Origin of the sequence: Nonomuraea sp. NPDC050643 (assembly GCF_040654715.1) — a bacterium.
Taxonomy (GTDB): Bacteria; Actinomycetota; Actinomycetes; order Streptosporangiales; family Streptosporangiaceae; genus Nonomuraea.
Window position 1 is genome coordinate 1 of record NZ_JBFAIM010000007.1, and the last position, 56,394, is coordinate 56,394.

The 56,394-nt window shown below is 68.0% G+C and carries 54 protein-coding genes and 1 tRNA gene (1 of these 55 only partly in view); 33 read left to right on the forward strand and 22 right to left on the reverse strand.

The window, feature by feature from the left end:
• Positions 1-247 precede the first annotated feature (247 nt).
• Complete coding sequence (locus AB0I15_RS10760; RefSeq protein WP_358092857.1) at positions 248-1,501, forward strand: serine hydrolase domain-containing protein; 1,254 nt, start codon at positions 248-250, stop codon at positions 1,499-1,501.
• A gap of 114 nt (positions 1,502-1,615) precedes the next feature.
• Here AB0I15_RS10760 and AB0I15_RS10765 read toward each other — a convergent pair whose 3' ends face one another.
• The 3 genes from AB0I15_RS10765 to AB0I15_RS10775 all read right to left on the reverse strand — a co-directional run bounded on the left by AB0I15_RS10765 (position 1,616) and on the right by AB0I15_RS10775 (position 3,628).
• Positions 1,616-2,470 carry a lytic polysaccharide monooxygenase gene (locus AB0I15_RS10765; RefSeq protein WP_358092860.1) on the reverse strand — a complete coding sequence of 285 codons (855 nt, stop codon included), beginning with the start codon at positions 2,468-2,470 and terminating at the stop codon, positions 1,616-1,618.
• Positions 2,471-2,800: 330 nt separating this feature from the next.
• Positions 2,801-3,190, reverse strand: coding sequence for an RNA-binding S4 domain-containing protein (locus AB0I15_RS10770; protein WP_358092863.1), 390 nt, complete (start codon positions 3,188-3,190; stop codon positions 2,801-2,803).
• 42 nt (positions 3,191-3,232) lie between these two features.
• Entirely contained in the window at positions 3,233-3,628 is a 396-nt protein-coding gene (locus AB0I15_RS10775) for a YbaB/EbfC family nucleoid-associated protein (protein WP_358092866.1), read from the reverse strand.
• A 189-nt stretch (positions 3,629-3,817) separates the two neighbouring features.
• Here AB0I15_RS10775 and AB0I15_RS10780 point away from each other — a divergent pair, with 189 nt between their 5' ends.
• Positions 3,818-4,078, forward strand: a complete 261-nt coding sequence (locus tag AB0I15_RS10780; protein ID WP_358092868.1) for a hypothetical protein — start codon at positions 3,818-3,820, stop codon at positions 4,076-4,078.
• A complete protein-coding gene (locus tag AB0I15_RS10785) occupies positions 4,075-4,806 on the forward strand; it encodes a hypothetical protein (protein WP_358092870.1) in 732 nt (243 codons plus the stop codon). Before AB0I15_RS10780 ends, AB0I15_RS10785 begins: the two co-directional genes overlap by 4 nt.
• A 43-nt stretch (positions 4,807-4,849) precedes the next feature.
• Here the strand turns inward: AB0I15_RS10785 and AB0I15_RS10790 are convergent, their stop codons facing one another.
• A complete protein-coding gene (locus tag AB0I15_RS10790) occupies positions 4,850-7,195 on the reverse strand; it encodes an ExeM/NucH family extracellular endonuclease (RefSeq protein ID WP_358092872.1) in 2,346 nt (781 codons plus the stop codon).
• A 344-nt stretch (positions 7,196-7,539) separates the two neighbouring features.
• On the opposite strand from AB0I15_RS10790, the gene AB0I15_RS10795 reads away from it, so the two are divergent.
• The 5 genes from AB0I15_RS10795 to AB0I15_RS10815 are packed head-to-tail and all read left to right on the forward strand — an operon-like array spanning position 7,540 to position 12,295.
• Positions 7,540-8,340 (forward strand): trypsin-like peptidase domain-containing protein, encoded by an 801-nt coding sequence (locus tag AB0I15_RS10795; RefSeq protein WP_358092874.1) that lies wholly within the window; start codon positions 7,540-7,542, stop codon positions 8,338-8,340.
• A 28-nt stretch (positions 8,341-8,368) separates the two neighbouring features.
• Positions 8,369-9,361, forward strand: a complete 993-nt coding sequence (locus tag AB0I15_RS10800; RefSeq protein ID WP_358092877.1) for a MoxR family ATPase — start codon at positions 8,369-8,371, stop codon at positions 9,359-9,361.
• A 4-nt stretch (positions 9,362-9,365) separates the two neighbouring features.
• Entirely contained in the window at positions 9,366-10,250 is an 885-nt protein-coding gene (locus tag AB0I15_RS10805; RefSeq protein ID WP_358092880.1) for a DUF58 domain-containing protein, read from the forward strand.
• A 23-nt stretch (positions 10,251-10,273) separates the two neighbouring features.
• Positions 10,274-11,224 carry a VWA domain-containing protein gene (locus AB0I15_RS10810; protein WP_358092883.1) on the forward strand — a complete coding sequence of 317 codons (951 nt, stop codon included), beginning with the start codon at positions 10,274-10,276 and terminating at the stop codon, positions 11,222-11,224.
• On the forward strand, positions 11,225-12,295 hold the full coding sequence (locus AB0I15_RS10815; RefSeq protein WP_358092885.1) for a VWA domain-containing protein: 1,071 nt from the start codon (positions 11,225-11,227) through the stop codon (positions 12,293-12,295).
• Positions 12,296-12,326: 31 nt separating this feature from the next.
• Here the strand turns inward: AB0I15_RS10815 and AB0I15_RS10820 are convergent, their stop codons facing one another.
• On the reverse strand, positions 12,327-13,370 hold the full coding sequence (locus AB0I15_RS10820) for a saccharopine dehydrogenase NADP-binding domain-containing protein (RefSeq protein WP_358092888.1): 1,044 nt from the start codon (positions 13,368-13,370) through the stop codon (positions 12,327-12,329).
• A 101-nt stretch (positions 13,371-13,471) separates the two neighbouring features.
• Here AB0I15_RS10820 and AB0I15_RS10825 point away from each other — a divergent pair, with 101 nt between their 5' ends.
• Positions 13,472-14,419, forward strand: coding sequence for a helix-turn-helix domain-containing protein (locus AB0I15_RS10825; RefSeq protein ID WP_358092891.1), 948 nt, complete (start codon positions 13,472-13,474; stop codon positions 14,417-14,419).
• Between the two features lie 532 nt (positions 14,420-14,951).
• On the opposite strand, the gene AB0I15_RS10830 is transcribed toward AB0I15_RS10825, so the two are convergent.
• The 6 genes from AB0I15_RS10830 to AB0I15_RS10855 form a co-directional block, all read right to left on the reverse strand.
• Positions 14,952-16,013, reverse strand: coding sequence for a Glu/Leu/Phe/Val dehydrogenase dimerization domain-containing protein (locus AB0I15_RS10830; protein ID WP_358092894.1), 1,062 nt, complete (start codon positions 16,011-16,013; stop codon positions 14,952-14,954).
• A gap of 332 nt (positions 16,014-16,345) precedes the next feature.
• Positions 16,346-17,035, reverse strand: coding sequence for a DUF899 family protein (locus AB0I15_RS10835; protein WP_358092897.1), 690 nt, complete (start codon positions 17,033-17,035; stop codon positions 16,346-16,348).
• 76 nt (positions 17,036-17,111) lie between these two features.
• Complete coding sequence (locus AB0I15_RS10840) at positions 17,112-18,575, reverse strand: alpha/beta hydrolase (protein WP_358092900.1); 1,464 nt, start codon at positions 18,573-18,575, stop codon at positions 17,112-17,114.
• 196 nt (positions 18,576-18,771) lie between these two features.
• The gene (locus AB0I15_RS10845; protein WP_358092903.1) at positions 18,772-20,595 is read right to left on the reverse strand and encodes a hypothetical protein; all 1,824 of its coding nucleotides are present in this window, start codon (positions 20,593-20,595) and stop codon (positions 18,772-18,774) included.
• On the reverse strand, positions 20,583-21,581 hold the full coding sequence (locus AB0I15_RS10850; RefSeq protein ID WP_358092906.1) for a hypothetical protein: 999 nt from the start codon (positions 21,579-21,581) through the stop codon (positions 20,583-20,585). The genes AB0I15_RS10845 and AB0I15_RS10850 overlap by 13 nt, the downstream gene beginning before the upstream one ends.
• On the reverse strand, positions 21,568-22,968 hold the full coding sequence (locus AB0I15_RS10855) for a hypothetical protein (protein WP_358092908.1): 1,401 nt from the start codon (positions 22,966-22,968) through the stop codon (positions 21,568-21,570). The genes AB0I15_RS10850 and AB0I15_RS10855 overlap by 14 nt, the downstream gene beginning before the upstream one ends.
• A 216-nt stretch (positions 22,969-23,184) precedes the next feature.
• Between AB0I15_RS10855 and AB0I15_RS10860 the strand changes: the two genes are divergently transcribed.
• Together AB0I15_RS10860 and AB0I15_RS10865 are read left to right on the forward strand one after the other, a co-directional pair.
• Complete coding sequence (locus AB0I15_RS10860; protein WP_358092911.1) at positions 23,185-24,495, forward strand: DUF4407 domain-containing protein; 1,311 nt, start codon at positions 23,185-23,187, stop codon at positions 24,493-24,495.
• A complete protein-coding gene (locus tag AB0I15_RS10865; protein ID WP_358092914.1) occupies positions 24,485-25,996 on the forward strand; it encodes a serine/threonine-protein kinase in 1,512 nt (503 codons plus the stop codon). Before AB0I15_RS10860 ends, AB0I15_RS10865 begins: the two co-directional genes overlap by 11 nt.
• Positions 25,997-26,015: 19 nt before the next feature.
• Here AB0I15_RS10865 and AB0I15_RS10870 read toward each other — a convergent pair whose 3' ends face one another.
• Together AB0I15_RS10870 and AB0I15_RS10875 are read right to left on the reverse strand one after the other, a co-directional pair.
• Positions 26,016-26,402 carry a hypothetical protein gene (locus AB0I15_RS10870; RefSeq protein ID WP_358092917.1) on the reverse strand — a complete coding sequence of 129 codons (387 nt, stop codon included), beginning with the start codon at positions 26,400-26,402 and terminating at the stop codon, positions 26,016-26,018.
• A gap of 313 nt (positions 26,403-26,715) precedes the next feature.
• The gene (locus AB0I15_RS10875) at positions 26,716-28,200 is read right to left on the reverse strand and encodes a cytochrome b N-terminal domain-containing protein (RefSeq protein ID WP_358092920.1); all 1,485 of its coding nucleotides are present in this window, start codon (positions 28,198-28,200) and stop codon (positions 26,716-26,718) included.
• A 669-nt stretch (positions 28,201-28,869) separates the two neighbouring features.
• Here AB0I15_RS10875 and AB0I15_RS10880 point away from each other — a divergent pair.
• Together AB0I15_RS10880 and AB0I15_RS10885 are read left to right on the forward strand one after the other, a co-directional pair.
• On the forward strand, positions 28,870-30,507 hold the full coding sequence (locus tag AB0I15_RS10880; protein ID WP_358093645.1) for an Eco57I restriction-modification methylase domain-containing protein: 1,638 nt from the start codon (positions 28,870-28,872) through the stop codon (positions 30,505-30,507).
• Between the two features lie 11 nt (positions 30,508-30,518).
• Positions 30,519-31,271: a PaeR7I family type II restriction endonuclease gene (locus tag AB0I15_RS10885; protein WP_358092923.1), complete on the forward strand. Its 753-nt coding sequence runs from the start codon at positions 30,519-30,521 to the stop codon at positions 31,269-31,271.
• Between the two features lie 14 nt (positions 31,272-31,285).
• Here the strand turns inward: AB0I15_RS10885 and AB0I15_RS10890 are convergent, their stop codons facing one another.
• The gene (locus tag AB0I15_RS10890) at positions 31,286-32,239 is read right to left on the reverse strand and encodes a hypothetical protein (protein WP_358092926.1); all 954 of its coding nucleotides are present in this window, start codon (positions 32,237-32,239) and stop codon (positions 31,286-31,288) included.
• A 320-nt stretch (positions 32,240-32,559) separates the two neighbouring features.
• Positions 32,560-32,967, reverse strand: coding sequence for a GntR family transcriptional regulator (locus AB0I15_RS10895; protein WP_358092929.1), 408 nt, complete (start codon positions 32,965-32,967; stop codon positions 32,560-32,562).
• A 620-nt stretch (positions 32,968-33,587) separates the two neighbouring features.
• Between AB0I15_RS10895 and AB0I15_RS10900 the strand changes: the two genes are divergently transcribed.
• Both AB0I15_RS10900 and AB0I15_RS10905 read left to right on the forward strand, forming a co-directional pair.
• Positions 33,588-34,073 (forward strand): GntR family transcriptional regulator, encoded by a 486-nt coding sequence (locus AB0I15_RS10900; RefSeq protein WP_358092932.1) that lies wholly within the window; start codon positions 33,588-33,590, stop codon positions 34,071-34,073.
• Between the two features lie 3 nt (positions 34,074-34,076).
• Complete coding sequence (locus AB0I15_RS10905) at positions 34,077-34,991, forward strand: aminoglycoside phosphotransferase family protein (protein WP_358092934.1); 915 nt, start codon at positions 34,077-34,079, stop codon at positions 34,989-34,991.
• Positions 34,992-34,995: 4 nt separating this feature from the next.
• Here the strand turns inward: AB0I15_RS10905 and AB0I15_RS10910 are convergent, their stop codons facing one another.
• The gene (locus AB0I15_RS10910) at positions 34,996-36,387 is read right to left on the reverse strand and encodes a hypothetical protein (protein ID WP_358092937.1); all 1,392 of its coding nucleotides are present in this window, start codon (positions 36,385-36,387) and stop codon (positions 34,996-34,998) included.
• A 292-nt stretch (positions 36,388-36,679) separates the two neighbouring features.
• Here AB0I15_RS10910 and AB0I15_RS10915 point away from each other — a divergent pair, with 292 nt between their 5' ends.
• The 16 genes from AB0I15_RS10915 (at position 36,680) to AB0I15_RS10990 (ending at position 49,232) form a co-directional block, all read left to right on the forward strand.
• The gene (locus AB0I15_RS10915) at positions 36,680-36,847 is read left to right on the forward strand and encodes a hypothetical protein (protein WP_358092940.1); all 168 of its coding nucleotides are present in this window, start codon (positions 36,680-36,682) and stop codon (positions 36,845-36,847) included.
• Between the two features lie 85 nt (positions 36,848-36,932).
• Complete coding sequence (locus AB0I15_RS10920) at positions 36,933-37,139, forward strand: hypothetical protein (RefSeq protein WP_358092943.1); 207 nt, start codon at positions 36,933-36,935, stop codon at positions 37,137-37,139.
• Positions 37,136-37,438, forward strand: a complete 303-nt coding sequence (locus tag AB0I15_RS10925) for a WhiB family transcriptional regulator (protein WP_358092946.1) — start codon at positions 37,136-37,138, stop codon at positions 37,436-37,438. Before AB0I15_RS10920 ends, AB0I15_RS10925 begins: the two co-directional genes overlap by 4 nt.
• A 334-nt stretch (positions 37,439-37,772) precedes the next feature.
• A complete protein-coding gene (locus AB0I15_RS10930) occupies positions 37,773-37,994 on the forward strand; it encodes a hypothetical protein (protein ID WP_358092947.1) in 222 nt (73 codons plus the stop codon).
• A complete protein-coding gene (locus AB0I15_RS10935; RefSeq protein WP_358092950.1) occupies positions 37,991-39,094 on the forward strand; it encodes a DUF2637 domain-containing protein in 1,104 nt (367 codons plus the stop codon). The genes AB0I15_RS10930 and AB0I15_RS10935 overlap by 4 nt, the downstream gene beginning before the upstream one ends.
• A complete protein-coding gene (locus AB0I15_RS10940) occupies positions 39,091-41,310 on the forward strand; it encodes a cell division protein FtsK (protein WP_358092953.1) in 2,220 nt (739 codons plus the stop codon). The genes AB0I15_RS10935 and AB0I15_RS10940 overlap by 4 nt, the downstream gene beginning before the upstream one ends.
• 142 nt (positions 41,311-41,452) lie before the next feature.
• On the forward strand, positions 41,453-41,683 hold the full coding sequence (locus tag AB0I15_RS10945) for a hypothetical protein (protein WP_358092956.1): 231 nt from the start codon (positions 41,453-41,455) through the stop codon (positions 41,681-41,683).
• Positions 41,684-41,784: 101 nt separating this feature from the next.
• Positions 41,785-42,702 carry a bifunctional DNA primase/polymerase gene (locus AB0I15_RS10950; protein ID WP_358092958.1) on the forward strand — a complete coding sequence of 306 codons (918 nt, stop codon included), beginning with the start codon at positions 41,785-41,787 and terminating at the stop codon, positions 42,700-42,702.
• Positions 42,699-44,036 carry a hypothetical protein gene (locus AB0I15_RS10955; RefSeq protein WP_358092961.1) on the forward strand — a complete coding sequence of 446 codons (1,338 nt, stop codon included), beginning with the start codon at positions 42,699-42,701 and terminating at the stop codon, positions 44,034-44,036. Before AB0I15_RS10950 ends, AB0I15_RS10955 begins: the two co-directional genes overlap by 4 nt.
• Positions 44,037-44,242: 206 nt before the next feature.
• The gene (locus AB0I15_RS10960; RefSeq protein WP_358092964.1) at positions 44,243-44,443 is read left to right on the forward strand and encodes a helix-turn-helix domain-containing protein; all 201 of its coding nucleotides are present in this window, start codon (positions 44,243-44,245) and stop codon (positions 44,441-44,443) included.
• The gene (locus AB0I15_RS10965; RefSeq protein WP_358092967.1) at positions 44,443-45,843 is read left to right on the forward strand and encodes a tyrosine-type recombinase/integrase; all 1,401 of its coding nucleotides are present in this window, start codon (positions 44,443-44,445) and stop codon (positions 45,841-45,843) included. Before AB0I15_RS10960 ends, AB0I15_RS10965 begins: the two co-directional genes overlap by 1 nt.
• Before the next feature lie 279 nt (positions 45,844-46,122).
• On the forward strand, positions 46,123-47,070 hold the full coding sequence (locus AB0I15_RS10970) for a hypothetical protein (RefSeq protein WP_358092970.1): 948 nt from the start codon (positions 46,123-46,125) through the stop codon (positions 47,068-47,070).
• Between the two features lie 34 nt (positions 47,071-47,104).
• Entirely contained in the window at positions 47,105-47,509 is a 405-nt protein-coding gene (locus AB0I15_RS10975; RefSeq protein WP_358092972.1) for an RDD family protein, read from the forward strand.
• Between the two features lie 16 nt (positions 47,510-47,525).
• Positions 47,526-48,350 carry a hypothetical protein gene (locus tag AB0I15_RS10980; protein WP_358092975.1) on the forward strand — a complete coding sequence of 275 codons (825 nt, stop codon included), beginning with the start codon at positions 47,526-47,528 and terminating at the stop codon, positions 48,348-48,350.
• Between the two features lie 25 nt (positions 48,351-48,375).
• Entirely contained in the window at positions 48,376-48,612 is a 237-nt protein-coding gene (locus AB0I15_RS10985; RefSeq protein ID WP_358092978.1) for a hypothetical protein, read from the forward strand.
• 2 nt (positions 48,613-48,614) lie between these two features.
• The gene (locus tag AB0I15_RS10990) at positions 48,615-49,232 is read left to right on the forward strand and encodes a hypothetical protein (protein WP_358092980.1); all 618 of its coding nucleotides are present in this window, start codon (positions 48,615-48,617) and stop codon (positions 49,230-49,232) included.
• Between the two features lie 163 nt (positions 49,233-49,395).
• Here AB0I15_RS10990 and AB0I15_RS10995 read toward each other — a convergent pair.
• A tRNA-Arg gene (locus AB0I15_RS10995) sits at positions 49,396-49,471 on the reverse strand.
• A gap of 867 nt (positions 49,472-50,338) precedes the next feature.
• Here AB0I15_RS10995 and AB0I15_RS11000 point away from each other — a divergent pair.
• On the forward strand, positions 50,339-51,436 hold the full coding sequence (locus AB0I15_RS11000) for a D-alanyl-D-alanine carboxypeptidase family protein (RefSeq protein WP_358092983.1): 1,098 nt from the start codon (positions 50,339-50,341) through the stop codon (positions 51,434-51,436).
• Between the two features lie 8 nt (positions 51,437-51,444).
• Here the strand turns inward: AB0I15_RS11000 and mscL are convergent, their stop codons facing one another.
• From mscL to AB0I15_RS11015, 3 genes are read right to left on the reverse strand one after another with little or no spacing between them, the layout of a single operon-like run.
• Entirely contained in the window at positions 51,445-51,852 is a 408-nt protein-coding gene (gene mscL / locus AB0I15_RS11005; RefSeq protein WP_358092986.1) for a large conductance mechanosensitive channel protein MscL, read from the reverse strand.
• A gap of 23 nt (positions 51,853-51,875) precedes the next feature.
• Positions 51,876-52,466 (reverse strand): SAF domain-containing protein, encoded by a 591-nt coding sequence (locus AB0I15_RS11010; RefSeq protein ID WP_358092989.1) that lies wholly within the window; start codon positions 52,464-52,466, stop codon positions 51,876-51,878.
• Positions 52,463-53,269 (reverse strand): S-methyl-5'-thioadenosine phosphorylase, encoded by an 807-nt coding sequence (locus tag AB0I15_RS11015; RefSeq protein WP_358092992.1) that lies wholly within the window; start codon positions 53,267-53,269, stop codon positions 52,463-52,465. Before AB0I15_RS11015 ends, AB0I15_RS11010 begins: the two co-directional genes overlap by 4 nt.
• Before the next feature lie 110 nt (positions 53,270-53,379).
• Here AB0I15_RS11015 and AB0I15_RS11020 point away from each other — a divergent pair, with 110 nt between their 5' ends.
• Positions 53,380-55,347 (forward strand): MFS transporter, encoded by a 1,968-nt coding sequence (locus AB0I15_RS11020; RefSeq protein ID WP_358092995.1) that lies wholly within the window; start codon positions 53,380-53,382, stop codon positions 55,345-55,347.
• Between the two features lie 375 nt (positions 55,348-55,722).
• Here the strand turns inward: AB0I15_RS11020 and AB0I15_RS11025 are convergent, their stop codons facing one another.
• Both AB0I15_RS11025 and AB0I15_RS11030 read right to left on the reverse strand, forming a co-directional pair.
• Positions 55,723-56,043, reverse strand: a complete 321-nt coding sequence (locus tag AB0I15_RS11025; RefSeq protein WP_358092998.1) for an FmdB family zinc ribbon protein — start codon at positions 56,041-56,043, stop codon at positions 55,723-55,725.
• Positions 56,044-56,111: 68 nt separating this feature from the next.
• Positions 56,112-56,394 carry the end of a potassium/proton antiporter gene (locus AB0I15_RS11030; protein ID WP_358093000.1) on the reverse strand. The gene runs 1,223 nt beyond the window's last position, so 283 of the gene's 1,506 nt are visible here — the last part of the coding sequence; the start codon falls outside the window, past its right edge; its stop codon occupies positions 56,112-56,114.

Consider the following 56,394-nt stretch of genomic DNA (forward strand, 5'->3'; position numbering starts at 1 on the left):
GCCTGGAACGGCCACGGGATCAAGAAGGTCTACACCTTCACCTGCTGGGCCGGCAAGTTCGACAACTGCGGCAAGAAGTACCGCATCTACTAAAGCCTTCACTCGGCACCCGGGCCGAGCGTCCCCGAGGTACAGCCACCTGTACCCGAACGCTCCAGCGCACGGGATCGATCGAGGAGACCCTCCACAGACATGCTTGGTGATGTCCGAAGCGGACGATCCCCACCGAGCAACAGGAGCGTTTCCCATGTCGCGTACCTCTTCCGAGCCGAACTCCGCCCGGCGCACGCGGGTTCTGGCGGTGGCGGCGCTGACGGCACTGACGGGCCTGATCGTGGCGGGGACGCCGGCCGCCGCGGCCACCGGCCCTGACCGCACCGCGAACGTCGTGCGGCAGAGCCCGGACGAGAGCCTGTCCGCCGAACTGGCCGAGCTCAACGACGAGTTCAAGCGCAACCACAGGCCCGACGCCGTCCAGAAGAAGCTGGACGGCCTGGTCACCACGAACAAGTTCCCGGCGGCGCTGGCCGCGGTGCGGGACGGCAAGGGCCCGGCCCGCCACTACACCGCCGGGGTCGCGAACCTGAAGACCAAGGCGAAGGTCCCGGTCGACGGCCGGGTGCGGATCGGCAGCAACACCAAGATGTTCACCGCCGTGGCGGTGCTGCAACTCGTCGGCGAGGGCAAGGTCGCCCTGGACGAGCCGATCGAGACGTACCTGCCGAAGGTGGTCCGCGGCAAGGGCATCGACGGCCGCAAGATCACCGTACGGCAACTGCTCCAGCACACCAGCGGCCTGCCGAACTACACCCGCTGGCTATCGAACGTCTTCGAGACCCGCGACGTCTACCGCTCGCCGCGGCAACTGCTGGACATGGCCTTCGAGCACAAGGCGTCGTTCGCGCCCGGCACGAAGTGGGAGTACAGCAACACCGGCTACGTGCTGCTCGGCCTGCTCATCGAGAAGGTCGACGGCCGGCCGGTCGACCGGTCGATCGACGAGCGGATCATCAAGCCGCTCGGGCTGCGGCACACGTACTGGCCGGGCAAGGGCGACAGGACGATCCGTGGGCGGCACCCCCAGGGGTACGGCTCGGAGAAGCCCGGCGCCAAGCCGGTGGACGTCACGAACTTGGACCCGTCGTGGGGATGGGCGGCCGGACAGCTCATCGGCACCCCGAGCGACCTCAACCGCTTCATGACCGCCCTGATGGACGGCAGGCTGCTCACGCCCGAGCTGCTCACGGCCATGAAGGACACGACGCCGGCCACCGGTATGCCGGGCGGCTGGGAGTACGGGCTCGGCCTGATGAAGATGCCGCTGACCTGCGGCGGCTTCGCCTGGGGGCACGGCGGTGACATCCCCGGCTACGAGACCCGCAACGGCGTGACCGAGGACGGCCGGGCCGCCACCATCGCCGTCACCGCACTGCCCGAGAACGAGGCCGCCATGCTGGGCGTGCTCGGCACCCTGGACACCGCACTGTGCGCCAAGCGGTGACCTCGACGCCTCCGAGACTTTCCGATCAGCCCCGGGACCGCATCGGTCCGGGGCTGATCTTCGCGTTGACGGCGTTCACCGCGGCGACGACGGCCTCTCGACGTGCCTACGGCTTCAGGCGCGCTTCCAGAGCGCGGGCACGTTCGGCGGCTCCCATCCGGCGAGCGCCGTGTGCGCCTGCACGCAGGCGTAGGTCAGCCCGCCGTAGGTCACCTTGTCGCCCACCTTGTAGGCGGTACCCGCGCTCCAGGTGCCACCGGGCTGGGTGGGCGTCGGGGTCGGCGTGGGGGTGGGGGTGGGCGTCGGCGTGGGTGTCGGGGTCGGGGTCGGGGTCGGCGTGGGATTGCCGCCGCCGCCGAAGTCCACGTCCGAACAGGTGTAGAAGGCCTCATTGCTGCCGACCACGCGCTGCCAGATCGAGTAGAGGATGTGCCGGCCGCTGCGCTGGGGCAGGTTGATCGTCCAGTTGGTGAACGTGGTCGGGTTCTGGTTGTTGAACGTCCTGATGTGAACCAGGTCGGACCACTTGAGGGGCATGGTGGGGTTCCAGCCCGCGCGGGTGATGTAGAACTCGAAGTTGCTGTTGGCGTGCGGCGCCGTGGCGTGGTAGGTCAGCGTGAAGTCACCGGACCGCACCTGGGTCGCCGGCCAGTCGGCCCGCTGCAGGTCGAGGCCACGATACTTCTCGCGTCCCGCACTGCAGAGCTTGCCGTCGGGGATGATCTCGCGGTGCCGCCCTCCCGCTTCCAGGAGGGAGACCTCGTTCCAGTCGTAGTACGCCTGTGTGCCGCCGGCCGCGACGGCGGCCTTGCACGCGGCCGACTTCGGCGCCTCCGGTCCCTCGTTCTTACAGGTGTAGACACGACTGGGCGGGTTGGACATCGTGCCGTGGGCGTTGGCCGCGGAGGCCGGCAACAGCGCCAGCACTCCGGAGGCCGCCACCGCGGCGGCGATCGTGGTCTTGCGCACCTCTTACTCCCTGGGGGTGTACGGAAATAAAAAGGAAACCTTCCTAAGGATTGACTATTTAGGTCACCCGCACAAGCGATTCGGGTCAATGCACCCCCACCATGCCGTGCACCTACAGCTCTGGGCGCCTGCCTCTTGCCGGGTCGAGCGGGGTGAGAGGCAGGTAGATGGTGTCGGGGTCGAGTTCGGGATGGCCGGGGCCGTCCGCCGGAGCCGATGACCGCGGTGATCTCGGTGAGGCTCTCGACAGCGAGGGGCTTGCCCTACCGCTCGGTGGCGGCGATTGTGAGGAGCGGTCTCGCGGATCACGCCCGCACTGCGCTCATCGCCCTATGGAGCTTCGGCCGTGCGTCCGAGCAGCTTGTCGAGGCTGCGGCGCTCGCGTTTGGTGGGACGGCCCGCGCCACGAGGCCGGACGGCCGCCGTCACGACCTCTTCGCGCGGAGGTGGCGGCGGGCTCTTGTCGATGTAGCACTCGGCGGCCACGGCGGCACCGACGCGCTTGGTGATGAGCCGGGAGACGACCACGATGCGCTCGCGTCCCTCGTGCCGCAGCCGGACCTCGTCATCGACGTGGACGACGTGCGAGGGCTTGACGCGTACGCCGTTGACCCGGACGTGACCGCCCCGGCAGGCGTCGGACGCGATCGAACGGGTCCTGGTCAGCCGGACCGACCAGATCCAACTGTCCACCCGCGCGCCCGCCTGCTCACCCGCCATCCCGCCACTGTACTGGGATCGCGCTAGCGGTTCTGGATCGCGCTAGCGGTTCTGGAGGGTGGCGAGGAAGTCCGACTGGAGGGAGTCGAGGCGGGCGCGGGCCTCGGCCGGGTCCATGGGCAGGGGGCCGGCGTGGTCGATGCCCAGCGCGCGTACCTGCTCCTCCATCTGCTCCCGGACGGACATCTGGGCCGCGCGCAGGGCCGTCACGATGGCCTCGGCCAGTTCGTCGGTGCCCATGGTCCGCAGGACGCGCGGGTCGAGCCGCAGGTCGCGGACCAGTCCGTCGGCCTCCACGGTGGCCTTGATCTTCCCGCCCGCCGCCACCGCCTCGCCGGTGACCTCACGAAGGCCGCGCATCGTCTCGCCCAGCTTCGCCATGGCCTCGTCGGCCTGCCTACTGATCTTCTCGAGTACCTCGGGCGTGACGTCGAACATGACGCCGAGTCGATCAAGGTTGCCTGAACCGGTTCCCAGCGAACGGTGGCATTCCGCCGAACATCGGGTGAACCAAGACGATCAAGGTCTGCCGGGTCGCGAGGATGACCTTCGACGTACCGCATCATGAGGAGCCGCATGTCTTCCCGAGAAGAAACACGTTTCATCACCTCGAACACGATCAACGCGATGAGTGAGCACTACGGCGACATCTGGGATGACTTCCTCCTCAGCAAGAAACGCGTCTGGCTCGAGGCCGACCTCGACGAGGCCACCTTCGGCAAGACCATGTCGGAGCTCTTCAAGTCGGCGTACGACAAGGCGTACGAGGGCTGCGTCGACGCGCTGGACGACGGCCGCGAGGTGGCCGACGGCATGGCGGGCGCACTGTCCACCTGCGCCCGCAACTGGTTGCGGGCCGAGCAGGCGAGCACGGTGACGTACCGGTGATCGTGCCCAGGGAAACCCTCGTGGCCATCCGGCGGCTCAGCGTCTTCGCCGGCGTGCCCCTGGTGGGACTCTCCTTGCTGGAGAACCTCGACATGGACGTGGACAGGGTCGAGAAGGCCGCCAAGCTGTGGAGAAGCGCGGCCAGAGCGCTCGATCGCCCCGTCGAGACGCTGGACGGGCTCCCCGCCGCGGCGCGGAAAGGCTGGATCGCCGACGATCAGCGCGAGTTCTCCCGGGTGACCGGCCACATGCAGACCTCCACCGAGGACCTGCGGGACGCGCTCGACAAGATGGGGGAGACCCTAGAGGTCACGGCCTTCGCGTTCCGGGTGTTCGGGAAGGCGATGGCCGGCTTGGGCATCACGATCGCGGCCGCCTCCACGTACGCGCTCACCATGATGGTCACCTCGCCCCTCACCGCCCGCGTCTACCTGAGGTATCTGGCGAGCGCCGCGGACAAGGTGCTGACCGGGATGTGCGCCGGGCTGCTCACCTACGTCATGGGACAGGCGACCGTTCTCGGCGTCGTCGCCGGTCAGGCCAAGACCATGGACGGCATGGCGAAGACGTACCTCGACCAGAACGGCTTTTCGAGGGCGGAGCTGAGCGAGGTCGACTTCTCCTCCGTGGCGATCGACACCAAGAGGTTCCCCACCTTCACCAAGCTGGAGCCGGACCAGCAGCCGCCCGACGACTTCTGGGTCGCCCCCCAGTCCAAGACGTCCTAGAGGGCGTGGCCGCGGTGGGGATGACCGCCGCGGCCACGCGGTCTCAGAGCCTCAGGCCCACCAGCAGCGGGTCGTGGTCGGAGGAGCGGAAGGCGTCGGGCGCGTACAGGTAGGCCGGGTTGAACTCGGTGTTGTAGTCCATGAACCGGCCCTCGTCGGAGTTGATGTGCCAGATGGTGGCGCCGGTCACCATGTTCCGGGCGCCGTTGTCGGCCAGCACGTGGTCGAGCTCACCGGACAGGCCCTCGAAGACGTAGCTGTAGCGGTCCTCCTCCTTGACGTAGCGCTTGCTGAGGCTGGTCAGTCCGGCGGCCTCGAAGGTGTGGATCGGGTCTTCCTCGCTGTAGGCGTTGATGTCGCCGAGCACGAGCGCGTTCTTCAGCCGGAGCTCGCCGATCAGGTTCAGTACGGCCCTGGCCTGCTTGACGCGCTTGGCGTTGTAGCAGCTCTGCCCGTCGCCCTGGTCGGCGTCCGGGCCGGTGGCCGGGCCGTCGGCGTCGGTGCAGCCCTTGGACTTGAAGTGGTTCACCAGCACCGTGAACGTCGCCCCGGTCCCGTCGGCCTTGCCGAAGGTCTGCACCAGCGGCGGCCGGTTGAAGATCGGGTCGGACGACGACCGCGCCGGGCCGATCGGGGCGACCTTGGCCGGCTGGTAGATCAGCGCGGTCTGGATGAGGTCGGTGCCCGGGTTGGGGTGCGTGATCGCTCTGTACGTGCCCGCGCCCGCCTTGGCGTTCAGCGCGTTCACCAGGGCGTTGAGCGCCACGTCGTTGTTGCGCTCGACCTCCATCAGCCCGGCGACGGCGGGGTTGAGCGTGGTGATGTTGGCGACCAGCTTGGCGAGCTGCCGGTCCCGCTCCGCGGCGTTGGTGGCGCCGCGGGACCCGAGCGTGGTGAACCAGTTGAGCGTGTTGAGGCCGGCCACCTGGACGTCGCCGCCGACCCGTACCGGCTGGGCGCGGCGGGGGTTCTCGGCCCGGAAGACGACCGGCTCGGCCGGCTGGAGGCGGTAGGCGTCGAAGCCGTACGTGAGCACGCCGGTCAGGTTGCGCACCTTGTCACCGAGGCGGACGGTGTTCGAGCCCTCGGTGTGGTGCGGCAGCGTGGGCGGGTTCTGGACGCCCGAGCCGTCGTCGAGCAGGATCCTGCGCCGCGCGTCCAGCTCGGTGTCCACGCCCGCGCGGTCGGTCGGCTGCCACAGTCTGCCGTCCGCGGACAGGATGATCTCGCCGAAGCGGGCCAGGTTGTAGGTCTCGGAGACGGCCAGGTCGTCCTCGAAGGTGACGAACACGTTCTCGTAGCGCTCGAAGGTGACGCCCTTGGCGAGCGGCAGGTCCACCTTCGCCGGCCTGATCGCGCCGGTGCCGCAGACGTTCACCGCGGTGGCGGGCGAGATCTCGGTGAGGCCGTTGAACTCGATCACCTTGCCGGAGACGAGCACGCGCTCACCGGTCTTGACCGGCGAGGACGAGAACACGAACAGGCCGTCGGAGGTCGCCGGGTCGGCGTCCGGCCGGGCGGCCTGGAGGTAGAAGCCGCCGAGCTCGCCGGAGCCCTGGAAGGAGCCGGTGACGACGCCCTCGACCCGGACGTTCTGGCCGGCGACCGGGCTGGCCGCGCCGCTGCCCTGCACCTGGGAGATCTGGTGGGTGGGCGGAGTGTCACAGGTCTCGGTCGGGGTGGGCGTCGGGGTGGGGGTCGGGGTGGGGGTCGGCGTCGGGTCGCCGCCGCAGGGCGCCGGGGTGGTGGCGCTGTTGCGCGGCGCCGGAGCCGCGGTCTCGAAGTCGGCGCCGTTGTCGTCGGTGTCGGCGCAGCCGGCGCTCTTGCGGAAGCCGCCGGTGGCGTTGGTGAGCGCAGGGGCGGCGGTGCCCTCGAAGAAGTTCGCGTTGCCGTACCCGACGAGGTCGGCGAGCTGGGCGAGCTGGGCGTCCGTACAGGGGGTGGAGGAGCCGTTGCAGGCCAGGCCCTCGGCCGACTTGACCAGCGCCACCTTGCCCGCCGTGCCGCTCATGTTGATCGAGCCGACACTGTCGGGCGTGGGCAGCGCCCCGCTGGGCGTGGAGCCTGCGGCGAGCTGGACGAGGTGGTACTGGCCCGGAGCCAGGGAGCCGGAGACGGCCGTCCTGTTGGCGGCGAAGTTCCCGGTGCCGGAGGCGCTGGTGTACTGCACGGACCAGCCGTCCAGCGACACGGGGGCGCCGCTCCGGTTGAACAGCTCGACGTAGTCGTTGGAGAGGGGGGCGCCGGAGTTGCCACCTCCGCCGAAGACCTGGCTGATGACCACGGTTCCAGGGGCCGCGGCCATGGAGGATGAGGGCAGGGCGGCGATCGAGCCGACGAGGACGCCGGCCGCGACGAGGATCGCCGTGACCCGGGGCTTAGCATGCATGCCGGGGAGCGTAAACCGACAAACGCGGAAAACGCTGTATTGAGCGTGGCCAAGTCGTGAAATTTCACATCATGACCTTCTGGGGTCAGAGGCGCAACGTCCCTGAGTCGGAACGTCCGCACATGGGAACATCCCCGGAGCAGAGGTGGTGGGCTCACCCTCCCGAGCTGCGCCGGCGCGCGGTCCGCGATGTTCTCGGGCTCTTCGGTGGCATGGGCGGCTTCCAGGATCTGGTCCTGATGCACGCCCAGGGAGTGCTGCGCTGGGCTGTCGGCAATCGGTTCTCATGGAGTTCTCAGGTGAAGTTTGTGGCGCTTTGAGCTGAGTTTTATGACGATGGAGCGATGGAGCACGCGCCGCAGGAGGCTGGTGCGGCCGAGGCTCAGGGAGCCGTGGCCGGGAGGGCTCGGCGGTTCCTGGTCGTGGGCGGCGTGCTCGTCGTCGTGGCGGTGCTGGCGTACTGGCTGGGGAGCAGCGGTGGGAACGGCGAGAAGGCCGCGCCCAGGCCGAGCGCGACGCCGACGCCCAGTGCGACGCTCGCGGTGCCCGAGGTCTTCAAGAGGGTCGGGCCGTCGGTGGTGGTCATCCAGGCCGGGGAGTCGCTCGGCACCGGGGTGATCGCGGCCGAGGACGGGACGATCCTGACCGCGCACCACGTCGTCAAGGGTACGAAGGACGTCAACCTGACGTTCGCCGACGGCACCAAGGCGAAGGCCGTGGTCGCGTCGTCGAATCCGAAGCTGGACGTCGCGGCCCTCAAACCCGCGAAGCTGCCGGAGATCGTCGTTCCGGCGACGCTCGGCGGCGGTGCGGTCGTGGGCGCGCCCGTGGTGGCGATCGGCAATCCGCTGGGGCTGACCTACAGCGTCTCCACCGGCGTGGTGTCGGGCCTGAACCGGAAGGCCGCCCGGACGGCCGACGACGGCGACCTGGGTGGGCTCATCCAGTTCGACGCCTCCGTCAACCCGGGCAGCTCCGGCGGCCCGCTCCTGGACGCTCGCGGGCTCGTCATCGGGATCGTCGTCTCGATCGCCGACCCGGGAGGCGACGAGGCGTTCGCCGGCATCGCGTTCGCGGTGCCGATCGGCTTGGCCCTGGGTGGTGCCGATGGCGACGGCCCGCCGGGTGATGGGCCCCTGATCTGACCGAAGCGCTCACGAGAAGGATCACCATATGACCTCGACCAAGTCCCCCTCCGAGTCGGCTCACCCGCTCGAACAGGTGTTGTTCGAGGTCAAACGTACGATCGTCGGGCAGGACGTCCTGCTGGAGCGCATGGCCGTCGCGCTGATCGCCGACGGCCACCTGCTGGTGGAGGGCGTGCCCGGCCTGGCCAAGACCCTCGCGGTACGGTCGCTGGCCGCCGCGATCGCCGGGAAGTTCCAGCGTGTCCAGTTCACCCCCGACCTGGTGCCCGCCGACCTCGTCGGCACGCGGGTCTACCACCAGCACTCCGGCGAGTTCAGGACCGAGCTCGGCCCGGTGTTCGCGAACCTGCTGCTGGCCGACGAGATCAACCGCGCCCCCGCCAAGGTGCAGAGCGCCCTGCTGGAGGTGATGCAGGAGCACCAGGTGACGATCGGCCGTGAGACGTTCCGGGTGCCCGAGCCGTTCCTGGTCATGGCGACGGAGAACCCGATCGAGTCGGAGGGCACGTACCCGCTGCCGGAGGCGCAGGTCGACCGGTTCATGATGAAGGTGGTCGTCGACTATCCGACGCAGGCCGAGGAGCAGGCGATCGTCGGGAGGGCACTGCGTCCGCCCGAGCCGCCGCAGCCGATGGTGACGGCCGAGGACCTGATCGCGATGCGGGCACGCGCTCAGCAGGTGTACGTCGACCCGGCGATCGTCGACTACGCGGTACGGCTGGTCGCCGTGACCCGTTCCCCCGCGATGGCCGGGCTCGGCGAGCTGGAACGGTACGTCACCTACGGGGCGAGCCCCCGGGCGTCCATCGCGCTCGTCACGGGCGCCCGGGCGCTGGCGTTCCTGCGCGGGCGCGACTACGTCCTGCCGCACGACCTGTCCGAGCTCGCGCTCGACGTGCTGCGCCACCGCCTCGTGCTGTCCTACGAGGCCCTCGCGGACGACATCGACCCCGACACGATCATCAGCAGGGTGCTCGGAGCGGTCCGGGCGCCCGACGTCGTCCTCCAGAACCGCTGAAGCCATGGCCACCGCCCCCGAGAAGCTGCTGCTCCGCCTGGAGTGGAAGGTCGTCCGCAAGCTGGACGGCCGGCTCCAGGGCGCCCACCGCACCGCGCATCGCGGCTCCGGGATCGACTTCACCGGGTTGCGCGCGTACAGCGACGGCGACGACGCCCGGCACATCGACTGGAACGTCACCGCCCGGCTGGACGAGCCGCACCTGCGCGTGTTCACCGAGGACCGCGAGCTGACGGTGTGGCTGGTGCTCGACCGGTCGGCGTCGATGGCGGCCGGCCGGCCGGGGCGCGGCAAGCACGACGTACTGGCCGAGCTCGCGCTCGTCCTCGCTCGGATGTTCGGCCGGGGCGGCAACCGCGTCGGCGCGCTGCTGTTCGACACCGGGATGCTGCGCGTCGTCCCGCCCGGCACCTCCCGGCGGCACGCGCTGCGGATCGGCGCCGAGCTGGTACGCACCTCCGAGGCGCACGGCGGCAGCACCACCGACCTGGCGGCGATGCTCGACGCGGCCGGACGGTTCGCCCGCCGCCGCGCCCTCATCGTCGTGCTGTCGGACTTCATCGGCGAAGGCGACTGGGAACGCTCGCTCCAGCGCCTGGCCCGGCGGCACGAGGTGGTCGCGCTGCGGATCGTGGACACGGCCGACGACGTCCTGCCCGAAGCGGGGCTGATCGTGGTCGAGGACGCCGAGACCGGCGAGCAGCTCGTCGTCGACTCCGCCGACCCGCTGCTCCGGGTGCGCTTCCGCGCCGCCGTCGACGCCCGCGACGCCCGGCTCACGGCGGGCATGCGCCGGGCCAGGGTGCCCGTGCACCGCATCGACACCGACCGCGATCTGGCCGAGGCGCTCGTCGAGGTCGTCGCCCGAACCCAGGACCGGTCGCGATGACCGAGGCCGGCGAAGGAGGCTTCATGACGCTGTCCTCGCCGCTGCTGCTGGCCGTCGGGCTGCTCGTCACGGCGGCGCTCGCCTGGGCGGCCGTCGTCTCGGCGCGCCGCCGGAAGGTCGCGCTCGCCGCGGCCGGGGTCGCCGTGCCGGGCGGGGGCCGGGCGTACCTCGGAGTCGGCCTGACGATCGCCGGCGTCGCCGTGCTCGCGATCGCCACCGCCGGACCGGCGGCCATGGTGCCGGTGCCGCGAACGGCGGGCACCGTCATCCTCGCCATCGACGTCTCCAACAGCATGGGCGCCGACGACGTCGCGCCCACCCGGCTGGCGGCGGCGCAGCGGGCGGCGCGCGCGTTCGTGGCGGCGCAGCCCGACAGCGTCGACATCGGTGTCGTCGCGTTCGAACGTGGCGCGCTCACCACCGCGCGTCCCGACGCGGACCACTCCATCGCGCTCAAGGCCATCGACCGGCTGAAGGTCACCGGCGGCACCTCGCTGGGGGCGGCCATCATGGCCTCGCTGTCGGCGATCACCGGCAAGCAGGTGGCCCTGGGCCGCGACGGCGCCGCGCCCGACATCGGCTACTGGCCGTCGGCGACCGTCGTGATGTTCTCCGACGGCCAGAACCTGGGCGCGGACGTCGAACCGGCCGCCACCGTGGCCCAGCAGGCAGGCGTGCACATCCACACCGTCGGGGTCGGCACCACGGCCGGGGCGACGGTGAAGGTGGACGGCTACCACCTGCAGACCTCGCTCGAGGAGGAGCCCCTCACCTTGATCGCGCAGACCACCGGCGGCGGCTACCACCCCGCCTCCGACACCGCGCGGCTCGACGGGATCGCCGACACGATCGACCTGCGGCTCACCGTGTCCGACGAGCCGCTGCCTCTTGCCGGCGGCCTGATCGGGCTCGCCCTCGCGCTGCTCACCGGGGGAGCGGCGGTCACCGTTCTCCGGTCTGGACGGGTGATCTGAATGACGTTCTCATGGCCGTGGTTGCTGCTGTCAGTCCTGGTCATCCCGTTGATCTTCGCCATTCGCTGGTGGGCGCGGCGTCGTCGCCGGCGGGCCGCCGTGCGCGTCACGTCGATCGCGCTCGTACGGACCGCGCTGCCCGGCAGTACGCGCTGGACGCGGAAGATCCCCGCGGCGCTGTTCGTCGCCGGGCTCGCGCTGCTCGCGGTCGGGGCGGCGCGACCGCAGGCGTCGGTACCGGTGCCGCAGACGTCGGCGACGATCCTGCTCGCGCTCGACACCTCCGGCTCCATGTGCTCCACGGACGTCGACCCCAACCGCCTCACCGCCGCGAGGAAGGCCGCCGCGGAGTTCATCGAGTCGCAGCGGGGCGGGCCGCGTATCGGCCTGGTCACCTTCTCGGGCACCGCGGGCCTGCTCGTCCCGCCCACCGACGACACCGACTCGCTGATCGAGGCCCTGGAGAATCTCTCCGTGTCGCGCGGCACCGCGATCGGGCAGGCCATGCTCACCTCGATCGACGCGATCGCGGAGGTGGACCCGTCGGTCGCCCCCACCGGCGCGACCCCCACCGGCACCGGCACCGGCTCCGGGGACGGCTACGCCGGTGCCGCGATCGTCGTGCTCACCGACGGCGCCAACACCCAGGGGGTCGACCCGAAGATCGCCGCCCAGGAGGCTGCCCTGCGCCGGGTCCGCGTCTTCCCCATCGGCTTCGGCACCACGAACCCGTCCCCGATGGTCTGCGAGAACTCGCAGTTCGACGGCCGCGGCTTCGGTGGCTGGGGCGGCGGGTTCGGTGGCCGCGGCGGATTCGACAGGGGCCGTAACGTCCGCCTCATCGACGAGCCCGCGCTCAAGCAGATAGCGCAGACCACCGGCGGCTCCTACCACCGCGCCGAGAACGCCGACCAGCTCCAAAGCGCCCTCAACGCCCTGCCCGGCAGCTTCACCGTCGTCCGCCAGCGGATCGACACGGCCGCCGCCTTCGCCGCCGGCGGAGCCGTCCTCATCACCGCGGCCCTGTCGCTGTCCCTCTGGTGGAACCGCCCCCGGACGCCGGCTCGCTGACGGACGGGGGCACAGGTAAGGGCCGCGCCGGTCAGCCGCGTGCGTCGACCGGGACGTGCACCGACAGGTGCGAGGACAGGGCGCGGAGGAAGTCCGGGGCGTCGAAGACCGCGCCCGCGGACACGACGCCGGTCGCCCTGGTACGGCCGGTGAGGATGCGGTCGACGGCCTCCACCGCGAGCGGCGCGCTGATGGCGTAGATGTCCTGACCGGTGGCGGCCACGCGGCGTTCCGTGCCGCCGGAGCGGACGAGGACGTCGACGACGAACGTCTGCGCGGAACGGCCGCGCTCGTCCACGGCGGCCGGCGCCGAGGCGTCGGGAGCGGACAGGTCCGCGGCCGCCTTGGCGGTCATGTACGTACGCACCTCAGGGACCGCCAGATGGCTCGGAACGGTGACGACGTCGGCCATGGTGAACTCCCCGATGACGCTCTGGGGGCCGAGCGGAGCCGGGAAAGGCCACTCCAGGGTCGGCAGGGCGTCGTCGTGGTACTCCAGCCGGCCACCGGTGAACCGGACCCGGCGACCGCCCCGCCGCCGCCCCGAGACCATGCCCGCGGCGAGCGTCCCGGCAGTCGGGTGCCAACTGCTCAGGCCGTACGCGATGTGCGCCTCGTCCGCCGCCGTCCAGTCGCCCATCGCGGTGGTGACCAGCAGGTCGCCGAGGCCGCCGTAGAAGGCCATCGCCGGGACCACCACGGTGCCCGCGGCCCGGGCGCGCTCGGCGAAGTGCGCGAACGTGTCCACGTTCGCCTCGATCTCCGCCGCCACGTCGACGTACGGGATGCCGGCCCGCAGCGCCGCCTCGATCAGCGGAGCCCCGGTCGTGGCGAACGGCCCGGCACAGTTGATCACGGCGTCCGCGCCGCTCAGCGCGCGATCGAGCGAGGCCGCGTCGTCGACCGACGCCTGCCGCGCCTCAAGCCCCGGGTGCGCCTCCACCAGCGCCACCAGCTTGTCCTGGTCGCGCCCGAGCAGCACCGGCACGTACCCGCGCTCCCGCAACTCCGCCACCACGAACCGACCGGTGTGCCCGTACGCCCCGAACACCGCCACGTTCCGACCCGATCCCATATCCGCTCCCACGTGCTCGAAGTAACCCACGGCCTAGATCCTGTCCCGTTGGCCCATCGATGCCCAGTGTCCGGAACGACATGACCCGTACAATTCCCGACATGAGCTCTTTCCCGCGCTCCGTCGCGGTCGCCGCCACCGACGGGATGCTGCACTTCGAGCTGGCCCTGGCCTACGAGGTCTTCGGCTCCGCCCCGGACGCCGTCCCAGGCCCCTGGTACGACGTCAGCGTGTGCGGGACGCACGTCGTCCGGGTCGGCCGGTTCCAGGTGGAGCCGGACTCCGGGCTCGACCGGCTGGCCCAGGCCGACACCGTGATCGTCCCCGCCCTGGTGGACGTCGACGTGGACCCGCCGTCCGACCTGGTCGAGGCGGTGCGCACGGCCCACGAGTCGGGCGCGCGGGTGGTCTCCCTGTGCACGGGCGTGTTCGTACTCGCCGCCGCCGGTCTGCTGGACGGCCTGACCGCCACCACCCACTGGGCCCACACCGGCCAACTGGCCGCGCGCTATCCCCGGGTGAAGGTCGATCCGGACGTGCTCTACGTCGACAACGGCACCGTACTCACCTCAGCGGGTAAGGCCGCGGCCATGGACCTGTGCCTGCACCTGGTCCGCCGCGACCACGGCTCCGTGATCGCCAACATCGTCGCCCGCCGCCTGGTCGTACCACCCCACCGGGCCGGCGGCCAGGCCCAGTTCGTCACCACCCCGGTCCCCGCCCAGGACGGCCACCCCCTGGCCGACCTGCTCCCCTGGGTGATGCGCCGCCTGGACCAGCCCCTTACCGTGGAGGATCTGGCCCGCCAGGCCAACATGAGCTCCCGCCACCTGGCCCGCCACTTCCACTCGATAACCGGCACCACACCGCTGCAGTGGCTGCTGACCCAGCGGATCCGCCGTGCGCAGGAACTCCTGGAGACCACGGACGACAGCGTCGACACCATCGCCTCGGCCGCGGGCATGGGCACGGCCACGACACTCCGCCGCCACTTCCACCGCACGGTCGGCGTACCCCCGGACACCTACCGCCGCACGTTCCGAACGTGAAACCACGGCCCCCATCGGAGTGCTCACTGGGAGCCGGATGCCGGCCTTTGGCGTGCTGGTCGGTGTACTCGACGAGATAGGCGAATCGATCGGCAGCCTCGGGCACATCCGGCTCGCCGAGCTGTTGGGCCGCCTGCGCCGACAGTCGAGCCCAGTCGGCGATGCCGGCGTACAGCGCCGCTCGCCGTTTGACTTGCGGAGCGCCGGCGGTCTCGGCCAGGTGCGGCATGTTGCGCAGGCCGTCACCTGGTGGAGCCGGCTGGGCGGCTCTGACCCGGCGCGCCCGGCCGTGTCACGGGGTCCTTCCTCTCCGGACCCCGTGGCGAGCCGGTCGGCTTTCCTTAACGCTCGGGGAGGCGTTGTGCCGGGCAGGCTCCCCTGCGTACGCGCGGCCATACCCTTTTCCGCGTGGAAACCCGCTCGGGCGGAACCAACGTCCCAACCGCGGTCTCGTCGCGGGACGTCGCTGATGCCATCGACCATCCTGCTGCCGTTGAAGATCAGGCGAACGACAGAACGTCTGCGGAAGCGTTCACCGCCCCGGTTCGGGGGCGAGGGGTGGGCCGTCGGAGAGGTCGGCGGGGTCGCGCCAGGTGGCGAGGAACTGCTCCGCGACGGCGGACGAGCCCGTGAACGGCCCGCCTGGATGCTCCAGCGCCGCTCCGGTGAGCCGGCCGACCCGCTCTTCCACCAGGTGCCCCGCCGAGTCGGCATCGGAGACCTGGCCCGCGCGTTCGGCGAGGTAGCCGATCGTGGCGCCGGCCCCGCAGACGAAGTCCGCCAGCGTCACCACGCCCCGCTCGGCGAGGGTGCGCAGCCCGGCGGCCGTGTAGGGCACGTTCGCCGCCGGGGCGATCACCCGGGCGCCCACCAGGGCGGCGCGCGCGGCCGTCAAGGTGCCGGTTCGCGCGCCGGGAACCAGTACGTCCGCGGTCACCTCGTACAGAGCCTCGGCGGGCCGCACCGGCAAACCGAGCAGGCCCACGCAGGCGTCGCCGTGCTCGGCGCGCAGCTCTTCGAGCGCGGTGACGTCCAGCCCGGCGGGGTCGGCCACGCACCCGTACAGGGTCGAGAGGGCGACGATGCGCGCGCCCCGTCGCGTGGCCTCTCGTACGACGGCGCCACCCACCTTGCCGAACCCCTCCACCGCAAGCGTCCGCCCGGCCAGCCCGCCGAGCGCGGTCTCCGCGGCGACGACCACGCCCAAGCCCGTCACCATGGTGTCCACCAGCTCACCGCCGACCTCTTGGTGCATCACCGAGTCGGTACGGTAACCGGGCAGCAGGGCGAAGTCCTGCGTACGCGTGCCAAGGTCCGAGGCCGTGAGGAAACTGCTCTTCTCCACGAGCGGGGTGATCTCCTGGCAGTAGCGGGCCAGGGTCGCCGCCCGGTTCTCGGGTTCGGCCCGTAGCACCGCCTTGGCACCGCCGATCCGCTCGCCGAGCACGGCCAGCTTGTACGTCATCGCCCGCGCCAGCAGCCCGGCCTCGCCGCGGGTGACGTCAGGGGCGAGCCGGGTGCCGCCCGCGCTCGTCGGGCAGTCCAGGTCGAAGGCGATGTATCCGTCCACCGAGGCCAGTTCCACGATCCTCATGCGTACTCCTCATGTCGTCCGGGCGATGACCACACCTTCCGACCAATCTCGACGCGAATCGGTTTCATGTCCACCGTCGCGGCCTCGGTGCGCGGCCGGCACGCCGGGGTGGTGCAAACCCTGGAGGCCGAACAGCCGGCCGCGGCCGCGCATCTGGACGCCGTCCGCGAAGCCCTGCTCGTCTTCCTCTGCGGCATCTGGTCGCAGCCGTGGTCGAGCACCGCAAGAACGGTTGAACGAGGAGATCCGCCGCCGCACAGACGTCGTCGGCATCCTCCCCTGACCGGGCCGCGACCATCCGCCTGGTTCGCGCGACGAGCCGAACGAACTCCCTAGGCGGGGTTCGGGCCGTAAAGGGTGGCGATGTCCTTGGAGGTGGGCCATCGGCTGTAGGCGGGTGACTGCGGCCAGCCGTCGGGGGAGTCCTGCCACTCCTCCTGCCGCCCGTACGGCAGCAGGTCGATCAGCGCGAAGGTGTGGCTGAGCTGCTCGGTGCCCCGGCCGCTGGTGTGCCAGGTGCGGTACACGGTGTCGCCGTCGCGTAGGAACACGTTGACGGCGAAGCCTTCGCCGGGCGGTGCGCCGACGTCGGTGCCGAAGGGGCTGTTCGCGGTGGAGTACCAGGTCATCTTGTTCCCGACCCGTCGCTTGTAGGCGAGCGCCTCGTCCAGAGGTCCCTGGGTGACGATGACGAACCGGGCGTCGTAGTTGTCCAGGAACTGCAGCCGGGTGAACTGCGAGGTGAACCCCGTACAGCCCGAGCACTGCCACTCCTCGCCGGGGGACCACATGTGGTTGTAGACGATCAGTTGCCTCATGCCGTCGAAGACGTCCACCAGTCGAACCGGTCCGTCCTCACCTTCGAGGGTGTAGTCCGGCATTTCCACCATGGGCAGGCGGCGGCGCTGGGCGGCGATGGCGTCGAGTTCGCGGGTCGCGGCCTTCTCCCGGGTACGCAGTTCTTCGAGTTGACGCTGCCAGGTGTCGGCGTCGACTACGGGCGGTAGCGCGTTCGTGGTCATGGTTCCTCCCTGATCTTGTGCGCGGCTCGCGGTTTCCAGGGGGTAGACCTGATCTGCCCGCCGAATTCATCGCCAATCAGCAACTCCTGTCGTGGGAGGGCAGGTTTCCGGTGGTCAGGAAGGTGGTGACGGTCTGGTCGCCGCAGGCGTTGCCGTTGGCGAGGTAGACGCCGTGGCCGCCGGAGTCGACGCTGACCATACGAGCCCGCTGCCCGAACGCCTGACGCATCTTCAGCGCTCCGCTGTACGGCGTGGACGGGTCGCGCAGGTTCTGGATGAGGAGCACGTTGGCCGGACCGCGCGAGGTGATCCGCACGGCCGGTTCGGCCGGTTTGAACGGCCAGTACGCGCACGGCCCCACATTGACGGGCATGCCCGCGGTCAGCGGGTGGGCGGCCCGGTCGCGTGCCACCTGCCGCTCGTGCCGGCTGACCGAGCCGGGCCATTCGACGTCGTTGCACATGGTCGCGCCGGCGTGCGCGGCGGTGTTCTGCATGACGGCTACCGGGGGCGTGTTCGGCGGGGGCAGCTCGCCGGAGGTCCGGGCGGCTCGCATGAGGGTGGCCAGCATGGGGAAGTTCGCGTCCGAGTAGAGGGTGTTGAGCAGGGTCTCCCGCAGCAGGTTGCCGTCCAGTTCCGCGGGGTTGGCGCCCGGCCAGGGCTGCGGCTTGCGGTCGAGTTCGGCCGCCAGGTCGAGGAAGGTACGGCGGACCGCTGCCGCGTCGGTGCCCAGGCCGTATTCGCCGTCGCGGGCCGCGGCCCAGGCGGCGAAGTCGGGGAAGCGGTCCTCTACGCCGACGGCGTAGTTGGCGAGCCACTGCCGCGCCACCCGGCGCGGGTCGGGATCGTCGTTGCTGTCCAGAACGACCCGGTCGGTACGCTCCGGGAACATGGTGGCGTAGACGGCGCCCGCGTAGGTGCCGTACGAGACGCCCCAGTAGGAGATCTTCTGCTCGCCCAGCGCCTGGCGGATCCGGTCGATGTCCCTTGCCTCGTTACGGGTGCTGATGTGCCGGATGAGCGGCCCGCCGTTGCGGGCGCAGGCGTCGGCGATCCGGCGCGACCAGGCGACGTTCTCGGCGATGCCGCCATCGGCGTCGGGGTACGGCTTCAGCCTGGTGAACGCGAGATCGCGGGCCTTCAGCTCGCACGAAACCGGCGAACTCTGACCCACGCCGCGCGGGTCGAACCCGACGAGGTCGTAGCGGTCGAGCACGTCCTGGGGCAGCTTCTTGATCTGTACGCTGGGCCGGTTCAGGCCAGGGCTGCCCGGTCCGCCGGGGATGATCAGCAGGACGCCCCGGCGCGACGCGGGCTTGGCCGTCTTGATCCGCGACACCGCCAGCGAGATCATCGGCCCGCCGGGCGCCTGGTAGTCCAGGGGCACCCGCAGGGTGGCGCATTCCTGCCGTGGGTCCACTCCGGGCCCCGCGGGACAGGCGCCCCACGTCGTGGACACCGCCTGGGCCGGGGTCACGAGGGCTGCGGCAAGGACGGCGGTGGCTGCTCCGACGGCGTACAGTCTGCCAAGGTTTCGCATCAGAAGTCCTCTTCGGTGATCGTTCTCTCTACGTCACCGACTCTGCCGAACCGCGAATCCCGCAACCAGGGACCGTGTCATCGAGGACCCATGACCTCATCACGAACCGGACATGACCTGCTTCGCGGCGTTCATGACGAGCCTGCCGGGGCCGCCGCCGAAGGTGCGCCCCGACAGCCGTTCGCTTAGAACCAGGTCAAAGCCACAGCCACAGGGCGACGACCGCGGCGACGACGATGACGATCGACGTGCCGATGAGAAGCTTCAGCCTCCTCGGGCGGTCCTCATCCTCGGGGGCGGTCATCCGGTCGAGGCCGGCCTTGATGCCGCCGGCGACGGACGTTCCGGTCAGGCCGAATTCGCGTACGGCGCCGCCTGCCAGGGCGTACAGCAGGGTCGAGGCCGTTCCGGGCGCGCTCTCCGCCACGATCGCGAGCAGGAAGGTCTGGGGAGGGCGGTCCAGGTCCGCGAGGACCTCTTCGATGTCCGCCGAGGTGAGCCGTCGGCGATGGCTCACCCGGAGCACGTTCTGGTAGTAGAGGACGCTCTCCTCGGCGGCGCAGCCGGAGCTGATCGCCTCGATGAGGTACCGGTGCCGCATCAGCGCGTATTTGACGGCCTCCATGGCCCGTGGATCAGTGGGCAGGGCACGGCGGTCGGCCTCGGATATGACGATGTCCAGCACCTTGCGGTTGTGGGACTGGACGGCGACGTGGAACAGCTCGTCCTCCGTCATGCCGTCGAGGATCGTGAGCAACCGCTCGGGCCCCTGCAGGCTCGCGATGAGCAACCTTCCCGAGGGAGAGCTTCGCGGGAGGAGCCCGCTCGTCGCGGCGATCAGTGCAGGTGGGAGGGCCCGGCGCCGGCCACCCAGATCGACCAGCATCTCCTCGACGTCGGCCGCGTGCATCGGCGACGTGTACAGCAGCCGTAGCAGGGTCTCGAAGAAGGTCCGCACGACGACCGAATCGGCCAGCCTTTGGGGCGGGCGGATGGGGTTCGCCCTGATGAGCCCGCGGTAGGTCTTGCGATCCTTGTCCGGCACCCGTTTGCGGGCAAGCTGCGTGGTGAGGACACCGAGCCGGTCCTCCTCGCCGTTGGCGATGCTCTCACGGCACTGGTGCAGCAACTGCTCCACCGAGGGGCCCGGGAGCTGCGCGGAGGCACTGAGCAGCCTGGACGCCGCGGCGCGGTGGGACGCGTCGTCGAAGTCCCGCGGTTGCGCCAAGGTGGTGAGCCACCTCATCAGCTCCTGCAGGTCGGTGCCCTGATAGCGCTCCAGCTCCTTCTCGTAGGCCAGGGCCTGGGGCGGGTACGCCGCCGGAGGGCCGTCGTCCTCCCAGGGCAGCTCCCACGCCCCGTGAGTGGGCGGCACCTCGGCGAAGGAGAGGCGGATCCGGTGCCGGGAGGCGCTGTTGGTCCAGGTGGAGGCCGCCAGCGTGGGGCGGAACCCGTACGGGAGCAGCGCCGCCACGGCGTCCAGGAAGTCCAGCCGCCGATCCAGCGGCAGATGGCCGGCCCGCACCACGCAGACCGGCCGCCCGGTGAGCAGCAGCGCCGCCGCGCGCCGTGCCGTGCCGTTCACCGCGCCGGCGAGATGACGCTCGTCGTACGCCGAGGGGGAGAGCAGGAAGGGCGCGTCGCCGCCGGAAAAGTCCGCCTTCGTCAGCGCCTCGTACAGGGCGCGGTACGACAGCCTGGTCGACTCGGAGGCGATGTCGGCCCAGCGTACGCAGGCGTAGTACGTCATCGCGTACGGGCGTTGGAAGCCGTCCTGGGACTCCGGCTCGGTCTGCAGGGACAGCCCCAGCCAGGGCTCCTTGTCAGGACCGACGGCGAAATAGCTGGTCGCCACCCGGGGGAGGGCCTTGGGCTCCATGGTCCCGGAGGTGAACGCCTTCAGCCACATGCCGAACTCCGCGCTCGTGATCGCGCCCGAGCTGCAGCCGATCACGCCGTAGTCGTCCAGGCTCTCCGGCGTCTTGCCGAGGATCGCCCAGTGGGCGGTCAGCCATCCCATCGCCCGCTCCTCATCGCGCCGGGCCGGATCATGCGGCCGAGCCAGACCACGGGCTCCATGACGTTCATGGGACGGACGGCTCCCCGGATCGTCAGCCCGCCGTTCGCGTTGTCGATGACGTTCAGGAAGTCGTCCGGATCGAAACGGCCGAGATCCTCATCGATGAACAGGCCCACCGAAGAGGTCACGAAGTATTTGATGCGGTCGTGATGGAAGAACGCCTCGATCAGGTCGAGGATCATCTCCGCGTTGTGGTCGTGCGCCTCCCGGCACAGCAGCCGGAAGAAATCGGGGACCCGGTCTTCGGGCACCCGGGGAATGCGCAGCTCATCGCCGGGATCTCGCTCCGAGAACCCCTCTTCCATCGCGATTCTCAAAACCTTCGGATCGTCGTACTTGGTGATACAGACCGCGATGTAGTGAGGCAGTTTGCCGTCTTCGAACTCGTCACCGACGAGCATTCGCCCGGCGACCTCGTGCAGTGCGGCGTCCAGATGTTTGAAGGCGTCGCCGACCCGGGCCTCACGGTCGGGGTCGAACATGTAGATCAGCCCGCGGCTCTTGACCAGGCTGTCGACCAGGGCCTTCTTGTCGATATTGGACTCGGACTCGGCGTACAGGTCTCCGCGCAGGTCCAGGAATTCGAGCTTGAACTTCGGCGCCTTCGCCACGCGCGTCGCCCACGGCCACCACCATCGCCTGCGCTGGGCCGCCGGGCCGATGATCAACCAGCTGTAGTGGGTGAGCGCCTCGGTCGGGGCCGGGAACGTACGCGCCTGCAGCAGCGTGTCGCGCAGCTTCGCCAGCTCGGTACGGGACACCGGGTTCTCCCCGATGAGCCGCCAGCCCGCGTCGCGGGCCTTGTTCAGCGCGATGCTCAGCGCCGCCAGGAACGCGGTCTTGCCACTTCCCGAAGCCCCCCACATCGCGATGTCGGGCTCGCGATCGCGCTCGGGACCGCCGGGGGCGGAGTCAATGTCGACCACCGATGTCCTCATTCTGGGAGACGAAGGGAAGAGAAAGCGCGGCGGACGATGCCACCAGGCCGAGCCGGACCACGAGTTCCTCCGCGTTCACCGCGTCGACCTGGAACAGCGCGGCCGAGCCGAGCCGATGCCAGGGGGAGGAGGGGGAGACGGGCGGACTGTCGCAGATGGCCGCGCTCCTGAGGTCGTGGCGCTGTTCCAGGTCGCGCAGCAGCGCCAGCCAGTCGTGCCGCGCGGGGCAGGGCGGTACGCGGTCGAGGCCGCCCCGCGGGGGATGCGGCGGCCGCGCGCCGATGGTGAGCAGCGCCGTCCGCGTGCCGCCCGGCTGCGGGAGCAGCATGTCGCGCACCTCCGCGAGCAGGTCCTCTAGCTGCGCGGCCTTCGGGTACGTCGGCGCGGTGGGCCGCAGGGACTCCAGCGCGGCCCGCGCCTGCGCCGTGGAACCGGACCAGACGGCCACCGTCGGGCGAGTCCGGTCCGCGTGCCTGGTGCCGAACACGTGGGTGCCGTATCCCACGACGGACACCTGGAGCTCGGGCTCCGTCAGAAGGTCGATGACGTAACCGGCCCAGTGGCAGCGATCCTCGAACTCCTTCGGCGTTCCCGCCGTCTCAATGGCGCACACCAGGTGCGTGGGCCGGGGCGCGGGCGGCAGCAGTGCCGGCAGCGTGGCCACCACGTCCGTCCATGGACGGGTGTCCGGCTGAAGACCGTGGATCTCGGGGAAGCGGACGACGCCGGGCCGCTCCAGCACCGCGCGCAGCCGATGTGGGCCGGGCGGGAGCGGCGCGTGGTCGACCGACACCAGGTCCGAAGGCTGGAGCAGACCTTGCCAGGCGGAGACCGCGAGCAGCACGCCGCCCGCGTCGGTGCAGGTGATGGTCACCTGGGCGTCGTCCCCGGGCTTCGCCCCCGGGCCGAAGAGCCGCCGTCCCACCAGTTCGAGCCGGCCGTCGTCGGCGCGTTCCCGGGCCACGATCAGGTCGTACGCGTGCCGCAGCGGTGCGCCGGCGATCAACTCCGGGAGCAGCTCCCCGAGCTTGACCCCGGGCGCCTCGACGACCTGCGTCGATGGGCGCCACTGTCGCAGCGCGCGCAGCGCCGCCTCCTGCTCGTGCCCGTCGGCGGACCGCACCACCATCACCGGGTCGTCCTCGTCGGCGGAGATCAGATCTCCGGCGATCCGGAGCACCGCGTCGAAGACCTCATCGCCGGAGGCGGTCAAGGTGGACCACTTCGCGGCGGCTCTGCGCAGGTGGTACGGCGTGCCGACCTCGTCGGCGCGAACTTCGTAGATCCGTATTCCGGCGGCGTCGATCTCCACGACGGCCAGCCGTTCCCTGAACGAGACGATCAGATCGGCGAGATCGCCACGGAAATGGTGCAAAGATTCCCCGCCCGTTTCATGCCTTTATTCGTATGATTGGCTCTTTGTCCGCTTTGTGGCGATGTGTAAGCCATCCGTGGGCCGTTGGCGGTGACTTCCAGTAGTTGGCATCTATCCTCTTGTGATAAATCGAGATTGCCGGTTGTTTATGGTAGTCAGTGGATTACTCACGGGCTAGGGCGTAGGGCGTCCTGTCCCCTCCCCCCGGAGCCGCGCGTGGTCGGTAGATGGCTGATTGTCCTGTCGGGTGCCCGCCCGGATGTGCTGGAGCGGTGTAAGGGGGAGCGCGCCAGGTTCCACGGCCTGGGCGGCGCCATCCTGACCACGGCCTGTGTCGCCGCCATCTCCATGACGTTCGCGCTCGCCTCGGCGCTCAAGGTGTTCGTGGTGCTCGCCGTCCTGGTCGGCATCGTCTGGGGCGTGGCGATTCTGAGCCTGGACCGCTGGCTCGTCACCTCCCTGCCGGCACAGGGCGGACGGCGCTTCTGGCTCGCCCTGCCCCGGGTGCTCCTCGCGCTGCTGCTGGGCGCCGTCATCTCCACGCCGCTGGTCCTGCAGATCTTCAAGCCCGAGATCGATGCCGAGATCGTCGACATCCAGCAGGAGAGGGCCGACGCGTTCACCAGCGCGCAGCAGGGCGGCGAGACCGGCCGGCGCATAGCCGAACTGGAGAAGTCCGCGGCGGCTCTTCAGACCGTGATCGCCTCGCGCGGGGAGGTCACGCTCGATCCGGCGGCCGATCCGCGGGTCCGCGAACTGCGCAAGTCGCACGACCAGGCGGTGAAACAGCGGGACAGGTTCTACCAGGAATGGCAGTGCCAGCTGTACGTCGGACCGCCCAAGTGCGCAAAGAAGGGGCAAGGGCCGCTGGCGGACGCGGCGGAGAAGGCGTACAGGACCGCCGACGACCGGGTCAAGGACATCGACCAGCAACTGGCCCTGCGCAGGAAACAACTCGGCGACAACCAGGAGGCCGGAAAGGCGAGCCGGCTGGCCCAGGCGGAGAGCGACCTGCGCGGCGTACAGACCGAGCTGGACAAACTGACCAAGCAGCAGGGAGGGCTCAGGGACGGCTTCGCCGCCGAGATTCAGGGATCCGACGGCCTGATGCTGCGCCTGGAGGCGCTCGGCAGGGTGTCGCAGGACAACGCGACCCTCAACATGGCCCGGATCCTGCTGTTCCTGTTCATCCTGCTCATCGAGTGCCTGCCGGTCCTCGTCAAGCTGATGCAGCGGCCTGGCAACTACGACAAGATCCTGGTCGCGCTGGAGAAGCGGGAGGTCAACGACGCCATCGACGAGATCTACGAGGCGGACCGGCCGCGGCGCGCCTCGTGGCGGGACGGCACGACCCGGCCGTACGTCGCGGACGAACCCCGTACCGAAGTCCTCCACGAACCCGCCATCGCTCACCCCGAGGACAGGAGCTTCGAAGACGAGGCACTGCGCAACCTCCGGGACAGCCGCGCCTCCCGGACCGGCGACCGCCGGCGGAGTTCGTACGCCGGGCTGAACGATGATTGGTGAGCGTGTCGCCGGTCGGTTCGTCATCGAGGCGCGACTGGGCACCGGCGGCATGGGCCGGGTCTGGCGCGGCCGCGACGGCAAACTCGACCGCGTGGTGGCCCTCAAGCAGGTACGCGCGGACGTCGGCCGCCTGCCGGAGCTGAAGGCGCGGGCCGAACAGGAGGCGCGGGCGCTGGCCCGGATCGACCACCCGGGCATCGTCCGCGTCCATGACGTGCTCGACGCCCCTGACGGCCCATGGATCGTGATGGACTACGTGCCGGGCACCGTGCTCGGCGCGCTGATCGAGCAGAGCCCCCTGCCCGAGCACGAAGTGGTACGAATCGGCGCCCAGGCACTCGACGCGCTCGCGGCCGCGCACGCGGTAGGGGTGTTCCACCGAGACGTGAAGCCGGACAACATCCTGATCACCGCATCCGGCGAGGTCGTCCTGGTGGACTTCGGAATCGCCGCCATCGAGGGCCACGAGCGTCTGACCGCGCTCGGCCACGTGATCGGCACCCCGGACTTCATCGCTCCTGAGCGGTTAAGGGGCATCCCGGTGGACGGCGCGGCTGACCTGTGGTCGCTCGGCGCCACCCTCTACACGGCTCTGGAGGGACGCCCGCCCTTCCGCCGGAGCACTGCGGAAGCCACCAAGTTCGCGATCCTCGCCCTCCCCCCGGATCCCATGACCCGGGCGGACGGCCTCAAGCCGACGATCAACCGCCTGCTGGCCAAGAGCCCGGCCAACAGGATGACGGCCGCCGAACTGGCACGCCGCCTGCGACCGACCCCCAGGCGTGCCCCCGGGACGGTGCCGCGGCCTCCCCGGCAAGACCCCGCCACCCAGCCACCTCCATCTCCATCTCCATCTCCGTCTGCACCTCCGTCTGCACCTCCGTCTGCACCTCCGTCTGCACCTCCACCTCGCCGGATGAACGGCGGCCTCGCTGGACAGGGCGGCGGCCTTGCCGGAGAGAGCGGCGGCGGCCGAGTGCGCCGGATGATCGCCGGCGTCGACGCGGCGGAAAGAGGCTCGATGATCCTCGCCCTGCCCGCCGCAGAGGCGGCGACCCTCCTCGCCCAGCAGGGGCAACTGTTCACCACCGCTGCGGTGGAGGAGCTCTGCCGCGAGGCGACGAAGAGCGCGAAGATCCTGCAAATGCTGCTCCCACACCGCGTCGGCCGGCTCCTGGACCAGGTACGAGACCCGAATCTGGTGGCAGGCGTCGTCCTGGCGATGGACCCCCACCACCGCGGCCGCATGCTCGGCCACATGCACGACCGCCACGCCGCGGCGGCCCTCGAAGCCATGGCCGCCATCGACACCCGGCAGACCGGCATCGCCGTCGCCGCGATGCCGGAAGGCCTGGCAGGTCAGGCGTTGACCCGCCTTCCGCCCGCCACGATCGCCGGGTTGCTCAGGCATTGCCCGCCTTCCTGCCGCGACCGCCTGCTGCCCCTGCTGCCGTCCACGACCCGCGAGGACGTCGCACGAAGACTCGCCGCCAAGAGATAGCCGGCGGAATCCCAGGCCCTCATGCGGCGTCCAGCGCCTCGTTGATCTTGCGGGCCATGTCGGCCAGGATGGGGCCGGGCCGGGTGTGGGTGGCGGCCTCGATGGCGACAGTGATGGTGTTGCGGAAGTTGTCGGCCTCGGCGGGGTCCTGCCGCTTGAGGAGACTCATGGAGGCGGTCAGGGCGGGCAGGACCTGGTCGGCGAGTTCGGCGACGGTCTTGCCGTACTTGACGCCCTTGGGCGCCTTGGTGAGCACGTGCCCGACCGGGCCGGTGGCGGAGGTCAAGGCGATGGAGCCGTGCGTGGCGACCTTGTGCGCCGAGCCGGCGGCCGACATCAAGGAGACGGCGCCCCAGGCGGCGGTGCGGAGGGTGAGCTTGTCCTGGTCGGTGAGGGTGATCGACATGATGGTGTGCCCCTTCGGACTGTTACGAGATCCAACTGAACGGACAGGTGCTGAACCGTTCATGCGTTGAGCTTCGCCGACCACCCTGATACCGGGCCGTTGCCGCCCTGACGCGGCCACTGACACGACCCGGCCTGGCCACCGCAAGGGCTGCCCACCCGCTTCGACGCCCTGCCCTAGCAGGCCGAACAGCCCCCGCGCCGCGTCGCGCAGGCTGTCACGGCCTTCGCGGCGACCCCGACCCGCGATCGTGACGAGGCCATGAAGCGGACCCGGGTCGACGCTTTCCTGTGTATGGAAACTCGCCCCGGATTCACGCCGACGGGCTCAACTCCCGGTGACGATCGCGCTCTTGCCGCACCGGCGCCATCCGCTCGTGGAACCCGCCGTCCGGGGATCGGGTGATGATCCCGGTCTCCATGCCGTGCTCGGCCACGTCGCGGTCCGAATGCTGGAGCGCGAGGCAGATCCACCGGGTGACGACGAAGGCGACGACGGGCCCGATGACCACGGCGTACCGGAAGAAGATCGTCACGGCGTTCACGGTGAGCTGGAACTGGTGGGCGAACTGGTCGTTGGCCGCGGCCGCCCACAGCAGGCCGTAGAACGTGATGCCGGCGGCGGCGATGGCCGTCTTCACGGGCGTGTCGCGCGGCCGGTCGAGCAGATCCCGCGCGGGCGTCCCGCGGGCGACGCGGGACGTGCTTCCAGGCCTGCCCAGCGCGTCGCGGCGCCTGCTTTCAGGCTTGCTCAGCGCGTCACGGCGTGTGCTTGCTGGCCTGCCCAGCGCGTCACGACGCGCGCTTCCAGGCCTGCCCAGCGCGTCGCGGCGGCCGCGTCGCGCCAGGAGGAAGCGCTCGGCCAGCGGGTACGCGGCCAGCGCGGTGAAGAAGACCCCGGGCACCACCACGGTGGGAACGAGGACCGCGAGGCTGAGCGTGTAGTTCCCGAGGGTGAGCTCCCATCCGGGCATGATCCGGAGGGCGCCGTCGAGGAACCCCATATACCAGTCGGGCACCGAGCCCGCCGAGATCTGCGTCGGCCTGGCGGGGCCGTACAGCCAGATCGGGGCGATCTGGAATCCGAACCCGAGGATGATCAGCATGCCGATCGTCGCGACCGCCATCAGCGGGCGAGCGCTTCGCCGCGCCGGCAGCGAGGCGACGAACCGCGAGTGGCCGTGCCGCCGCACCAGGAGCTCACGGGCGATCAGCAACACGCCCATGACGGCCGCGAGCAGCAGGTGCCCGCCGTACATGACCGGAATGACCGTGTCACCGGGAAAACCCGAGCCGAACAGCAACGACATCACCCACGTGCCCACCACCGGGATGGACTGCACGACCGACATGATCAGCCACAGGCTCCCGCCCGACAGCATGTCGTCGGGCAGGGCGTTGCCGGTCTCGCCCGCGAACATACCCAGTGCCAGCAGCGCCACCCAGATCAGCCACTGCCGGACACGCGGGCGACGGAACACGCCGGTGAGGAACATGCGCAGCAACTGCAACACGACGGCCGCCACGAAGACGAGCGCCGCCCAGTGGTGCATCTGCCGGATGAGCAGCCCACCGCGCACCTCCAGGCTCAGGTGCATGGTCGAGTCGAACGCCTGGCTGACGAGAAGCCCGCGCAGCGGACCGTAGGAACCGTCATAGGTCACCTGGGACATACCGGGGTCGTAGAACAGCATGAGCATCGCCCCGGTCACCAGCAGAACAACGAACGACCAGACAGCGATTTCCGCGAACATGAACGACCAGTGGGAGAACTGGAACGAGCGACGTACAGCCGGCAACGAACGCATCTGGAGCCCCCTAACCTTGCCTACACACAAGACGCGATCGGGCCGGCAGATGTGACGCCGACAAGGGCCTTTCGACCGTGAATCACGTCACTACGAAGGCCGGGACAAGGGTCAGCCGCGCGTGACGGGTACCGGCCACCGCCTGACGAACGCATCGATCAGCCCGGACGCGGCATCGTGCCAGCTCTCGCGGGGGTGCGGAGGTGCCTTCGTCGCGTGGGGTCGGTGCCCAACCTGCGCGAGGAATCGGGCGTACCAGGCGGGGGAGCCGAGCCACGCGAGGCGCTTGGCGACCGGACGCACCACGCAGGAGACCCCGGTCGCGTACATCATTCGACCTGCGGCACCCGCTTTAGGAGTCAGGCGAACAGGACCTGATTAACCGCTGGTCAGAGCATCGGTGCGGCGTTGAGAGGCTCTGGTTCGGCACGTATTTGGCATGATCCGTGCTGAGGAGCCAACCGTCAGGCCGGACACCATGCCCCTGTGCTGCTCTGCGTGGTGCAGTGGAGCAGGGGGAGAGAGACGGTGGCTCCCGGCTGCCGACTGGCTGCCGACCTCCGTGTTTCCTGAGGTCACCTGCGTGAGGAGGGGCCAAAGGAGTGGCGCAAGGGGTATCGTCGGCCCGTGGCAACTCATGACTTTCGACTCGATGACCATATGCGGCCTTCCACGTCGTGGCAGGAGGCTGTGCGGCATGGGGAAGTCTTCACCCATCGATGGGTCGTGGAAGCCATACTGGATCTTGTTGGGTACACTTCAGACAAGGATCTCGCGACTCTGCGGATCGTTGAGCCAGCTTGCGGGTCTGGGGCCTTTCTGGGGGCCATCGCAGAGCGGTTGAGCGCTTCGTGTCGCGCTCGTGGGCGTACGTTGCTCCAAGCGATCGACGCTATAGAGGCGTTCGACCTCTTGGAGCACAATGTCCAGGAGAGTAGAGAACTGCTGACGCAGCAGCTCGTAGAGGCGCGTTGGCCAGCACCAGATGTGGACAAGGTTGTCTGTTCCTGGATCAACCAGGGAGACTACCTTCTACGAGCACAGCACACTCCCGCTGACTTCGTAGTAGGCAATCCTCCATATATTCGGCTTGAGGATGTGCCCGACATACGAATGGCTAGGTATCGGGCGGCCTGTTCAACCATGGGCGGACGAGCGGACATCTACATCGGCTTCTATGAAAAGGGCCTTAGGAGCTTGAAGCCCGGAGGTCGGCTCGGGTTCATATGCGCGGATCGGTGGATGCGTAATCAGTACGGGCAGAAGCTCAGGCAGCTTGTGACGCGGTCCTACAGTATGGACGTGTCACTCATCATGCATGACGTAGACGCCTTCCACGAGCAAGTGTCCGCCTACCCTGCTATCACGGTTATCAGGAACGGGCGCCAAGGGCCGGCCATCGCAGCAGACACCACACAAGGGTTTGGTGCTTCCGAAGCTCAGGAGTTCGTAGCCTGGTCCAGGTCCCGACAGACTCGTGTTAGGAGGCCGACCTATCACGCCGCTCGCCTTCCTCATTGGTTCCCAGGCGAGAGCTCCTGGCCCGCTGCGTCCCCCGCACGCCTGGCGATGTTGGAAGATCTCTCTGATCGCTTCCGCCTGCTAGAGGACGAGACCACCGGTACGCGCGTCGGCATCGGTGTCGCGACAGGAGCTGACAAGATCTTCGTCACCTACGACGAAGATCTTGTTGAGACAGAACGGCTTCTGCCGCTCGCTATGGTCAGGGATACAACCAACGGTGTGCTCGACTGGGGAGGAGCTTACCTGGTCAACCCATGGGGCCCCCAGGGCGAACTGGTGGATCTAGCTCGTTATCCGAAGCTGGCGAGATATCTCACGCACCATGCTCATGGGCTGAAGAAGCGTTATGTCGCCGTCAAACAGCCGGACCGCTGGTATAAGACGATTGACAAGGTAGACAACACGCTCACGGGGCGGGCCAAGCTACTTTTGCCGGATATGAAGCTGACCATCCATCCTGTCCTAGATCCTGGCGGGATGTATCCTCACCACAACTTGTACTACATAGTCTCAAGCGCCTGGGATCTCCGTGTCCTTGGCGGCCTGCTGCTGTCCAAGGTCGCACAGGCATTCGTAGAGGCCTATGCGGTGAAGATGCGCGGGGGAACCTTGCGCTTCCAGGCACAGTATTTGCGGAAGATCCGTGTACCGGATCCGGCTGAGCTACACGCGGAGATATCTGCAGCCCTTGCTGATGCATTCGATCGGCGTGATGTTGAGGCTGCCACGAAAGCTGCAATACTCGCCTACGGGCTAACAGAACTCCCGGATTAGGAGAAGATGTCATGGCGGTTACGCGGCAAGACTTTGAGGATGCTGTCGCTGCTTACTGGGGTGCAAAGCAGACACAGAGGGACTTGTCTGCGATCAAGGATGCCGTAGGGGCGGGCACTGCTGGGTCGGTACGTGGAGGGAAGCACTTCGACAACATCGCTGCGTTGCTCGCCAAATTCTTTCTCGAAGCTGGATACTCGCCGCAAGACATCAGGATCAGCAAGAGTCAGGGCTTAGAGTTGCCTGGCTATTATCGCCCAACTAAGCAATGGGACGTAGTTGTCGCTCATGCCAACACGCTCGTGGCGGCGTTTGAGCTTAAAGCACTCGGCGGCCCTTCCTTCGGCAACAACTACAATAATCGAATCGAAGAAGCTCTTGGCAGCGCCGTGGATCTGAGGCGCGCCGCCCTAGCCGATGTCTTCCCCGGCGAAAAACCGTGGCTTGGATATTTTTTTATTATGGAGGACGCGCCGGGCTCGCGATCCCCAGTCCGAATCAGTGAGGGCGCCTTCTCGGTGGAGGAGATCTGGCATGGGGCGTCTTATCAGGATCGGTTCTCAACCTTCTGTCAGAGGCTAATGGCGGAAGGCTTATACGATGCAGTTTGTTATATTACATCGTCGGCAACCGATCCCAAACCAAACGAACCCATGAGATCGCTAGATTGGCAGCATTTTGCGGCTGCAATAAACGCGCGGATCACCTACTTGGGAGAGTTGGGGCTGCCTCATAGTGGTGGAACCCTGCCTTTCGATCTATGACCAGATCGACTTCTTTAGTCGATCTTTTGGCGCAATGCTCGCCACGTGGCGAGTTCTCTATTTTCGGCAATCGCAAAGATGAGACGTCCTCCAGTGGCGATATCTAGAGGATCGACGGCGTTCTCTGCGAGGCTGGATGCGTATGCTTGCCGAATCCGCGTCAACGCGTCGCCATCGGGTGCTTGCCGAAAAACGCCGACGAAGAGTGAGCGCCCATCGGCACCCAGCGGCGTCCATTCGCCACGTATAGAGATATCTGCGAGGCGACGATCGCCGGGAGGCGGGTTGGGGGCGCTCCAATAGAGCGGATCGTCGTAGTATTGGATCGGAGTGGGCTCGGTAAGTTCGTTGACTATCCTGTCCCATTCGCGCTGCAAATCGAGCGTCTCCATGGCGGGAATGGGCTGAGTTGTGTGTTCCCGTCGAACCTCCTCATAATACGGATACTGGTCCAGTGATTCTTGTGGTATGAGTTCAACATCCTTCGCCGGATCGGTATGATATAGATTCACGAAGGTTTTGTCCTCGCGAATAGCGGCCCAGCTTAGTGCGAGCGAGAACCCGTTGTACTGGTTGCGGGATGCCCATTCATGTAGCTTCTTGAGATATTTTTGTATCTCTTTGGTGGTCTGTCCTGAACCGCTCTTTCTCCCCTTAGCTTCGCCGATCATTTCGCGATAGTTCGGCAAGTTTATCAGTAGGTCCGGCCTAGAGTTGCCGCCTTTTGGTCCCCGGGGAGTGATGGCAGGTATAAGGTCGAAGTGCTTGATTTGTAGTGGCTTGATTTTATCCTGAATGATCAGGCTCTCTAGGCTGGCGGTCAGCAGCCCTAGTCCTGCCGCTGTAATGATGAACGTCTTGATATGTAGCGATGAACAGTCGAACGCCCGTGTTCTGTGTAGCGCGTACCGGCCATTCTGTCGCGTATTGTCGAGTGCCGTGGCGAGTAGCGCGGCTTCAAGTCTCAAGGATTCAAAGGACCCGTGACGGCTTCCGGCGATAGATGCGAGGCCGTTGACTAGTACGACACGGGCCAGACTGACGGCCAAGTCTATGGTTCCGATAGGGGGGCCGACAATGTCTGGGCCGTTTATCGAGGGTGTCCATTCATGCCTGGCAAACTTGACTATTCCCACGGTGTGAGATGCTACCGCGTAACCATGCGCCGTGACATCCCTGATTTAGGGTGACTTCCGCGTGCTCTGGAGCGCTGCGAGCTGCAGCTGGCAGCTTGACCGCTGGAGCCTCAGGTAGTTGTTAGCTCAAGGCGGCATTCGTGTCGATTGTTCTACTTCTCGTACACGAGGATTGTCCTGTCTGCGGGGAGGATTCGCGTGGTTCGACGGGGTTGGGTCAGGACGAACACCGGTACTCCTTCGGCAATGTCCAACTCCTTCCGCTCGTCAGGAGATGGCATGCGGGCGGTCACCTCTGCGGCGCCCTCTATGATGACCCGCTCAACGGGTAGCTGCGGGCGGACGTAGGAGCCTTCACGCTTCACGGTGACGATCAGTCCCTCGCTGCGTAGCACCCCGAGGGCCTGCCGCACAGCAACCCGGCCGAGTTCGTACTGCTGCATCAGCCGAGTCTCTGAGGGCAGTGCCTGACCAGGCTCCAGCCGGCCCGCTGCGATGTCCGCGCGGATGATGTCGGCGAGCTGGCGGTGCACCGGTCGATCGGAACCGAAGTCGATCACAGCAGATCATCATTACAACCTCACTTCCTCATGTGCTCTGGTAGGCATATGCTCATAAGCGTTTACGTGCGGAGACGTTGCCACATCGCAAGGCGGGAGGTCAGGTCAATGGCTGAACCGACGGGCCCTGAGGAGGAAGAAGAGTGGCCATGTCCGGGATTCACTGCTCACCCCTCCGAACAAGCCGGATCGCCACGAGTCACTCTCGACTGGCGGGATGAGGTCCGTAGGACCCACCACAGCCCGGACCGTCATCGAGTCATCGACTTCACCTGCGCCTGCGCCGATACCTCCTACGAGTTCCTCTCCGCTGGTGGCAGGTACCAGTTCAGACGCGTACGCCGGAGCAACCCCAAAGTCGTCGCTTACGCCGGCCCCTGGCAGCGGGCCAAAGCTGATGAGCTGTGGCGCCTGCTGCTCAAGGGAGAGGCTCGCTGATGGTGTCGCTTCACGAGCACGCCATGCAGTTCCGCAGATGGCCGGGACGGTCGCGCCGCGTGCGCCAAGCCTCGACTATCGGCGGAACGAGCGCCAGACATCGCCGTTCGTCGTGTGAGCGCTCGTTACCGCTCATGAGCGCTCGTAGCCTTGAGTCCGTTGTTGCTCGGCAAGGGAGCCTCATGACTCACGGCAAAGCTCAGCCCGCCTACGCCACGCTCGCAAAAGACCTCCGCCAGCGGATCGCCGCCGGCGAGTATCCACCCGGCGGGATGATCCCGTCCGAGACGGCACTCATGCAGTCGTACGGCGTCGCTCGCGGCACCGTACGTCAGGCACTCGCGGAGCTGGAACGCGAGGGCCTGGTCGTCAGCCAGATGGGCCGCGGTCGCCGAGTGCAGGGGCAGGCCGCAGAGGACGCGAAGCCCGCTACCCGCTACGAGGACGTGGCCAACCAGCTCCGCGCCGCCATCAGGGCCGGCGAGTTCCCTAGCGATGCCCGTCTGCCTGGTGAACCTGTCCTCGCCGAAAGGTTCGGTACGGCGCGCATCACGGTACGCAAGGCCCTGGAAGTGCTTCAGCAGGAGGGCCTGATCGTCGTCATCCCCAGCAAGGGCCGTTTCGTGGCCACGAGTTCGCCACCGAGCAACACGAACAGAGAGGGCTGATCCATGACCAAGACCCCCACCGCGCAAGGCTTCTGCCAGCAGGACGCACACAGAGCGCTCGTCGCGGCCTGCGACCACGCCGACCTGGACAGCCGCGCGGCAGTGCCGATACGGCTCGGCGAGAACGCGCTGTACCGCCTCGTATCGGCTCCCGTCGTGGTGAGGATCGCTCGGAGCGAGGACCGGCTGTCCGATGTGCAGAAGGAGGTGGGGGTCGCCAGGTGGCTCCAGGAAGCCGACTTCCCCAGCGTGCGCCTGGCCCCGGACTGTCCCCAGGCAACCGTTCACGACGGTCGGGTGGTGACGTTCTGGCTGTACGCGGACAGCAGCGGACCGGCCCCGGGGTTCGCCGACCTGGCGGCCATGCTCAGACGGTTGCACGACGTTCCGAAGCCGACGGAGCTGCTGCTGCCGCTGTTCGACCCGCTGGCCCGCGTGGAAGATCGCCTGGACAGTGCCGCCACCGTCGCGGATGAGGACATCGCGTTCCTGCGCCAGCGGGTCAAGGATCTCTACGCCGAGTACAGCACCCTCGACTTCGCCCTGCCCGCCGGCCACATTCACGGAGACGGCCACAAGAGCAACCTCCTGCGCCGCGCGAACGGGCAAGTGATCCTGCTCGACTTCGAGGCGTTCGCCTGGGGGCCGCGAGAGTGGGATCTCTGCACAGGCGTCGGCATCCCGTTCCGGGGCTTCCGGTGGATGGCGCCGGAGGAGTACGCACAGGCTGTGGACGTGTACGGCTTCGACATCACGGAGTGGCCAGGCTTCCATACCATCCGCAGAATCCGTGAGGTCACGATGACCACCTGGCTCATGCAGAACGTAGACCACGATCCCGAGATCCGTGCCGAGTTCGAGCGGCGTGTTGCGTCGCTGCGGCACGATGTCCTGCCGCGCGTCTGGAGGCCGTTCTGAGTCGCTACCTTGCCGCGCCGGCCTCTGAGCGGGCTCGGGCGAGCCGTGTCTCAGTGAATGTCTGAAACTCGCGCACTCTTGGATCGTTCCCAAAGCGCGCGAGCTGCTTGACGAAGTCCCGTACATAGCGCCGCGTCCTGGCCGATCGCAGGTCGGCCACCGTGGTCACCACCTCGCGCGCCACGGCGAGCCCATGCTCCAACTCGCCGCCGGCCACGTGGCTCGTGGCCAGGATGGTCCGTACGAAGGACAGGCTGCGGACGTACAGGCTTTCAGAGAGTTCCACGCTCTCCAGCACCCGGTTGGCGGCCCGATGGTGGTGGCCGAGGTCGCGGTAGCAGTGAGCGAACTCTGCCGCCAGCTCGGCTTCATCGAAGTACCGCAGCCATACCGGATCATCCTCCGGTGCCCGCCTCTCAAACCAGCGCTCAGCCTCGCCGAGCGCCCGGCTACACGCGGCCTCATCACCCTGAGAGGCCAAGGCTCGGGCCTCCATGGCGCTGAACAGGGCCATGGCCGTGGGCGTGGCGGCGCCCATGGCGCCCATCGTGGCGGCTCGTGCGAGGTTGACCGCCATGCCGTAGTGGCCGAGGTAGTTGGCCTGGTGGCTCATGCCGGCCAGGATGCGGCCGCCGAGCATCCGGTTGTCGGCCTCGCGTGCCAAGTGCAGGGCCTTTGTCATGTACTGCTGAGCGAGGCCGTGCAGGCCGGTGTCATACGCCATCCAGGCCGCCAGCCGCAGCATGGCTGCCGTCTCGGAGAGGAACTGCTTGCCGAGCGCCGTGTCCGGCCGGACATGCTTGAGAAGCGGCTCCACCTCCATCGCGATGTACTGAACAACGGTTGACCGGGCGTGGCCGCCGCCGAACCGGTAGTCGAGCTTCGCGAACATTCCCGTCGTCTCGCGCACCGCCTCGATGTGAGAGGCGGTGACGAGCCGTCCCTCTGTCAGCAGCTTCGGGATCGGTACGGGGTTAACCAGCCATGTGACCATGGAGTCGTTCCATGAGTCCGTCGAAACGTCGCTTTCGACCACTTGGGGATTTGCCGAGAGGTCGCCCGACACGAGAGCCGTCACGCCGCCGGCCAGGCAGTCGGCCTGCTGTTGCTTGCGCGAGTTGGGCGCGAACGGCGTCGCCTCGGCGTACAACATGCCGATGTCGCGGACGCTCACTCGCTCGCCCAGCTTCCGGCTGAGTGCCTCGGCGATGAAGTGTGGCGTCAATCCGCGGGGGTGCATTCCGTCGAGCCAGCGTTTCACCGACACGTGATCGCAGCGAATGTCCGCGCCATGGCTCGTGCCCACGTCCTGCACCCGCCGCGCGAGTGCCTTGTTGGAGCACCCAGCACGCGTCATGACCGCTGCGAGCTGGTGATTCGGCTCTCGGAGCTTCATGGCACTCCCGGCACGCAACGGGTCGGCAACCCTGGGTGATCAAGACGTCGCCGTCAGTTTGCACCCCCTCTTGGCCGTCGTGCACCCCCAATCGCTCAATTGCACCGCCTTTTGAACGCTGCCGTACGCCCTGACCTGCGCGGTTTTCTTGAGCCATGAACACGGCGGGCTCCGGAAAGAGCTTGACGGGACCGCCAAGCCTGTTCTATACCTGTACAGGACAGGCTCTCGTAAGGGGGCCGGTCCACCAGGGGAGACAGGCTCGACCGCGACCAGAAGGGATCACCGCTCCATGCCTGTTCTCCGACCCCGACGCTTCCTGCCCACGGTGCTGATGATCCTCGCGGCCTTCTTCGTGATCACTCAGCCGCACAAGGCCGCGGCGGCGGTCAACACCGCCGTCGACGCCGTACAGACGATCACCGAAGCCCTGACCACGTTCAGCAACGGTCTCGGCTGACCCACCGAACAGAACAAGCCGGGGCGCGGCCATGTCGCCAAACCTGATCCGCGCCCCGGCACCCCTTAGAAGAGGTGTCTTCATCATGACCCACGGGTCCAGCAACACACAGTCCGCTACCGACCTCAACCTGACCGTGCACATCGCCTTCACGCAGTGGACCTGCCTCGTCTGCGGCGGTGCCGAGGAGATCGCAACCGACGAGGAGGCGCCCACCCCGCCCATCTGCCCGAGCTGCCACCAACTCGCCGTCGCCGAGTCCCTCGCCATCCTGCTGGCGGTGCGCCGATGAACGAGCTGGCCGGCGCCGTCCTGGGCGACCACGAGCTGTCCAACCTCCGCGACGACGTACTCAACGCCAACCCGGCCTGCGAGAGCGGCGACGCCGAACTCTTCACCGGCCCCGACCTGTTCGAGCCCGAGCCGGACGACGAGAAGGAGGTCCGCGAAGCGAAGGCCAAGGCCATCTGCGGCGGATGCCCGGCCCGCGCCGCGTGCCTGGTGTACGCCCTGGCTGTTCTGCCCGAGGCCGGCGTCTGGGCGGGCCTCACTGCTGACGAACTCCGCGTCCTGGGGGAGGTGGCCGCCTGATGGCCTGCTTCCAGTGCGCCGACTGCGGCAAGCGTTCACGCAGCGCGTTCCGGTGCCGTGGCTGCGGCGTCCGCCGCCAGGTCGAAGTCTGCAGGGCTCACGGCACCCGATGCCTGCCCGGCTGCCGTATGTGCCGCATCCTCGTCCGCTCACAGTCCGGCTTCTGAGAGGGCCGCATGCACACCAACCTGTCGCCGTGGCCAGCCACGTGCTGCCCGCGCTGCAAGACCCGCCTCGACGGCGGTCCTGTCCAGTTCTACTGCGCGCGGTGTCGCCGCACCGTGTTCGCCGCCGACCTCGATCACGAGACCCACGTCCCGCTCAGGAGTACCGCATGATCAACGTATTGCTCTACCTGGTGGTGTTCGCCGCCGGATTCCTCGCCTGCGACCTGGTACGCATCGCCCAGGAGCGCTACCGCATCCGCCAGGCCGCACGCTACGCCGTCATCGCCGCCGGATCGCCGGACAAGGTGCTCCGCATCTGGTCCAGCCACCGCTCCAACGGCTGCAACACGCCAGGCTGCGTCCGCTGCCAGCGGAGGTGGGGCCAGTGACCGCCGCCATCTACGGACCTCGCCCGCTGACCGAGGGGGAGCAGACCGCCGTCTCGGTCACGGCCGCCGCCGTGGCAAGCCTCGGCCTGCTCGGCTTCGTCATCAGCTTCGCCACGGTGGCCAAGGCCGCCGAACCGTCCTTCGGCTGGTTCGCCTGGATCGTTCCACTCGGCATAGACCTTGGCATCGCCGTCTTCTCGGCGCTCGACATCGTCCTGGCCCGGCTCGGCATGCGCCTTCGCCTGCTCCGAGTCGTGCCCTGGTCGCTGACGGCCGCCACCGTCTACCTGAACGTGGCTAGCGAAGACACGCTGTTCGGGATCATCGCCCACGCGATGCTGCCCGGCCTGTGGGTGGTGGCCGTGGAGGTCGGCGCGTACGCCATCCGCAAGCGTGCCGACCTGACCAAGCCCGACCACATGGAGTCCATCCGACTCTCCCGCTGGCTGCTGGCCTTCCCGTCCACCTTCGCCCTCTGGCGCCGGATGGTGCTGTGGGAGATCCGCTCCTACCCGAACGCCCTCGGCCGAGAGCGCGACCGCATCCTCGCCCGCACTGAACTCCAGGACCAGTACGGCTGGCTGTGGCGCTTCAAGGCCACCCGCCGCGAACGAGCGCTCTACCGGCTCGGCGAACTGGCCCCTGACCGCGTCCAGCTCGCACCACCGCCCGAGCGTCCCGCCCTGCCGCCGAAGCCCAAGCACCGGGCAACCAAGAAGCCCACCCAACGACCCCGCGCCGACGTGGACGACCTCATGCCGCTCGGCTGGCAGATCGCCGCCGACCACGAGACGCGCAAGGTCCAGCTCACCCGCGACCGGCTCCGCGACGCCATCCGGCAGACCGGTCAGTCAGTCTCCACCGACCGCGCCGGTGCCCTCCTGGCCCGCCTGCGGACGGAAGTACCACCGGACCGGACCCTGACCGCCGCCATTGAGGCGGTCGGACCACACGGTCCGACCGCAGACGACCGACCGGACGAGACGCGGTCCGACCGCGCACCGTCGCAGACGCAGGGCGCGGCCTCCACTCCGCCAAGAACAGTGGCCGCGCCCCGCCACCCCGCTACCACCAAGGCACACGAGGTGTACTCATCATGACTCACGACCCGCACGAGCCCGACCGCCGTCCGATCCCAGGCCGCGAACTCGAAGGCTTCGAGTGGCCCGACCACGCCCAGGAGGAGGGCACCGACGCCGAGGTCGTACCGCTCGACTCCCGCCGCCGCGCCCGCCAGACCGACGAGCCCACTCTGGACGATGAGGACTTCGACCACGAGTCCATCGCCATCACCGACCGCGTCATCGGCCCACCGGTCGACCCGCCCGACGAGGACGCGATCCCACTCACGACACCGACCACCCAACGCCGCGCACCCATCATCCCGCCATGGCTCCGGACCTGGCAGTCCATCCGAGCAATGATCGTCTGGCAGACCCGCGACACCGCATACGTCCTCGGCTACCACGGCGCTCGCTCACCGAAGTACCTGGCCAAGATGCTCTGGTACGCCGTCCCCGGAGTCTTCAAGTCCATCGGCCGGCTGCTCCACTGGGCCACGGCGGAAGAGGGCAACTGGGCCCTTCGCCAGTACGCCGCCGACCGCAACGACCCCGAGACCTGGCTCAAGCTCGACAAGCAACGCCAACGCCAGTCCCGCTGGCGCTGGTCGGTCGTGCTGGCCCTGTCCATCGTCGCCTTGATCGGCCTGCTGGCCCTCCTGGTGGCCGACCTGCCGAGCTGGCTCCGCCTCGGCGCGCTGGCCCTGGTCGTCCCGCTGCTGGCCCGAGCCGGACGCCCCGCCGACAACCCGATCACCGACCGCGTGAGCGACGGCCCGCGCTACCGCAAGCTCACCGCCGACCTGGTACGCCGCGCGCTGCTGCACTGCGGCATCTCCGGCATCACCCAGGCCGTCAGCAAGGACCCGAACGCCATCACCTTCCCGCAGGAGATCCACCGGGACGGCCCCGGCCACCTAGCCATCATCGACCTGCCGTTCGGTGTGGAAGCCGCCGAAGTGGTGGCCCGCCGAGGCCGCCTCGCCTCCGCGATGCGGCTCCCGCTGGATCAGGTCTGGCCCGAACCAGCCGCCGGCCACCCCGGCCGCCTCGCTCTATGGGTCGGCTACGAGCCCGCCTCGCAGATGAAGCAGCCGCCCTGGCCACTGCTGCGCGACGGCAAGGTGGACGTGTTCAAGCCGTTCCCGTTCGCCACGACCCCGCGCATGGAGACCGTCAACGCCGAGCTGGTGTTCCGCAACTGGCTCGTCGGCGGACAGCCAGGCTCCGGCAAGACGTTCGGACTCAGGCTCGCCGTCCTGGCCGCCGCCCTCGACCCGCGCGCCGAACTCCGCATCTACGAACTGAAGGGAGTAGGAGACTTCAAGGTCCTGGAGCCGGTCTGCACCGAGTACGGCAACGGCTTCGACGACGAGACGATCGCCCGCTGCGCCGCGATGTTCGCCTGGCTCTACAAGGAGTGCGAACGCCGCTCCAAGCGCATCGCCCACTACCACGCCCTCGGCAAGGCCCCAGAGAACAAGGTCACGCCCGAACTGGCCTCACTCAAGGGCTCCGGCCTGCACCCGCTGATCGTGGCCGTGGACGAGATCCAAGAGCTGTTCCTGCACCCGCAGTACGGCAAGGAAGCCGGCGAGATCTGCGAGAAGGTCATCAAGCTCGGCCGCGCCCTCGGCGTGATCCTGCTCCTGGGCACCCAGATCCCGGACAAGGACAGCCTGCCGACCGGCATCACCCGCAACGTCAACACCCGCTACTGCATGAGCGTCGCCGACCAGACCGCGAACGACATGATCCTCGGCACCTCGATGTACAAGCAGGGCTACCGCGCCACGGTCTTCCAACCGGTCGTGGAGGCTGGATGGGGCATCCTCGCGGGCCTCGGCAAGCCCGCCGCCCGCCGCTCCTACTACCTCGACACCAACGACGCCGACAAGGTCGTCACCCGCGCCAAGCAGCTCCGCGGCCTGGCCGGCACCCTGCCCGAACCCGGCACCCAAGCCCGTGAGGACGCACCCGTCTTCGACGTCCTGGCCGACCTCGCCGAGGTCTGGCCTGCCGGGGAGAACGCGGTCTGGAACGAAGCCCTGTGCACCCGCCTGACCGAACTCCGCCCAGACGTCTACACCGGCTGGAAGTCCGAACAGCTCACCAGCGCACTCAAACCGCACGGCATCCGCGTCGGCGACATAGGCCGCCGCATCGACGGCAAGCCCGTCACTCGACGCGGAATCCGCCTGGACGACCTCACCGAGGCCATCGCCGAACGTAACCGCCAGAAGCGTTCCGGCTGACCCGTCAGGAGGCTGCTAGCGATAGCACCTGACCCTGCTATCGCTAGCAGCCCCGCTAGCACCAGAAACAAGCCCTGGACAGGCCGTTAGCACGCTAGCGGCCCTCCTCGACCACACCCGAAAACCGGCCCAGGAGGCCATCGTGCACCCTGCCCTGCTCGTCGCTATCACCACGATCATCAGCACACTCTGTTACGCCTCACGGTGCTACGTCAGCCCGTTCGGACGCTGCCGCAAGTGCCAGGGCAAAGGCCACGCCCCGCACCGCCGAGGCACCCGCTACTGCCGCCGCTGCGACGCCACCGGCCTGCGCCTACGCCTCGGCCGCCACGCCTGGAACTACTTCCGCCGCCTCCACCGGGACGGCCGCTGACCATGAACGGCCCCGGCGCACAGCCACCAAGCACGACGCCGGGGCCCATGCCCCAACCGATCACCGGCCCCGCAGGGCCGACTCAAGGAGCACCCACCAGCATGACACCTCATCCGCCCCGCCAGACGCTGACCTACGCGTTGGCCGCCGCCGCCCGAGGCTGGCACGTCTTCCCGCTCACGCCGGGGGACAAGGTGCCGCTCAAGGGCTGGAAGTGGAAGGAACACCACACCATCGACCCCGACGTCATCCGGCGCTTCTGGACCGGGGCCGCCTGCAACATCGGCATCGCCACCGGCCCGTCCGGCCTGGTCGTCATCGACCTCGACACCCCGAAGAACGACGAGCAGCCGCCACCACCGTGGAACCAGCCCGGCGTCAACGACGGGGCGGATGTCCTGGCCCTGCTGTGCGAGCAGGCCGGCCAGCCGCTACCCCTGGAAACCTTCCAGGTTCGCACCCGGCGCGGCGGAACGCACCTGTACTTCACCGCCCCGCAGGGCCTGACACTCGGCAACACCTCCGGGGCCAAGGGCCAAGGTCTCGGCTGGCTGATCGACACCCGCGCCACCGGCGGCTACGTCGTCGCACCCGGCAGCTACGTCGACCTCCCGGACGGCACCGGTACCTACGACGCCATCCACACCGCCGCACCCGCACCGCTGCCGGCCTGGCTGGCGGAACGACTCACCCGCCCCGAACACACCTCTCACCCAGTGCAGGTCTCCGACGTCTTGGCGGCGCTCGGCGACCAGTCCACGGGCTATGCCCTGGCCGCACTCCAGAACGAGTTGCAGCACGTCCTCGACGCCAGGCCAGGCACCCGCAACCACACCCTGAACGCCGCCGCCTTCGCCCTCGGCCAGCTCATCGCCACGGGCTTGCTGCCACACCGCCTCACCGAGGACGCCCTGCACACCGCCGCCCAGGCCACCGGCCTGTCCCCCCGAGAAGCCACCGCCACCATCCGCTCCGGCCTGACCGCCGGAGCACGCCAGCCACGCCGGGGGATCGCATGACCAACCCACTCGACGCCAACACCATCCTGGAGAACCTCGACGCCCATGCCGCCATCACCCGCCTGCACCGCGACCAGTCCGGCGACCCGACCCTCGGCCTACCGGTTCCGCCACCGGCCGCCGACCCGGCCATGTTCTACGGCCTGCCCGGCGAGCTGGTGAAGGCCGCCGACCCGTCCACCGAAGCCGATCCCGTAGGCGTCCTGGTCTCCGCCCTGTCTGCCTGCGGCGCGGTCATCGGCCCCGGCCCGTTCGTCCAGATCGGCAACACCCGCCACCCGCTCCTGATCTGGCCCTTGCTGTTCGGCCGCACCGGCTCCGGCCGCAAGGGCCAGGCCACCGACACCGCCGAGATCTTCCTGCACCACGCCGGGATCGGCTACGGCGACCTCTGCGTCACCGGCCTGTCCTCCGGCGAAGGGCTGATCGAACGCATCCGCGACCCCGACAGCCCGGACGACTCCGGCGGCACCATGGACAAGCGCCTGTCGGTCACCGAGCCGGAGTTCTCCACCGTCATGGCCCGGGCCAAGCGGGAGGGCTCCACGCTCGGCACGATGCTCCGCCAGGCCTGGGACGGACGCACGCTCGCCGTCCTGACCCGCAACGCCTACCGAGCGACCAACCCGCACATCGCGATCATCGGCCACATCACGCCCAAAGAGTTCCGCCTGCGCGTGGCCGAGGCGGACATGGCCGGCGGCTCCTACAACCGCTTCCTGCCCGTCTACGTCGAGCGCTCCAAGCGCCTGCCCATCCCGGAAGGCGTCGCACCCGACCTGCTGGCCAGCCTCAGCGGCCAACTGCACGACGCCGTCAAGGCCGCCCGCCAGATCAAGCGCATCGCCCTGGACGAGGACGCCCGCTCCTTCTGGTCGGCCGAGCTGTACGAGGAGTTCACGGCCGCCGACGACGAAGACCACGCCTGGACCGAGTTCACCCGCCGCTCCGCCCCGTACTGCCTGCGCATCGCCGCCCTGTACGCCGCCCTCGACGCCCGCACCCATATCACCACCACCGACTTGGGAGCTGCCGCCGCTCTGGTCCGCTACTCCATCGCCTCGGCCGTGTTCGTCCTGGACAAGCAGATGCGAGACCCGAAGATCGACCGCATCCGCCGCGCCCTCGACCAGGCCGCTGACACCGGCCTGACCCGCTCGGAGCTCTCCGCGCTGTTCTCGCGCAACGTGCCCAAGCAGACCCTCGACGAGCTGCTGACCAGCCTCACCGCCACTGGCCAGTACGAGACCTTCACCACGCCCACCGGGGGCCGCCCATCCGTCCGCTACCGCCGCACCAGCCCCGACGAAGAAAGAAGAAACAAGCCCTCATGACCCGCACAGTCCACTACGCGGCAGAGACGCGATCGCCGGAGGACCGCCCTTCTTTCGTCGGCCACGAACAAAGCCGATCACCACCATCCCAGCCTCAGCACGCACCGGCCCGTTCTTTCTTCTTTCTTCGTCCGATCAACATCCGGCCCACAGCCACCAAGCACGGGGCCGAACACCCAACCGCCTGACTCGGCAAGGAGCCGCACTTGGCCACCGGCACCACCACTCAGCGAGGCATGCTCACCCTCGCCGACCTGTGCACCGAACTCCAGATCTCCCGCTCGACCTTCTACGACTGGCGAGCCAAGGGCCGCGCCCCGCGCTGCCTCAAGCTGCCCAACGGCGATCTCCGCATCCGCCGTGCCGACCTGGACCGCTGGCTCGCCACGATGGAGGACGCCGCCTGATGAAGGACATCACATACGACGTGCGCGTTTACAAGACCGAGGTCTACAGCGGCGCTCGGGTAACCACTTACAGGGTCCGGTGGAGCGTGGGCGGCAAAGCGTGGAAGGAGCCCTTCCGCCTCGCTGCCCAGGCCGACGCGTTCCGCTCCGAGCTTCTCACCGCCGCCCGACGTGGCGAGGCGTTCAGCGCGGCCACTGGACGTCCCATCTCGTGGTCGCGCGCCGAGGACACCATGAGCTGGTATGACTTCGCGTGCAAGTTCGTGGACATGAAGTGGAAGGGTGCCGCGCCGAAGTACCGCCAGGACATCGCCCGAGCACTCACCACCGCCACGCCCGCGATGTACGCCACAGAGCGCGGCAAGCCCCAGGACCGCGCGCTTCGCTCCGCAATGCACCGCTGGGGCTTCAACACCAAGCATCGGGAGGACGCCCCCGAAGAAGCCGCCGCGACTCTGCGATGGCTCGCCCTGAACACTAAGCCGGTATCCGTGCTGGGGACGGATCCGCTCCTGGTCCGGAACCTGTTGGACTCGGCCACCTCGTTGCTGGATGGTCAACGCGCCGCCGCCAACACCGTGCGCAAGCACCGAATGCTGCTGTCCAACGCGCTCGACTACGCCGTAGAGCTCAAGCTCCTATCAGAGAACCCACTCAAGAGCCTGAAGTGGAAGCCGCCCGCGAACACTTACGAGGTGGACCGGCGGAGCGTCGTCAACCACTCACAGGCGAAGGCGCTGCTTGCCGCTGTGGAGGGGCAGGAGCCGAGCGGCAAGCGCCTCGTGGCCTTCTTCGCCCTCATGTACTACGCGGCCCTGCGGCCCGAGGAGGTTGTGAACCTGAGGCGGGACAACATCATGCTTCCGCCTCAGACCAACGATCCCGCCACAGAGGAAAGTGAGGACATCGCCGCAGGATGGGGGGAACTGCACTTGAGGAAGGCCGCGCCCTACTCCGGAAGGGAATGGACCGACACCGGCGAGGCCCGTGAAGAACGCGCACTCAAACACCGCGCCGAAGGACACAGCCGCACTGTCCCTGTCTCGCCGCCCCTGGTCCGGATCCTGCGCATCCATCTCGCCGAGTTCGGCGACGGCCCGGGAGAACGGCTCTTCTACGGCGTTCAGGGAGGCGAACTCCCGTTCATCACTTACCGGCGCGCTTGGAAGGCCGCCCGTAAAGCCGCCTTGACCGCGAAGGAGTTCACATCACCGCTGGCAGCCCGGCCGTACGACCTCCGCCACGCGTGCGTCTCGACCTGGCTCAACGCCGGTGTGCCCGCACCTCAGGTGGCTGAATGGGCCGGTCATAGCGTTGACGTGCTCTTGCGCGTCTACGCCAAGTGTGTCGTCGGCCAGGACGAAGCAGCCAAGCGCCGGATCTCCGACGCCTTGGCATGAGAAGCCCAGCCGACCGCTGAAGGGCGCCGTTCGATCGAATGGCGTCCTTCTCCACTTGGCGGATCTCATCAAGTACCAAAGGTTCAACGCCAGACCAAAATGGCACAGGAGCCTCTCGTCGCTCACGCGACGTGCGACGCCTTTCCTCTGGAAGTGCCTGGTAGATGCCCTGAACAAGCGCATCACCGCCTCCGACTCGCCGTCTGGTAGCTCCCGCTCGGCATATCGCGGATACATGGTTCGATGCGTTGTGCGGGGCGCGGCTCTACGCTCGATGTGATGAGCCTCGTCGGCATGAAACCGGATCAAGCTCGTAACCTCGCGGCGGCTATCGAGGTCGCGGGCGGATCTCTTGCGGTCCAAGGCTCGCTGCTTCGACAGATCCTTGAGCGATGGAACGGAGATTCCAGCCGTCTCGCCACCTTTCCGGCGCGCGCATCATGGGCTGAGGACCATGCCAAGGACATTCGGCGCCGTGCCGGGATTCTGGAGAAGGATCCGGAAGGCGTCTTGTTATTCGCCAGCATGACGGGCGTCCTGGATCTCTGGGAGAAGCACAAAGAGCACATCAGATCGGTGACCACGCCCCTCAAATTGTTCTCGATCATGAGCGGCGTGGAAGGTGCGATCCAACTGCAGAAACGGTGGGCGCAGGGCAGGAACGTCGCTGCGGCACGCGCTGTCTATGACATTCGCCGTTACATGGGTGCCTTGCCCGGCAATCGGAAGCTCAACGAGCTGATTGCCGAGGTGCTGAAGGCCCGCAAGATTCAAGACCTCTACAAACAGCCGTGGAAGTGGCAGCAGGCAGTCTCCGCCGCCATGAAGCGGCTACGCGTACCCGGCGCCCACCTGTTGGTCAAAAATCCTCCCGGCGCTGGCGTGTTCGCGCGGATCACGCTACCGCTGGCCGTCGTCTCCGGCGTCAAGGAAGCCGTTCTCCCCACACACGACGGCGCACAGGGTTGGGTGGATCGCGGTATGGGTGCGGTGCAGGCCGGCGGCGCAATCGCGGTGTTGGGAGGCGCGGGAATCGCCACCGCCCTCGGCGCGTCAGCCGCGGTGGCCGCTGCCGTCCCCGTAGTCGGATGGGCCGCGCTCGCCGTTACCGGCGCCTACTTCGTCGGAAGCTGGGCGTGGGACGTGTGGGGCGATGACATCAAGGCGGGCGTGGGAAAGGCTGTGGAAGGTGCGAAGAGCTTCGTCGAGAAGCTCAAGTTCTGGTGATTCACCTGGTCATTGAAGCGTGGAGGCATGCCTCATGGCACCTATCGACGTTCCACCTCTGGCAAGTAGTAACCGGCGCATTCTTCCCATCTGGACCGACGGCCTGTTTGCCGTCGCCGTCGGGATCATAGGCGGCGAGCTGCTCGGCCGGACCGTCAACTATTGGGTGGCCGTCGCGGGGACGCTGCTGCTGGCGTCCTTCTGCAACCATGTGCTTCTGACAATCACCGTCGGTGGCAGCATTGGCAAGCTGATCAGCGGACTACGCCTCATCCGCGTAAGCGACCTTAGTAAGCCTGGGATCGGGCAAGCCGTTCACCGTTGGCTGTGGGGCTTCTTCTACATCGTGATCTCGCCGGTTCTGTTCTTGACCGGCAGCGACGTGGATCACCTGGATATAGCGGGATTGCGGATTGTCCGAAAGGCTGATCTCCACTGACAGGAGTTGATTGGTCGTGGACACGAACCTCGATATGGAGCTGAGCGCTTTTCGCGCGCAGATAAGCGAGGCATTGGCAGAGGGCGGGACACAGCCGCTGGTGCGATTAACCGATGAGGAACTGGCGGTCCTCGACCCAGAAGAGACCTTCGTCCCCAAGCCTCATCTGACCGGCATGGACCCTCAGCAGCGCGAATGGAGCCTGGCCACGGCTCTTCGCTCGCTGGTTGCGCGCGAGGCCGTGGAGATCCGTAATATCGAGGAATTAGACGGCGTGCTACAGGGAGCGCCAGAGGCGCAAATCGACATGCGCATTCGGATGGAGATCGATCTCGCCCTGACCCTTCGGCGGACAGCCGATCGTGCGCTGGCTATCAAGCAGCAGAGCGCCGCAGGCTCAGCCTTCGGCTACGTGCACGTCCACGCCATGGACCTTCAGCTCGTGGAGCGCATCACCGCTGGCGGCATGCACCTGTTCACCCTGGCCAGCAAGGCGCACGACGTGGTGAATCTCGTTCAACCTCTCCTGGATCCCTTCGGCGTCGCTGATCGGGACGGTGAGATTCATCCGCTTGACCCCTCGGCACTGGAGCGAGAGCACGTGGGACCACTCGCGACCGCGATCGACAACGCCCGCATCGTCGGTGAACTTGTGCTGCTCAGCGATCCGCCAGGCCCCATGATGACGACGTACGCCACGGATCGGGCCGTCTGGGCGGTGTTTGTGGAACGCCCCCAAGCACAGAGCGGGATGACCGCTCGGCCGGTGAGCGCCGCGACGTTGTCACGGCACATCATCAAAATGCTGTCCGCCGGCGCCTCGGAGGGACGCCATGGCTGACCGATTGAGCGAGTGCCAAGCGGACATGCGGGTCGTCGCCCAGGCCGCCGACGACATCGAGCGCACGCTGCAAGCGGTGGACGCCACCTGCGACAGCAGTATTTGGGCCGGACCTGCCGGAGATCGCTTCCGTGACGAGTGGGCCATGCACCGCTCCGCCATCAGAACCGCTCTTGAGGACGTCAGGGCCCAGATCCAGACCATCACAGCGGAAGTGAAGCGCGAGGCACTTGCTACCCCGGGAACGACCACCAGGAGCTGAGCATGCGGACGCGGTTGATAGGAGCAGCTCTCATCGTCGTTGCTGTAGGCGTCATCATCGTGACTCTGATCGCGATGGGTGCCTCCTTGGAAAGCCTGGGGACGCTCCCGGCCATCGCTGCCCTGTTCGTAGCGGCATTCGGCCTGGGAATGCTCGTCACCAAGCCGAGCCCGGGGAAGCATCGCTACGACGATTTCATGCGCAGCGCCGAGTGGCCCCCACAACGGGATCTCATTCGGAAGATCTGGTCCACCGTCCGCAGTCTCCCGGACGGATGGCAGGCGACCGACCCCGACACCAGGCACATGGTCGGCGTGATCAAGGATCGTATCGCGTTCATTCTTGTTGTCCGGGACCCAATCGAGGCCGATCCTGCCGTCGAACGCGAAGCACTCGCCACCTACTACTTCCTCGGCATGTTCGGCCGATTGGTCGGCGGACCGCTCTTCCACAGGGTGCAGCCGGTCCATGAGGAGCCGCCCGAGAAGCAGACATGGGAGGAAACCGCTGCTGAACTCGACATGGCCGATCAGACCGGAACCGCCGACACCCCCATGGCGGAACTTATCGACTTGCACGCCCGCGTCGTTCGCACCGTTCGAGCCACGGGAGTGCAGTGAGCGCTGGTCGAAGGCATCCGATGTCGAGGGGACTCGGAACTTGGGCACGTATTTGGCACGATCACCCGCAGACGATCAGTGACAGCCGGACAGCACCGGACACATGAAGAAGCCCTTGACCGCTGTTTCGGCTGGTCAAGGGCGCTTTGCTGCTGGTCGGATCTGGTGCCCCCGGCAGGATTCGAACCTGCGGCACCCGCTTTAGGAGAGCGGTGCTCTATCCCCTGAGCTACGGAGGCGGACTCTCGTAAGCCTAGCGAAAGTCTGGCACTGCGTGGGACGTCGGGACGAGGTGAGTTTGGCGGGGATGGTTAACGGTGCTCTGAGCTGCGGTAAAGGCATGACAAGTGATCAGATTCCGCTTCATCGTGCGTGGATACCGTCTGCCTGTGACCAGGAGGCGATGTACGCAAGCCCGCCGCCGTCCCGCAGTTCTCTTCGGGGCGTTGCTGGCGCCGGCGATTCTTGCCGGTGGGTTGTTGGCGGGGGAGATACGGGGGTTCGAGGAGGGGGCGGGGGTCGCCGGGGTGGTGCTCGGGGATGGGCGGGGGCCTGTGCTGGAGCCGGTGTTCGTGCCGGCGCCTGCTCGTCCTGATCGGGTGTACGAGGGGCGGGTGCCGTCGCCTGTGCGGGTTCTGCCGGAGGCTCCGCGGGTCGTGGTTCCTGAGCGGGAGGTGCCGGTCGTTGTGGTTGAGGAGCCGGTTACGCCTGCTCCTGTGCGCACTGAGGCTGGGTGTCCGGGGGAGTGGGTGGATACCTGGTTGTGGGAGCTGTGTCGTGCGAAGGAGGAGGCGGCTCGGGAGAGTTGGGTCCCCGGGATATGAACCTTGGTGTGGTTGGTGGGCGTACTGATCAATAAGAGTGGATCTGTTCGGGCGGCTGCCTGGCTGCGGGATGAAGGGGGCGACGTGGAGCCTGCTCGTGAGGGTTGCCGGGGCTGGTCGGGTGGGGTCGTGGGCCGAGATGTTGCTGGTGGGCGGGGGTGGCTGGGCAAAGTGGGCTATTTGTCTCATAACAGCTCTGGGAGTTCGGTCCGGGCACTCGGAGGGCTGTAGTAACGTGCGTGCCTGACCCGGGTAACGAGTTTGCAAACGGAGGAGTCGAACGTGCCTGCCCCTCGATCAGCGGGTCTGATCGCGGTCGTCATGGCGGTGGCTTCTCTCTTCGTGCCTTTCGGGCTGGTGCCGGCGCGGGCCGAGGCGCAGGTGCAGCAGGGCCGGCAGGTCTTGGAGAGGCGGGATCCGTCCAACCTGAGTGAGCTGCGCAAAGAGGCCGAGAAGTCGGCCAAGGAGCTCGAGGACGCCACCAAGGCTCTGGAGAAGCGCCGGTCGGACATCGCGGCCTTCGAAAAGCAGCTCAAGACCAAGCTGACCGCGCTGCAGCAGTTGGAGCAGCGGTTGTCGGTGATGCGGCAGCCGGTGTCGCAGATGGCCGAGTTGATGTACGAGCAGCCGCTCCTCGCCGATGGGATCATGCCGTTCCTGTCTGGTACCGCGGACGAGAAGACTCTGCGGGCCATGACCGATGCGACCCAGATGGTGACCGTACGGCAGCTCGCCGTGGAGCAGACCAGCACGCTCTACAAAGAGGCCCAGCGGCTGGCCGCTGAGGCGCAGGAGCTTCGGGCCGGCAACCTGCTGGCCGAGGCGCAGCTCTCGGCTGAGGTCGACACGTTGCGGCAGCGGTCCGACAAGATCGTGAAGTCGCTGACTGCGGCGTTGGTGAAGCTCGGGATCAAGATTGACAAGGTGGGGCGGGCGGCGCTGGGGTGTAATCCGCTCCGGGCGGCGACGGCGGGGGACTATCCCAACGGGCTCATTCCCAAGGGCATGCTCTGTCCGTTGCAGCAGAAGGGGTTCAGTCTGCGGGCCGATGCCACTATCGCCTTCGTGAGCCTGAACGAGGCTTTTCGGCAGCGCTTCGGCAAGTCCATGTGCGTGACCGATGCTTATCGGAACCTGGCTGAGCAGCAGTCCATCTACTATCGGCGGCCTGGGTTCGCGGCCGTGCCGGGGCGGAGCAACCACGGGCTCGGGCTGGCTGTGGACCTGTGTGGTGGGGTGGAGAGGTCCGGGTCCGCGGAGTTCGTGTGGATGGAGAAGAACTCCAAGCGGTATGGGTGGTTCCACCCGTCATGGGCCTACAGCAGCCCGTTCGAGCCGTGGCACTGGGAGTACGACCCTAAGATCGATTCGCTTCTCTGACCTGCGCGCTACGAGGCGGGGGCGGGGGCTACTTCTGTGGTGCAGAAGGCGCAGCGGGAAGCTTCTTTGAGGATTTCCGACAGGCATTCGGGGCATTCGCGGGTCTTCGACTCGATCTTGGCGACGGCGCGGTCCCTGTAGTGGGTGTACGGCTTCACGACCAGGAAGTAGACCACTGCGGCGACCATCAGGAACGAGATGATGGCGTTGACGAAGTTGCCGTACATGACGTTGGACTGGCCGATGGTGATCTTGAGGGAAGAGAAGTCGGGCAGGCCGCCGAACGCCGAGATGAGCGGGGTGAGGAGATCGGCCACGAACGACTGCACGATCGCGTTGAAGGCCGCTCCGATGACGACCGCCACGGCGAGGTCGATGACGTTGCCCTGCGTCAGGAACTTCTTGAAACCGTTCATGGCAAGAGATCGTAGCCGAGTGATTACTGTCGGTTAGTTTTGATGGTGATCGAAAGAGGGCGGTCGTGGGTTTGGGCGGCTGCCAGGGCTGCGGCTTGGGTCGAGGTCGTCGCGAGGACTATCAACGCGCCGCTGCCGGTCGTGCCGCCTCTGGCGGTGGAGGTGGGGATGGTCAGGACCGTTATGTCTGAGGCGACGTAGTGGGCTGTGCCCTCCGCTGAGGGGGCCAGGAGGCTGATCGTGGTGCCGGGAGTGAGGAGCGCGGCCGCGGCGGCGTCGGCTATGCGGACCGGGGTGGCGACCAGGCCCGGTGGCAGGGGGTAGGAGGTCAGGAGGCGGGCGTCGGTGAGCGGTTCGCCTCTGCGCATGGGGGTGGCCAGGGTCTGGCCCGTCGGGGCGGTGCGCAGTGCTCCCGCGGGCGGATGATTGAGGGAGATGGCCGCGAAGTCGCCTGGGCGGATGGGGCCGGGGGAGAGGTCGCGGGTGGACACCAGGACGGGTGGGGCCGTGGCGGGGCGGGTGGCCAGGAATGCGGTCATGACGGCCAGGCCGGCCAGCGCCGCCGCTATGAGGCGGCGGCGACGGCCGTAGCGGCGCAGCCAGGACTGGATCACGGGAGCTCGTAGGACGACTCGATGCCGTCGAGCGCCGAGCCGCAGGGACAGGTGCGTTCCTCGGGCAGGGCTTGGACGGTCTCCGCCACCAGGGTGCGCATGCGCGTGACGTTTTGGGCGAAGAACTTGAGCACCTCGTCGTGGGTCACGCCCTGGCCGGTCTCCACCCCGGCGTCGTGGTCGGTCACCAAGGACAGGGACGTGTAGCAGAGGGCCAGCTCGCGGGCCAGGATCGCTTCGGGGAAGCCGGTCATGCCCACGATCGACCAGCCGTTGCGCGCGAACCACTGGGACTCGGCCCTGGTGGAGAAGCGCGGGCCCTCGATGACGACGAGTGTGCCGCCGTCGACGGTCTCCCAGCCGCCGGAACGGGCCGTCTCGACCGCCACGGCCCGGCCCGACGGGCAGTAAGGGTCGGCGAACGAGACGTGGACCGCCCCGTCCTGGTCGTAGTAGGTCTGGGGGCGGCCTGAGGTGCGGTCTACGAGCTGATCGGGGACGACCAGGGCGCCCGGGCCGTATTCGGCTTTGAGTGAACCCACGGCGCTCGGGGCGAGCACCTGGCGGACACCGAGTTTGCGGAGTGCCCAGAGGTTGGCACGATAGGGGATGCGGTGCGGCGGGTAGCGGTGGTCGCGGCCGTGCCGGGGGATGAACGCCACGGATCTCGAACCGATGTGCCCGACTGTGACGATGTCGCTCGGTGGCCCATAGGGCGTGTCGAGCTCGACCTGCTCCGCGTCGTCGAGCAGGGAGTAGAAGCCGGAACCGCCGATGACGCCGATGTCTGCGCGAGTGACCATGGCCGAGAGAGTAGCCGGGGCGGCGAGGGGTGTGAGCGACCAGAATGCGGTTCTGTGGATAACTCGGTCGCGTCGCGTAGGCACACCAGTACGAAGAGTAGGATCGCCGCATGCGGCAACAGGGCCTCGGGCTCATCATCGTCGCGCTTATGCTCGGCATGCTGCTGGCGGCGCTCGACCAGACGATAGTGTCCACGGCCCTGCCGACGATCGTGAGCGACCTCGGCGGGCTGGAGCAGTTGTCGTGGGTCGTGACCGGCTACATGCTGGCCTCGACCGTCTCGACGCCGCTCTGGGGGAAACTGGGCGATCAGTACGGGCGTAAGAAGCTCTTCGTCGCCGCCATCTGCGTATTTCTTGTCGGGTCGGCGCTCTGCGGGCTGAGCCGGAACATGGGGGAGCTCATCGGCTTCCGCGCCGTCCAGGGGCTGGGTGGAGGCGGGCTGATGGTGCTGGCGCAGGCGATCGTGGGGGATGTCGTCTCGGCGCGGGAAAGAGGGAGGTACCAGGGGTTCCTCGGGGCGGTCTTCGCCGTCTCCAGCATCGTCGGGCCGCTGCTGGGCGGGTTGTTCGTCGATCACCTGTCGTGGCACTGGGTGTTCTACGTCAACCTTCCGCTGGGGGCGGTCGCGCTCTTCGTGATCGCGGCCGTGCTGCCGGGGGACGACACGCGTACCAGGCACACGATCGACTACGCGGGCGTTGTGCTGCTGGGCGGGGCCACGTCGTGCCTGGTGCTGGTCACGACGGGGGGCGGGGCGACGTACGCGTGGAGCGATCCCGTCATCCTGGGGCTGGCGGGGGCGGCGGTGGCGCTGCTGGCCGGCTGGGTGCTCGTCGCACGGCGGGCGGCCGAACCGGTGCTGCCGCTCGGGCTGTTCGGGGTCAGGGCGTTCGCGATGTCGTCGGCCGTGGGGTTCGTGGTGGGGTTCGGGATGTTCGGGGCGCTCACGTACCTGCCGCTGTATTTGCAGGTCGTGCACGGGGTGAGTCCGACCGCGTCGGGGATCTATCTGCTGCCGATGATGGCCGGCATGCTGACCATGTCGATCGTGAGCGGGCAGATCATCTCGAAGACCGGGAGATATCGGTTCCTGCCGATCACCGGGACGGCGGTGGCGTCGGTGGGAATGTTCCTGCTGGCGACGATGACCGAGCAGAGCAGTCTGTTCACGATGGGCGTATACCTGCTGGTGCTCGGGGTCGGGCTGGGGATGACCATGCAGGTGCTGGTGATCGTGGTGCAGAACGCGGTCGACTTCAAGGACCTGGGGGTGGCCACGTCGGGGGCCACGTTCTTCCGGTCGATCGGGGGGTCGTTCGGGGTGGCGACGCTGGGGTCGGCGTTCAGTGCCACGTTGAACGATGATCTGCGGGAGGTGCTGCGGGGGGTTCGGCTGCCGCCCGGGTTCGATCCGGCGACGATTCAGGAGGATCCGACCGTCATTCAGCGGTTGCCGCGGGAGCTGGCAGGTGGATTTCTGCATGTGTACGCGGATGCGATCGCGGCCGTTTTCCGGATGGCGGCACCCGTGATGGCGGGGGCGTTCTTGCTCAGTTGGTTCATTCCGCAGGCGCGGCTTCGGGAGACCACCAAGGCCGCGGATCTGGGGGAGGGGATGGGGGCGACGTCGACCGAGCGGTCTTCACTGGCCGAGGTGGAGAGGGGGTTGATGCGGCTGGCCGACGCGGATCTACGGCGGGGATATTACGACCGGCTTGGGACGTTGGCGGGGTTGGTCGGCGTTGCGCCGCAAGGGGTGTGGATCATTGCGAGGTTGGGCGGGGAGGGGTGGGTCAAGGGCGCGGAGCTGGCTGAGCGGGCCCACGTGAGCAGGGAGCACGGGCGGCCTTATGTCGATCAACTGGTGGAGCGTGGGCTGGTGTGGCGGTCCGATGATGGGGACGCGCTGCGGCTCACACCGGAGGGGGAGGAGGCGGCTGTGCGGATGTTGCGGTGTTCGAAGGAAGGGTTGAGGAGGTTGGTGGCTGATTGGGGGGAACATCCGCAGCTTGAACGGCTGGTGGATCGGATCGCGCCGGAGCTTCTTGGGGCGCAGGTCGATCGCCCTCGGTAAGGGGGCTGGGTGGTGAGTTGGCCGTGGCCGGTGTGTTGAGTGGCGCGTGTGCGGGTCCGTTCCGGTCCCCCATCCCGTTGTGGATGGTGACGTGGGTGCACGAAGAGATGGTGGTGTGCCGGGGTGGTCGGCCGCATGAAGGTGGTGGGCCAACATGGCCCGTCGGGCTGCTGGAGGCAGCGGTACGTCGCCCGTCGAAGGCTGGGGCGATCCTGCCGAGGGCGCGTCAGGGGTTCACGCGGCAGTTGAAGGCCTGAGAGCGCGGTAGGCGATCACGCGCTGGTCGCAGGCTGCGTGAAGTGGTGTCAGGCACCGGAAAAGGCTGAGGCCGCCGTGGGCGGCCGTGTCAGCGGTGTGGATCCGGGGGGTGTGGGGTCAGGTCGATGCCGCGGCCGGGGCGGCGGACGAGGTGGACGTCGAGCTCGACGAGCTGGACGAACCCGAGTCCGACGACTTGGTCTCGGCGGGCTTCGACGACGAGTTGCCCGATGAGTTGCCGGACGGCGAGGTCGACGACGACGCGCGGTTGTCGGTCTTGTAGAAGCCCGAGCCCTTGAACACGATGCCGACGGCGGAGAACACCTTCCGCAGGTTGCCCTCGCAGGTCGGGCACACCGTCAACGCATCGTCGGTGAACTTCTGGACGACCTCGAGCTGCTCAGCGCAGTCGTTGCAGGCGTACTGGTAGGTCGGCACGCGCTCCTCCTTCAAGCTTTGGCACTCGAGCGATGCGACTGCTAATGGTAACCGATTGGGTCAAACACCTATTCCAACCCCCGCTCTCCGTACCAGCCGGCCAGCTTACCGCTGCGGCTCACGGCGCGCATGCGGCGTTCGACCTGGTCGCGGCAGGCGGCGGTGGCGACCACGAGGAGCTGGTCGTCCACGCGGACCCTGGTGGTCGCGGAGGGCACGAAGGATTTGCCGTCGCGGACGATGAGCGTCACCGCGGCGCCGGCGGGCAGGCGGAGCTCGAAGATCTCCACGCCGTGCAGGCGCGAACCGGGTGGGACCTTGATCTGGAGCAGGTCGGCCTTGAGCTCCTCG

Bases quoted from the DNA above. Each gene is read 5' to 3' on its own strand.
- AB0I15_RS10780 (WP_358092868.1), top strand. From the start codon at position 3,818: ATGAGTGAGCACTACGGCGACATCTGGGATGACTTCCTCCTCAGCAAG.
- AB0I15_RS10925 (WP_358092946.1), top strand. From the start codon at position 37,136: ATGAACGAGCTGGCCGGCGCCGTCCTGGGCGACCACGAGCTGTCCAAC.
- AB0I15_RS11020 (WP_358092995.1), top strand. From the start codon at position 53,380: ATGCGGCAACAGGGCCTCGGGCTCATCATCGTCGCGCTTATGCTCGGC.
- AB0I15_RS10920 (WP_358092943.1), top strand. From the start codon at position 36,933: ATGACCCACGGGTCCAGCAACACACAGTCCGCTACCGACCTCAACCTG.
- AB0I15_RS10975 (WP_358092972.1), top strand. From the start codon at position 47,105: ATGGCACCTATCGACGTTCCACCTCTGGCAAGTAGTAACCGGCGCATT.
- AB0I15_RS10800 (WP_358092877.1), top strand. From the start codon at position 8,369: ATGACCTCGACCAAGTCCCCCTCCGAGTCGGCTCACCCGCTCGAACAG.
- AB0I15_RS10880 (WP_358093645.1), top strand. From the start codon at position 28,870: ATGCGGCCTTCCACGTCGTGGCAGGAGGCTGTGCGGCATGGGGAAGTC.
- AB0I15_RS10930 (WP_358092947.1), top strand. From the start codon at position 37,773: ATGATCAACGTATTGCTCTACCTGGTGGTGTTCGCCGCCGGATTCCTC.
- AB0I15_RS10805 (WP_358092880.1), top strand. From the start codon at position 9,366: ATGGCCACCGCCCCCGAGAAGCTGCTGCTCCGCCTGGAGTGGAAGGTC.
- AB0I15_RS10790 (WP_358092872.1), bottom strand. From the start codon at position 7,195: ATGCATGCTAAGCCCCGGGTCACGGCGATCCTCGTCGCGGCCGGCGTC.
- AB0I15_RS10870 (WP_358092917.1), bottom strand. From the start codon at position 26,402: ATGTCGATCACCCTCACCGACCAGGACAAGCTCACCCTCCGCACCGCC.
- AB0I15_RS10810 (WP_358092883.1), top strand. From the start codon at position 10,274: ATGACGCTGTCCTCGCCGCTGCTGCTGGCCGTCGGGCTGCTCGTCACG.
- AB0I15_RS11015 (WP_358092992.1), bottom strand. From the start codon at position 53,269: ATGGTCACTCGCGCAGACATCGGCGTCATCGGCGGTTCCGGCTTCTAC.
- AB0I15_RS10815 (WP_358092885.1), top strand. From the start codon at position 11,225: ATGACGTTCTCATGGCCGTGGTTGCTGCTGTCAGTCCTGGTCATCCCG.
- mscL (WP_358092986.1), bottom strand. From the start codon at position 51,852: ATGAACGGTTTCAAGAAGTTCCTGACGCAGGGCAACGTCATCGACCTC.
- AB0I15_RS10840 (WP_358092900.1), bottom strand. From the start codon at position 18,575: ATGCGAAACCTTGGCAGACTGTACGCCGTCGGAGCAGCCACCGCCGTC.
- AB0I15_RS10835 (WP_358092897.1), bottom strand. From the start codon at position 17,035: ATGACCACGAACGCGCTACCGCCCGTAGTCGACGCCGACACCTGGCAG.
- AB0I15_RS10760 (WP_358092857.1), top strand. From the start codon at position 248: ATGTCGCGTACCTCTTCCGAGCCGAACTCCGCCCGGCGCACGCGGGTT.
- AB0I15_RS10795 (WP_358092874.1), top strand. From the start codon at position 7,540: ATGGAGCACGCGCCGCAGGAGGCTGGTGCGGCCGAGGCTCAGGGAGCC.
- AB0I15_RS10885 (WP_358092923.1), top strand. From the start codon at position 30,519: ATGGCGGTTACGCGGCAAGACTTTGAGGATGCTGTCGCTGCTTACTGG.
- AB0I15_RS10915 (WP_358092940.1), top strand. From the start codon at position 36,680: ATGCCTGTTCTCCGACCCCGACGCTTCCTGCCCACGGTGCTGATGATC.
- AB0I15_RS10990 (WP_358092980.1), top strand. From the start codon at position 48,615: ATGCGGACGCGGTTGATAGGAGCAGCTCTCATCGTCGTTGCTGTAGGC.
- AB0I15_RS10865 (WP_358092914.1), top strand. From the start codon at position 24,485: ATGATTGGTGAGCGTGTCGCCGGTCGGTTCGTCATCGAGGCGCGACTG.
- AB0I15_RS10825 (WP_358092891.1), top strand. From the start codon at position 13,472: ATGAGCTCTTTCCCGCGCTCCGTCGCGGTCGCCGCCACCGACGGGATG.
- AB0I15_RS10900 (WP_358092932.1), top strand. From the start codon at position 33,588: ATGACTCACGGCAAAGCTCAGCCCGCCTACGCCACGCTCGCAAAAGAC.
- AB0I15_RS10940 (WP_358092953.1), top strand. From the start codon at position 39,091: ATGACTCACGACCCGCACGAGCCCGACCGCCGTCCGATCCCAGGCCGC.
- AB0I15_RS10965 (WP_358092967.1), top strand. From the start codon at position 44,443: ATGAAGGACATCACATACGACGTGCGCGTTTACAAGACCGAGGTCTAC.
- AB0I15_RS10770 (WP_358092863.1), bottom strand. From the start codon at position 3,190: ATGGCGGGTGAGCAGGCGGGCGCGCGGGTGGACAGTTGGATCTGGTCG.
- AB0I15_RS10775 (WP_358092866.1), bottom strand. From the start codon at position 3,628: ATGTTCGACGTCACGCCCGAGGTACTCGAGAAGATCAGTAGGCAGGCC.
- AB0I15_RS10985 (WP_358092978.1), top strand. From the start codon at position 48,376: ATGCGGGTCGTCGCCCAGGCCGCCGACGACATCGAGCGCACGCTGCAA.
- AB0I15_RS10830 (WP_358092894.1), bottom strand. From the start codon at position 16,013: ATGAGGATCGTGGAACTGGCCTCGGTGGACGGATACATCGCCTTCGAC.
- AB0I15_RS10910 (WP_358092937.1), bottom strand. From the start codon at position 36,387: ATGAAGCTCCGAGAGCCGAATCACCAGCTCGCAGCGGTCATGACGCGT.
- AB0I15_RS10820 (WP_358092888.1), bottom strand. From the start codon at position 13,370: ATGGGATCGGGTCGGAACGTGGCGGTGTTCGGGGCGTACGGGCACACC.
- AB0I15_RS10970 (WP_358092970.1), top strand. From the start codon at position 46,123: ATGAGCCTCGTCGGCATGAAACCGGATCAAGCTCGTAACCTCGCGGCG.
- AB0I15_RS10845 (WP_358092903.1), bottom strand. From the start codon at position 20,595: ATGGGATGGCTGACCGCCCACTGGGCGATCCTCGGCAAGACGCCGGAG.
- AB0I15_RS10955 (WP_358092961.1), top strand. From the start codon at position 42,699: ATGACCAACCCACTCGACGCCAACACCATCCTGGAGAACCTCGACGCC.
- AB0I15_RS10905 (WP_358092934.1), top strand. From the start codon at position 34,077: ATGACCAAGACCCCCACCGCGCAAGGCTTCTGCCAGCAGGACGCACAC.
- AB0I15_RS10950 (WP_358092958.1), top strand. From the start codon at position 41,785: ATGACACCTCATCCGCCCCGCCAGACGCTGACCTACGCGTTGGCCGCC.